The sequence below is a fragment of the Sphaerisporangium sp. NPDC004334 genome, assembly GCF_053602655.1.
On sequence record NZ_JBSGDZ010000018.1, the window covers coordinates 1 to 56225 of the forward strand.

Sequence of the window (56225 nt, forward strand, 5' to 3'; positions counted from 1 at the left end):
TTCTTTCCTCGCCCCGGGGTGGTGTTAACGGTCCCTGTGCGGCTGGGTGGGGGGCCGCCGTACGGCGGCCCGCCTCCCGCGACGGCTCGTGCGGCCTTACTTGGGCTTCTTCTCCCCGGTGAGCACGGGGATGGGGAGAGGCTCGGCCTCTTCCAGGCGCTTCTCGGTCCAGTACTCGGCGACCTTCTTGGGATCGCGGTTCATCTGGTCGTCGACGAAGACCGACGGCGCGCTCGTGGGTTCCGCGTTGGCCGGGACGCCGGGCCCGGGGATCTGGCCGGGTGCCTCGCCCGGAGCGTAGGTCGTCGAGCTCTCGCTCGTCCGGCCGGCCTTCTCGGACTCGACCCGTCCCGTGGCGGCGGCGGCCGCGACGGATATCCCCCCGACGAGGACCGCTCCCACCACTCCGGCGGAGATCCACATCTTGCGGGTTGGGTTCATCAAGGCGTCCTTCCTAGATCCACTGCTGTCGGTATGACGCGCTGGATGCGGCGTACGGTTCCCCTTCGACGCGACATTGTGGTCAACGAACCTCTCTTGCGCCACCAAACCCGGAAATATCACGTCGTATGGCGACAAGATCGTGTTTGCCGTTCGGCAGCAGCGGCAGCCGGTCGCGCACCGCCAGCGCCCGCGGCGCCGCGTACCCCGGCAGGCGCTCCTTCACCAGGGCGCGCAGCTCACCCAGCGCCGGGGGAGCGGCCGGGTCGGCGGCCACCACCACCGCGACGACCTCCTCGCCCCACTCGTGGTGCGGCCGCCCGACGACGACGGCGTCGCGGACCCCCGGATGGCCGGACAGGACGCCCGCCACCGTCCCGGCGACCACCTTGCGCCCCCCGGTGTTGATCACGTCGTCGGCGCGGCCCACCACGCGCAGCCGGCCCTCCTCCAGCGTGCCGAGGTCGGAGGTGAGGTACCAGCCGTCCCGCAGCGACGCGGCGGTCAGGTCGGGGCGCAGCCGGTAGCCGGAGAACAGCACGGGCCCGGAGAGGCGCACCCGCCCGTCCGGCCCGACCGCGGCGCCCACCCCGTCCAGCGGGACGCCGTCGTAGACGCACCCGCCGCACGTCTCGCTCATGCCGTAGGTGGTCACCACGCGCGCTCCGGCGGCGCGCGCCTCCGCAAGCAGGCCGGGCGGCGGGGCGGCGCCGCCGAGGAGGATCGTGCGGAAGGCCGACAGGTCGGCGCCGATGTCGATCAAGCGTCTGAGCTGCGTCGGGACCAGCGACACGTGGTCGGCGCCGCTGGCGGCCACCGCCTCGGGCGAGAACCGCTCGTGGATCAGGGGCGCCGCGCCGCCCAGCAGCGAGCGCACCAGCACCGCCAGCCCCGACACGTGCGAGACGGGCAGGCAGCACAGCCACCGCTCGCCCGGCCGGGCGCCGAGGCGGGCCAGCGAGGCCGCGGCCGAGGCGGTCAGGGCGCCGGCGGTCAGCTCGGCCCCCTTGGGGACGCCCGTCGAGCCGCTCGTCGCGATGATCACCGCGGTGTCCCCGGACGCGGGGACCCCGCCCTCCCGGGGCCGCACCCCGCCGGCGGTCACCACATGGGTCGGGCGCAGCGCCTCCAGTGCCTCCCGCAGCGCCGGGGCCGGCAGCTCCGGAGCCAGGGGCAGCACGGCGGGGCCGCCGTCGAGCAACGCCCGGCGAACCATGCCGAACAGGTCGGGACCGGGAGGGAGGACCACCGCGTGCACAGGACGCTCACTCACGGTCGTAAGGTTAGTCCCGATGAGAGGGGTCCCGGCCGTGCCCTGCCGGGCGACGCGCAGGTGAGTGGAGGAGCGAGCGTGACCGTGAGCACTGTCGACTGGAAGCGGTCCGGTGACTACGAGGACATCATCTACGAGACGGCCGACGGCATCGCGAAGATCACGATCAACCGCCCCGAGCGGCGCAACGCCTTCCGCCCGACCACCCTCTTCGAACTCCAGCACGCGTTCAACGCCGCCCGCGACGACGGCGAGGTCGGCGTGGTCGTCCTCACCGGCGCCGGCACCGAGGCGTTCTGCTCCGGCGGCGACCAGAAGATCCGCGGCGACGACGGCTACGTCGGCCCCGACGGCATCGGCCGGCTCAACGTGCTGGACCTGCAGATCCAGATCCGCCGCCTGCCCAAGCCGGTCGTCGCCATGGTCGCCGGGTACGCCGTGGGCGGCGGCCACGTGCTGCACGTCTGCTGCGACCTCACCATCGCCGCCGACAACGCCGTGTTCGGCCAGACCGGCCCCAAGGTCGGCTCCTTCGACGGCGGATACGGCGCGTGGCTGCTCGCCGAGACCGTGGGGCTGAAGAAGGCCCGCGAGATCTGGTACCTGTGCCGCTTCTACAACGCGCAGGAGGCCCTGGACATGGGCCTGGTCAACACGGTCGTCCCGCTGGAGCGGCTGGAGGAGGAGACCGTCCAGTGGTGCCGCGAGATGCTGGACAAGTCGCCGCTGGCCCTGCGCATGCTCAAGGGCGCCATCAACGCCGTCAGCGACGGCGCGGCCGGCATGCAGCAGTTCGCCGGTGACGCCACCCTGCTGTACTACATGAGCGAAGAGGCCCAGGAGGGCCGCGACGCCTTCAAGGAGAAGCGCCGCCCCGACTTCTCCCGCTTCCCGCGCCGCCCCTAGATGAGGGCCTTCCCCCTTCCCCCGCGCGCCCGTCCCGCCGGGCGGGCCGCCCGGCAGGTCCCGTTCGAGGAGGGCAGGTGAACCCCGCCACCGCGCTGTCCGGCGTCCTGGTCGACGAGCTGGTGCGCTGCGGGCTGACCGAGGTGGTGCTGGCTCCCGGCTCCCGCTCGGCGCCGCTGGCCATCGCGGCGCACGGCGACCCGCGCGTGCGCCTGCACGTGCGCATCGACGAGCGGTCGGCGTCGTTCCTGGCCCTGGGCCTGGCCCGCAGGTCCGAGCGGCCGGTCGCGCTGGTGTGCACCTCCGGCACCGCCGCCGCCAACTTCCACCCCGCGGTGATCGAGGCCCACGAGTCGGGCGTCCCGCTGCTGGTGCTGACCGCCGACCGCCCGCCCGAGCTGCGCGCCACCGGGGCCAGCCAGACCATCGACCAGATCAAGCTGTACGGGTCGTCGGTCCGCTGGTTCAGCGAGATCGGCGTGCCCGAGGAGCGGCCGGGCCAGGTCGCGTACTGGCGGTCGCTGGCCGGCCGCGCCTACCAGCGCGCCCTCGGGCCCGGCGACCCCGGCCCGGTCCACCTGAACGTGGCCTTCCGCGAGCCGCTGGTCCCCGACGGCGACACCTCCTGGTGCGAGCCGCTGGAGGGCGGCGCGGCCGGGCCCTGGGTGCGCGCCCGGGTGGCCCCGCCCTCGGCGGGCCTGCACGTCTCGCCCACCCGCCGCGGCGTCCTGGTGGTCGGCGACGGCGCCTCCAACGTGCGCCGCTACGTCGCCGCCGCCGGAATGGCCGGTTGGCCGGTGCTGTCGGAACCCACCGGCGGGGCCAGGTACGGTGACCACGCCATCTCGGCCTACCACTTCCTGCTCGGCGCCCCCGAGTTCGCCGACGCCCACCGCCCCGACGTGGTCGTCACGCTCGGCCGGCCCAGCCTGTCGCGCCCCCTGCTGTCGTGGCTCACGCAGGCGCGCGAGCACATCGTCGTCGCCTCCGACCTGTCCCACTGGCCCGACCCCACCCGCTCGGCCACCCAGGTCGCCCAGGCCGTGGAGATCCCCGTCGCGGCCGGCGACGACGGCTGGCTGTGGTCCTGGCGCAACGCCGAGGCCGCCGCGCGCGCCGCCGTCGACGCCGTGCTGGACGAGGCCGAGCTGAGCGAGCCGCGCCTGGCCAGAGACCTGGCCGAGGCGCTGCCCAACAACGCCCTGCTGTTCTGCGGGTCCTCCATGCCCATCAGGAACCTCGACCAGGCCATGCGCCCCCGGCGCGGTGTGCGGCTGCTGGCCAACCGCGGCGCCTCGGGCATCGACGGGCTGGTGTCCACCGCGATGGGCGCCGCGCTCGCCCACAACGGGCCCTCCTACGCCCTCATCGGCGACCTCACCCTGCTGCACGACCAGAACGGCCTGGTGCTCGGCCCCCGCGAGCCCCGGCCCGACCTGTGCCTGGTCGTCGTCAACAACGACGGCGGCGGCATCTTCTCGCTGCTGCCGCAGGCGGCGCTGCCCGACTCCTTCGAGCGGGTCTTCGGCACTCCGCACGGGGTGAACCTGTCCTACCTCGCCGCCGCCACGGGCACCCCGCACACCCTGCTGTCCTCCATCGGCGACCTGCCCAAGGCCATCCGGGGAGAGGGCCCCCGCATCGTGGAGGTGCGCACCGACCGGGCGGAGAACGCCCGCGTCCACGCGGCCATGCGCGAGGCCGCCCACGCGGCCCTCAGGGATCTCCCTTAGAAGTCCCCGATGTTTCCCGCGCACGCCAAGAGAGGGCATCCCACCGCATAAAGTGTGAGCCATGCATGTCGAGGAATGGCTCCAGGCGATCCCCCCGCTGTGGATCTGCGTGATCGTCGGCGTGGTGATCGGTGTCGAGAGCCTCGGCATCCCGCTGCCCGGCGAGATCGTCCTGGTCAGCGCCGCGCTGCTGTCGGCGCAGCACGTCGTCAGCCCGGTGTGGGTCGGGGTGTGCGCGAGCGCCGGGGCCATCATCGGCGACTCGATCGGGTACGTCATCGGCCGCAAGGGCGGGCAGCCGCTGTTCGACCGGCTGGCCAGACGCTTTCCCAAGCATTTCGGCCCCGGGCACATCGCCAAGGCCGAGAAGGCCTTCGACCGGTGGGGCATGTGGGCGGTGTTCTTCGGCCGCTTCATCGCGCTGCTGCGCATCCTGGCCGGGCCGCTGGCCGGGGCGTTGCGCATGCCCTACTGGCGGTTCCTGATCGCCAACGTCCTGGGCGGCATCACCTGGGCGGGCGGCACCACCGCCGTCATCTACTACCTGGGCATCGTCGCCGACCGCTGGCTCAAGGGCTTCTCGTGGGTCGGCCTGGTCGTCGCCGTGCTGTTCGGCTGCGCCACCACGCTGTACATCAAGCGCCGAGCCGGGCGGGCGTCCGAGCCCGATGAGCCGGACCAGGCGGCCGAGACCGCCGGGACCGCCGAGACGACCGGGACCGCCCCTCAGCGTTCGATCAGCGTGACCTCCAGCGAGTAGTGCGAGGCCCGGTAGACGTGCGAGCCGTGCTCGACGGCCCTGCCCTGGTCGTCGTAGGTCGTGCGCACCATCGTCAGCAGCGGCGCCCCCCGGCGCTCGTCCAGCAGACGCGCCTCCGCGGGGGTGGCCGCGCGGGCGCCGATGCGCTGGTTGGCCACCCGCATGCGCACCCCGGCCGAACGCAGCAGCTCGTACAGGCCGCGTTCCTCGAGGGACCTCGCGCTCAGCGGCCCGAGACCCGCCGGCAGCCAGTTGTGCAGCAAGGCCAGCGGCTCGCCCGCGGCGTAGCGCACCCGCTCCAGGCGCAGCACCTCGGTGCCGGGCGGCACGCCGAGGACCGCGGCGATCTCGTCGGAGGCGCCGATGGGCTCCAGGGAGAGCACCTTGGTGCCCGGCTCCTGACCGGCCCGGCGCAGGTCGTCGTACAGGCTGGTCAGCTCGACCGTGCGCTTCACCTGGCCGTGCACCACCTGGGTGCCGACGCCGCGTTTGCGCACGAGCAGGCCCTTGTCCACGAGATACTGGATGGCCTGGCGGATGGTCGGGCGCGACAGCCCGAGCCGGTCGGCGAGCAGGATCTCGTTGTCGAGCCGGGACCCGGGCACCAGGTCGCCCCGGCGGATCGCCTCGGCGATCTGCTCGGCCACCTGGAAGTAGAGCGGCACCGGGCTGGAGCGATCGAGGTCGATGTCGAGTCGAGTGCCCATGCCTTCTCCCGGCTCGGTGACTGATCGCTGTGGAACGAGGCTAGCGGACATCAGAATGTCCTGACAAATATTGACGCCGGGGAAGTGCCCATGTCAGACGGGTACCTCCGGGTGGCCGGCGGTGCCAGACGGGCGCCCGGCGCCGCCGACGGCCGTGTCAGGTCACCGCGGGACGCCGTCGTGCGCGCCTGCTCGCCGGTGTGGACGGCCCCAGCCCCGGCGCGGCCCCCTGACCTGGCGTACTGGCGAGGACTGCCGATGGGTCATACATCCGAATGTCACGACAAATTATTGACAGGCAGGTTACCTGAGGTTACAAACTCTGGCATGCGGCCGATCCCGACCCCCGGGACGGTGCGGGAGGTGACCATGAGGTTGACCACACGCCTGGTTGCGGCGACGGCTCTGGCGACACTGGCGCTCGGCGGGTGCTCCGGCGGCGACCCGACCACCCCGGCGGCCGGTGGCGCCCCGGCGTCGGCGGCGGCGGGCGCACAGGACGGCGGCGGGACCTTCGCCGTGATCACTCACGGCGCTCCCGGCGACGCGTTCTGGGACGTCGTCAAGAACGGCGCCGAGGCCGCCGGCAAGCGGTACGGCGCCACGGTGACCTACCAGGGCGACGGCGACCCGGCCAAGCAGGCGCAGCTCATCGACCAGGCCGTCAGCCAGAAGGTCGACGGCGTGGTGGTCTCCATGGCCAACCCCGACGCGCTGAAGGAGGCCATCGGCAAGGCGGTCGCCGCCAAGATCCCGGTCGTCACCATCAACTCCGGCGCCGACAGCTCCAAGGAGTTCGGCGCCATCACCCACGTCGGGCAGTCGGAGGAGGTCGCCGGGCGCGGCGCGGGGGAGAAGCTCAAGGCCGCGGGCGTCACCAAGCTCCTGTGCGTCATCCACGAGGCGGGCAACGTCGGCCTGGACCAGCGGTGCAACGGCGCCACCGCGACCCTCGGCGGCACCGTCGAACGGCTCCAGGTGGACGTGAGCAACCTCGCCGACGCCACCTCCAAGATCAAGGCCAAGCTCCAGAGCGACGCCTCGGTCAACGGCGTGCTGGCCCTCAACCCGGCGGTCGCCATCGCCGCCCGCGACGCGATCCAGGACGGCGGCTCCAAGGCCGAGCTGGCCACCTTCGACCTGTCGGCCGACGTCGTCGACGCCATCGAGGCCGGAGAGATCCTGTTCGCCGTCGACCAGCAGCAGTACCTGCAGGGCTGGCTGCCGATCACCTTCCTGTACCTGTACAAGAACAACCTCAACACCGTCGGCGGCGGCCTGCCCGTCAACACCGGCCCTGGGTTCGTGACCAAGGAGAACGCGGCCCAGGTCGCCAAGCTCGCCCAGGGCGGCACCCGGTGACCAGTCTCACCGCCGACGAGCGCGTCGCGGGCTCCGGGCGGGCCCGGCGCCTGCTGATCCGCCCGGAACTCGGCTCGGTGGTCGGCGCGGTCGCGGTCTTCGCCTTCTTCTCCGCCCAGTCGGCCGTCTTCCGGTCGGCCGACGGGGTGGCCAACTGGCTCGACCCGGCCTCCACGCTGGGCATCATGGCCGTCGCCATCGCCCTGCTCATGATCGGCGGCGAGTTCGACCTGTCGGCCGGCGTGCTCACCGGCACGACGGGGCTGGTGATGGTGACCCTGGCCACCAGGTTCGGCTGGAACGTGTGGGCCGCCATGCTCGCCGGCCTGGCGCTGGCGCTGGCGATCGGTTTCGCCAACGGCCTGCTGGTGGTGCGCACCCGGCTGCCGAGCTTCATCGTCACCCTCGGCACCTTCCTGATGCTGCAAGGGCTCAACCTCGGGGTCACCAAGGCCATCACCGGCACCGTGCAGGTGAGCGGGCTGCGCAGGGCCGAGGGCTACCAGGGCGCGCGCGCCCTGCTGGCCGGCTCGGTCAGCGCCGGCGGGGTGGACTTCCGGGTGGCCATCTTCTGGTGGATCGGCGTCACCGTCCTGGCGACGTGGGTCCTCATGCGCACCAGGGCGGGCAACTGGATCTTCGCGGTGGGCGGCGACGAGCAGGCGGCGCGGGCCGTCGGCGTGCCCGCCGCGCGCACCAAGATCGCGCTGTTCATGACCACGGCCACCGCCGCCTGGCTGGTCGGCTCGATCATGGCGCTGCGCTTCACCTCGGTCCAGGCCAACGCCGGCATCGGCCAGGAGTTCATCTACATCATCGCCGCGGTGATCGGCGGATGCCTGCTGACCGGCGGATACGGCTCGGCGGTCGGCGCCTCCATCGGTGCGGTGATCTTCGGGATGGCCGACAAGGGCATCGTGTTCGCCGGGTGGGACGCCGACTGGTTCAAGTTCTTCCTGGGCGCGATGCTGCTGCTGGCCACCTTGGCCAACCGCCTGGTGCGCCGCTACGCCGAGGAGGTCAGGCGATGACGCCGGACACCGTGCCCGCGAGCCGGCCGGGCGCCGCGGCCGCGCCGCTGCTGGAGGTCCGCGACATCGGCAAGACCTTCGGCGGCGTCATCGCCCTGCGGGGCGTGTCGATGCTCGTGCGCGCGGGCGAGGTCACCTGCGTGCTGGGCGATAACGGCGCCGGCAAGTCGACGCTCATCAAGATCCTCGCCGGGGTCCACCAGCAGGACCAGGGCGAGTACCTGCTGGACGGCGTGCCGGTGCGGCTCGGCGGGCCCCGCGAGGCGCTGGACCGCGGCATCGCCACGGTCTACCAGGACCTGGCGATGATCCCGCTGATGTCGGTCTGGCGGAACTTCTTCCTCGGCTCCGAGCCGGTCACCGGACCGCTGCGCCGCTTCGACGTGGCGCGCGCCAGAAAGGTGGCGCGCGAGGAACTGCGCGCCATGGGCATCGACGTCCGCGACGTAGACCAGCCGGTCGGCACGCTGTCGGGCGGCGAGCGCCAGTCGGTCGCCATCGCCCGCGCGGTGTACTTCGGGGCGCGGGTGCTCATCCTGGACGAGCCGACCTCCGCCCTCGGCGTCAGACAGGCCGGGGTGGTGCTCCGCTACATCGCCAGGGCGCGCGACCGGGGCCTCGGCGTGGTGTTCATCACCCACAACCCCCACCACGCCTTCCCGGTGGGCGACCGCTTCCTGCTCCTCAACCGGGGCGCGAGCCTCGGGCGGTTCGACAGGGACGCCATCACCCGCGAAGAGCTGACCTCCCTGATGGCCGGCGGCGCCGAACTGGACGACCTCACCCACGAACTCGACCGCCACGCGGCCTCCCCGGCGGGCGGCCAGGACGACACCACGGGAGGCTGAGCGGGGGCGCGGAGGGCCGGCCGCGCGCCTCAGCTTTCCAGGGCGTGGCGCATGACGCGGAACTTGGCCTGGGCCTCGGCCAGCTCGGCCGCCGGGTCGGAGTCGCCCATGATGCCGCAGCCGGCGAACAGCCGCGCCCGGCGTCCCTGGATCTGGGCGCAGCGCAGCGCGATGCCCCACTCGCCGTCACCGCGCCCGTCGATCCACCCGACCGGGCCGGCGTACCCGCCGCGGTCCATGCCCTCCAGTTCGCGGATCACCTCCAGCGCGACGGGGGTCGGCGTGCCGCCGACCGCCGCCGTCGGGTGCATGGCGGCCACCACGTCGAGCACCGAGGCGCCGTCCGCCAGCCGGCCGCGCACCCGGCTGGCCAGGTGCTGCACGTTGGGCAGCACCAGCAGTTCGGGCTCGTCGGGCACGGTGAGCGAGGCGCACAGCGGCGTAAGAGTCTCGCGGACCGAGGCGACCGCGCAGGCGTGCTCGTAGCGGTCCTTGCGGGAGGCGAACAGGGCCGCCGCCTGGGCGCGGTCCTCCTCAGGGCCGGACCCGCGGTAGGTCGTGCCGGCCAGCACCAGCGACTCGACGGCCTTGCCGGTGTGCCGCACCAGCAACTCGGGGGTGGCCCCCACCAGGCCCGCGCAGGAGAAGGTGTAGCAGTCGGGGTAGGCCGAGGCCAGCCGCTCCAGCAGCAGGCGCACGTCGATGTCGCGCTCGGCGGTGGCGACCAGGTCGCGGGCGAGCACGACCTTCTCCAGCCGCCCCGACCTGATCTCGCCGACCGCGCGGCCCACGGCGTGCTGCCATCCGGGCGCGGTGAGCGAGCCGTCGCCGTAGACGACGCGGCCAGGGGAGGAGGGGGGCGCCATCAGCTCCATCGGCGGCTCGCCGATCGTGGTCAGCCACGCGCGGCCGTTCCTGCGGCCCAGCACGACGCGGGGGATCACCAGCACCGAGCCGGGGGCGTCGGGGTCGAAGGTGAACGAGCCGAACGCCACCGGGCCGGACCCGGGCACGCTCACGTCGTCGTCCACGCGGGCCTCGCCGAACGCCGTCGCCAGCCACGCCCTGGCCCAGTCGAAGCGGCCGGGACCGGGCGGCACCGTCACCCTGGCCGCCTCACCCCAGGCGACCAGGCCCTCGCCCCGGTGGACCCAGGCGTAAGGGGGAGCCTGTGGCAGTCGCGCGACCAGATCGCCGGTGTGATCGATGGGGATGGTGCGTACCAGCGGGGGGCGGGTTATCCCGAGCGCGACACTCACTCTGCCCACCTTATGCGGAATCTGAACACGTTCGACATCGGGTCCCCGTCTCACCGCCCCCGCCGGTCACGGGTGAGCGGGCGTCATCGGCGTCTACATACGCCTGCTTCGCTGTCAAGCCGCGATAGGAACTTGGTCAACGGTAGCAACGCCTTCCCCGGAGGTAATAGAGCGCACCCTTGCCGATCTCTACCTTGGGTTCTCGATCTCCCGCCCGGGATGGATCGTTCCAGGTGGAGGTGACCATGGTCCGCAAGATCGCGCTCGTTCTCGCCGCCGCGGTGGTGTGCGCGCCCGGCACGGCCGCCGCCGCCGCGGCCGCCGCCGAGCCGGTGCCGCCGGTGATGGCGGCGCTGGGCGACTCGATCAGCGCGGGCTTCAACGCGTGCGGCTGGTACGTCTCGTGCACCTCCCGGTCGTGGTCGGCCGGCGACCACCCCTCGGTGAACAGCCACTACCTGCGCCTGCTCGGCTACGGCCAGGCCGTCAAGGGCCACAACCTCAACTTCGCCGTCCCCGGCTCGACCAGCGCCGACCTGGCGGGGCAGGCGCAGAAGGCCGTGGCCGCCAAGGCCGCCTACGTCACCATCCTGATCGGCGCGCAGGATGCCTGCACGGCCACCGAGTCGCGCATGACGCCGGTGTCCACCTACCGCGCCCGGGTCGAGCGGGCGCTCGACGTGCTGGCCGCCGCCGGCGTCAAGGTGTTCGTGGCCAGCATCCCCGACCTCAAGAGGCTGTGGCGCATCGGCAAGGACAACGTCGTGGCCCGCGCCTTCTGGGCGCTCGGCCACATCTGCCCGGCGATGCTGACCGACGCCGACTCCATGGCGAAGAAGGACCAGGCCCGCCGCGACCGCGTCAGAGAACGCGTCGAGGACTACAACGAGGCGATGCGGCAGGCGTGCGCGGCCTACGGTCCGGGGTGCCGCTCCGACGAGGGCGCGGTGTTCGGCTACCCGTTCACCCTCGACCACATCAGCAAGTGGGACTACTTCCACCCCAACGCCGACGGCCAGCGCGCCCTCGCCCGGACCACCTTCCCGCACGGGTTCACCTGGCAGAAGTCCCCGCTCGGCCGCACCTCCGAGCCCGGCCCCGTGCCGCCCGTCCCCGACCCCCGCGCCCTCGCCACCTCCGGCACGCCCGCGTTCCCGGCCCGCGGGTGACCTTCCCTGTGCACCCGCGGGCATCGGGACGGGCCGGGGCCGCGGGTACCGAGGGCGACGACGGGCAGGCAGGCCCAGGGCGGGTCAGGGGGCGCCGGGGCGTGGCTGTGCCAGCACGGCGGCCAGGGCCCGTAGGGTGATGTTGCGGCCTGAGACCACGGCCACCATGCGTCCGTGCGGTGTCACCTTCCCGGCGAGCAGCGCGGCGACGGCCGCCGCGCTGGCGCCCTCGGCGGGCTGGAGACTCTCCAGCTTCAGCGCGGTGCCCGCCCCCGGGTCGACCGGGGTGGGAGCCAGGTGAGCGGCGACCAGGCGCCACGCGGTCCGCGTCTCTTCGGCCGTGGGAACGGCGACGGAGCGCGCCGGCGAAGGTGAGGTCATGCTTCGACCATGCGCCGGCGCCCGGAAGGCGTCCAGGGGCGCGCGCTCACGCCGAGCCCGAGCGTCTTGTCGTGCTCGACCCCGAGAAGCTTCCGCGTCGAAGGACGGCCGGTTCGCCGGGGCGTTCGAGCCGGTCGGCGCCTCGACGGTGCGAAGAGCGGCGCCGGACGGCGTCACAGCCAGCCGTTGTGGCGGGCGGCGGTGGCGGCCTCGATGCGGTTGCGGGTGCCGGTCTTGCCGATGGCGGCCGACAGGTAGTTGCGCACGGTGCTCTCCGACAGGTGCAGCCGCCGGGAGATGTCGGCGATGGTCGAGCCGTCGGCCGCGGCCGCCAGGACGTCGCGCTCGCGGTCGGTCAGCGGGCTCGGCCCCGCGCTCAGCGCGGCCGCCGCGAGCGCCGGGTCGATCACGCGCTCGCCTGCCAGGACGCGGCGCACGGCCGCCGCGAGCTCCTCTACCGGGCCGTCCTTGACCATGAACCCGTACGCGCCGGCCTCCATGGCCCTGCGCAGGTACCCGGGCCGCCCGAACGTCGTCAGAATCAGCACCCGGCACGACGGCAGGCGCTCGCGCAGGTCGGCGGCGGCGTCCAGCCCGCTGCGGCCGGGCATCTCGATGTCCAGCAGCGCCACGTCGGGCCGCTGCTCCAGCGCCGCGGCGACGACCTCCTCCCCGGAGGACACCTGGGCCACCACCTCGATGTCGTCCTCCAGACCGAGCAGCAGGGCGAGCGCTCCGCGCATCATGCCCTGGTCCTCGGCCAGCAGCACCCGGATCACCGGGCCTCCCGCGGCAGCGTGACCCGCAGGCGGAAGCCGCCGGAGGGCGGGTCGTCCACCTCGAGCAGCCCCCCGGCCGCCCTCACCCGCTCGCGCAGCCCGCGCAGCCCATGGCCGGTGTCCGCGCGGCGGGCGCCGCCCCGGCCGTCGTCGACGATCTCCAGCACCATGCCATTGTCGCCGGAGCCGAGGGTGATCTCGCACGCGTGCGCCCCGCTGTGGCGGATCAGGTTGGTCACCCCCTCGCGCACCGCCCAGCCGAGGAGCGCGTCGGTCTCGGGCGGCAGGTCGTCCACCGGCATGCGCGTGGTCAGGCGCACTCCGGCGCCGGACAGGACGGCGTGCGCCGACGCCAGTTCGGCGGCCAGGCCCCGACCCCGGTAGCCGGTGACGGCGGCGCGCACCTCCGCCAGGGCCTCGCGCCCGATGCGCTCGATGTCGCGGGCCTGCTCGGCGGCGGCCTCGACGTCGGCCGGCAGGACGCGGCGCACGGCCTCGGCCTTGACGACGACCACCGAGAGGGTGTGGCCGAGCAGGTCGTGCAGGTCGCGGGAGAAGCGCAGGCGCTCCTCGGCGACGGCCGTCCTGGCCAGCTCCTCACGGGTCTCGCGGAGCTGCGCGATCACCTCGAACAGTCTCAGTATGATCGCCGGGACGAGCCCGGCGGTGAAGGTGCCCCAGCCCAGTGCGAGCAGGGAGCCCCAGTCGAGGTCACCGCCGGAGAGCAGGCCGTCGTGGAAGGCCGTGACGCCGGTGGCCGCGACGATGGCCGCGCCCAGCACCGCGGCGACGCGTCCCATGCCCTTGACCGCGACCCCGCAGGCGATGGCGAACAAGGGGAACAGCAGGATGAAGGAGTCGTTCAGCAGGGAGAGCCACACGGTGAGCGCGCCCAGGGCCGGCAGCGGCAGGCGCTCGGCCCGGCGGGCGTCGGTGAACGCCAGCCTGACCGTCACCACGTACAGCACGGCCACGGCCGAGAGGCCCGGCGCGGTGACCCACACCGGCCGGGCCTCGCCCTGGACGACCTCCACCAGCGGGACGATCAGCAGCACCAGCCAGATCATGAAACCGTTGGCGTCGGGACCCTGCGCCGCGAACTCGGGGTCGGGACGGTCGTCGGGGCCCTCGCAGGTCCGCTCGTTCACCGGGACAACCTAGCCGCCGCGCGGGCGCGCCCGGCGCGAAGGGGCGCGCTCACGCCGCCCGGCCGGCGCGCCGGTAGCCGTACAGCGCGTAGGCGCCGAAGACGGCCAGCCAGCCGAGCAGGACGAGCACCGAGCGCGGGGACGGGGCTTGGCCGAAGGCGACGCGCCAGGACATGTCGGCGTATCCGTGGGTCGGCGTCCACTCCGAGATCGCCTTCAGCCAGCGGGGGAACCGGTCGGCCGGGATCCACAGCCCGCCGACCACGGCGAGCCCCATGCTGGCCGCGAAGTTGGCGATGCCCGCCGACTGCGAGGTGAGGCGGTAGCCGTTGCCGAGGCCGAACAGCGTGAACGGGATCGTGCCCGCCCACAGCAGGGCGATGATCGACGCCCACTGGCCCGGGCTGAGGGCCACGTGGTTGACCAGCGTGCCGGCCACGAGCACCGCGGCGATGGCCGGCACGACGACGACCATGCCGGTGATCGTCTTGCCCGCGACGACCGTGGCGGGGGCGAGGGGGGTGAGCCGCAGCTGGCGCACCCAGCCCAGCGCCTTGTCCTCGCCGAGGCCGGTGCCGTTGTTGAAGGCCGCGCCGATGCCACCGTAGGCGGCCATGCTGACCATGACGAACAACGCGACCTGCCTCTCGTCGCCCGGGGCCAGGCCGAGCGTGGTGAAGATCAGGTACATCACCACGGGCATCGCGACGCCGAAGATGAGGAAGGTGACGTCCCGCAGGACGCGCACCAGTTCGAGGCGGACGTAGCCGAGCATCAGGCGGCGCTCTCTTCCTCGGCCCCGCGGGCCGCGGTGGTGGGGGAGGGGGAGGCGGCGCCCCGGCCGGTCAGGGCGACGAAGGCGTCCTCCAGGTCGGCGGGGGAGACCTCCAGGTCGCGCACGGCCCGCGCCTCGGCGAGCGCCATGACGGTGGCGTCGGAGTCGGTGGTGCGCAGGTGGGCGCGCCGCCCGCGGATCTCGACCATGCTCACGCCGGGCAGGCGGCCCAGCCAGGAGGTCTCGCCGTCGACCGAGAGGCTGACGGTGGTGAGCGCGGCGACGCGCTTGATCTCCCTGCTGGTGCCGTCGGCGACCACCCGGCCCCGGTCGATCACCACGATGCGGTCGGCGTGCTCGTCGGCCTCCTCCAGGTAGTGGGTGGAGAACAGGATCGTCTTGCCCCGGGCGGCGTAGCGGCGCATGCCGTCCCAGAACTCGCGCCTGGCCTCCACGTCCAGCGCGGCGGTGGGCTCGTCCAGCACGATCAGGTCGGGGTCCCCGGCCAGGGCCAGGGCGAAGCGCACGCGTTGGGCCTGCCCGCCGGACAGCTTGTCCACCCGGCGTCCGGCCAGGTCGGTGAGCCGGGCGGTGGCCAGGACGTCGGCCACCGGAAGCGGGGCGGCGTAGGCGCCGGCGACGAAGGCGACCAGTTCGCGCACCGTCACCCTGGAGATCAGTCCGCCTTCCTGCGGCATGGCGCCCATGCGTCCCGCGCGCACGGCGGCGCTCGGGGCGCCGCCGAAGACCCGCACCCGCCCGGCGTCCGGGACGGTCAGGCCGAGCAGCATGCCGATCGTGGTCGACTTGCCGGCGCCGTTAGGGCCGAGAAGGGCCAGCGTCTGGCCCTGGGGGATGTCGAGGCTCAGTCCGTCGACGGCACGGACGGCCCCGAAGCTCTTGGTCACCTCTTCGAGTGACACGGCGTTCACGCTCATGTCCACGACGGTAGGGATCACGGCCCACCGGCCGGTAGGCACGCCGATCCGCCGTCCGCCAGGACAAAAGTACCGGTCGACTTCCTGTGATCTACATTGTAAAGGGGGTGGCCTGGGTACGCGCGTGAACACCGTGGACACCGCACGAACCCGGCGGGCATCATCGAGGGGAACACCGGCGGCCGGCCTGCGCAGGCCGACGGTGCGCGCCCGCGGAAGGACGAGCCCGGTGAGCAACCCCGACCAGACCTTGGCGGCCATCGACGACGTGCTCGCCGGCTGGGAGTCCGGCCCCGACGCCATGGTCTGGACCGCCGCGCCTCCCGAGGCCGCCGCCCCGGCCGGCCCCGCCCCTCGCGCCGGCCGGGAACCCGAGCCCGCGTACGGGGCGGCCGGCGGCGGCGTCGGATCCGCGTCGGGAAGGTCCGATGGGGGGTCTTCACCCGCGTCCGACACGTTCGGTGGCCGATCCGGGGCCTACGGTGGCGGGTCTGAGACGTTCGGTGGCGGGTCCAGGACGTCCGCCGGGGCGGTTTCGGGTGGACGCGCGGCCCGTCCGGTCGCGGTGATGCTCACCCAGGGGTTCGCCGTCTGGGCGCGGTCCCCGGCGGTGCGGCGCATGATCGCCTTCGCCCAGAGCCTGGAGGGCCAGGCCGTGGCCGAGGTCTGCGGGCGCCGCGGCGACGAGCGCGGCCTTCGCCCCTGCCTTTGCCTGTGCGCCACCCGGCACCGCGGGCGGGCGGGCATCTGCGACGGCGAGGCCGTCGGCACCCATCCCCACGAGTCGCTGACCACCGGCCTGGTCGAGGTGCCGATGTGCCGCCCCTGCCTGTCGGCGGACAGGCCCGCGACGCCATAGGGCTCTGCCTGCCCGAACGTTCACCGGGCCGGGCGCCGTAGGCGACGCCGGCACCGCCGACCCGGCGCAGACCACCTCCAGCGCGCGCCGGGAGAAGGCGGGTCGTCGGCCAGGACGCATGCGAACGGCGTCCGGTGGCCTTCATCCGCCCAAGCGGAGAACGAGGGGCGGGGACCTCCGTGCCCGTCCGCCGCCGTCGCCCTCCCTGGGCCGTGCCTGGGGAAGGCGGGCGAGCCGCCGCCTTCGCCGCACCGGCCGGGCGCCACGGGACGGCGTCCGGCCGGGGTTCCTTCCGAGGGCGGCTCTCACCGCTGAGGCGTCAGCTGCGCAGGCTCCACTGCTGGTTGGATCCGCCGTTGCAGGCCCAGAGGATGAGCTTGGTGCCGTTGGCCGTGGCCGCCGCGTTGGCGTCCAGGCACAGGCCGGACTGCACGCCGGTGATGGTGCCGTTGGAGTTGACGTTCCACTGCTGGTTGGTCTGGTTGTTGCAGTCCCAGATGATCACCTGGGTGCCGTTGGCGGTGCCCTGCCCGTTGGCGTCCAGGCACTTGTTGCCGTACACCTGCAGCTGCTTGCCCGAGGTGGAGGTGAACCGCTGGTTGGTGCCGCTCCCGCAGTCCCAGATCTGCACCTGGGTGCCGTTGGTGGTGCTGGAGTTCGGCACGTCGACGCACCGGCCCGACTGGCCGCCCACGATCTGGACGCCCTGCTGCGGGTTGCCGCCGCCCGACACCGCGTACCCGGCGGCGGTGATGTTGGCCTGGACGGCGTTCTCGGTGGCGTCGGAGGGATAGCCGGAGGTCATCACGCCCTCGTAGAAGGTGCCGGCGGCGCCGATGCTGTTGTCGCCGCCGATGCCCAGGATGATGGCCCCTTCCTTCTTCATCGGGTTGTAGCCCGACACGTTGGGCCGCACCCCGTTGTAGAAGGTGCCAAGGCTTCCCGACTGGGCGTTGCCGCCGCGGATGGCCCAGTGGTTGGGCTCGCCTTTGACGATCGCGGTCAGGAACCGGTGGCTGATGCTGGGGTCATTGGCGTTGTAGTGCTGGTTCACCCCGGAGAACAGGCCGTTCTCCAGGTCGGCCATGATCCACGGCCCGTTGCCCGCGCCGTAGCCCCACACCTTGATGTTGCCGAAGTAGATGGCCTCCATCGTGCCGTTGCCGTTGTCGCGGCTGTTGGTCTCGGCGTTGCCGTAGTCGAAACAGCAACCACCGTTGTAGTGCGTCCCGTCGAAGATGGCGTACATCCCCTCCGGCTGGTCGCCGGTCGCGATGCCCGAGGTCCGGTTGTTGCGGTAGCCGGTACCCGGGTTGACGTAGACGCCGTACGCCTTCTGCCCGCCCACCGTGACCGGCGCGGCGGTGGCGTTGGCCAGGTTGTCGTACCCGCCGGCGGCCGGGCCGGAGAACCCGCCGGGAGGCGCCTGGGTGAGGTGGTTACCGCGCCCTGACTGGTCGTAGATGATGGTGATCAGGCAGGTCGTGCCGGAGCAGAACGCGTCCTGCGTGGCGGCGTTGGCCACACCCCCCGCGCTGAGCGGGGCGACGTCCCGCGTGGTGTTGTCGGAGGATCGGCGCACCTGGTACAGCGGGCCGCTGTAGGCGCCGTACAGGGCTCGGGTCGTGCTGTGCGCCGCCACGCACGGCGTGCCGCCCGAGGCGTAGATGTCACACGGCTGCGACGTCGCGGCCTGGGCGGTGCCGGAGCCCACCAGGCCGGCGACGGCGAGCAGTACGCCGGCGCCCGTCACGGCGGCCTTTCTCAGGTTTCGCAGGAGCATGAGGACCTCTCTCGCTTGCGTGTTAGCGCTAACACCAGGTGGAAGGCTGATCCGTCCACTTTCACCGCGAATGAGAGGTGTCCGGTGCGCATCATCGCCAGGTCATTGTTAGCGTTAACAACGATCGGCGAGTCGGGGTGCCTCTTATTCAGGTGACCCGAGGGGGTGTGGCCCGCATCACACAGCACCTCAGGGGCCCCGTCAAGGGCGCGAGCCCGCGCACCCCCGCCGCTTCCTCCAGCCGCAGCGACCTCACCGGCCCTGACCATGCCGGGCCGCACCGTCCGCGATCCGGCCGGTGATGAAACTTTCGCAGGAACGGGCGGGCGGTGCGGACGCCGGGCCGCGCCCCGCCGGTCACGATGGGGCGCGGCCCGGCCTCGGCCGGGTCCATGCGTGCGGGGGGAGGCCGGGGTCTACGCGCGCGGGGGGAGCAGGGGGGCGCCCAGGCGGGGGCGGTCGGCGGGGTTGGGGGTGTGCGGCGGGTACTGGGCCAGGCGCTCCAGCGCGACGTCGATCGCCCGTTCGAGCTGGGTGTCGAGGCCCCGCGCGTAGTCCTGCGGGGTGATGTCCACCTCGATGTCGGGATCGGTGCCGTAGTTCTCCACCCGCCAGCCGACGTCGTCGAAGGCGAAGGAGAACTCCGGCTGGGTGGTCACCGTGCCGTCGGCCAGCCGGTGGCGCGGCCAGATGCCGATCACCCCGCCCCAGGTGCGCTTGCCGATCAGCGGGCCGAGCCCGAGCAGCTTGAAGGTGTGACTGAAGATGTCGCCGTCCGACCCGGCCCACTCGTTGGTGACCGCGACCAGCGGGCCGCGCGGCGACTCGGCCGGATAGGGTTCCGGCACGCCCCAGCGCGGGAAGTCGTACCCCAGACGGCGCCGGGCGAGCTTCTGCAGCAGCAGCCCCGAGACGTGGCCGCCGCCGTTGAACCGGACGTCCACCACCAGCCCCTCGCGGTCGTACTCGGCCAGGAACCCGCGGTGGAACTCGGCGTAGCCGTCGGGGCCCATGTCGGGGATGTGCAGGTAGCCGACGCGGCCGCCGGTGCGCTCGTGGGTGCGGGCGCGGTTGGCCTCCACCCAGTCGCGGTAGCGGGCCGGCTGCTCGTCGGAGATCGCCTTGACGGTCACCGTCCTCGGCGGCCCGTCGCCGCGCCTGACCGTCAGCTCGACCTCCTGGTCGGCCTGGTTGACCAGCAGCCGGGCCGGGCCCGCCGCCGCCCCCACCGGCTGGCCGTTGATCGCCAGCACCGCGTCGCCGGGGCGCACGTCCAGGCCGGGACGGTTGAGCGGCGAGGTGGCCTCGGGGTCCCACGGGTCGCCGGCGACGATGCGCGCGATCGTGTGCACCCCGTCGGCGTAGGACCAGTCGACGCCGAGCTTGCCCTGCCAGTAGTGCGGGCGGGGCCGGTACTCCCCGCCGCTCTCGTAGGCGTGGGAGGTGCCGAGCTCGCCGAGCAGCTCCCACAGCAGGTCGGAGAACTCCCCGCGGGTGCCGACCCGGTCGACCAGCGGCAGGTAGCGCTCGTAGACGCCGTCCCAGTCGATGCCGGCCATGTCCTGCACCCAGAAGTTCTCCCGCTGCAGCCGCCACGCCTCGCGGAACATCTGCCGCCACTCGGCCTCCGGGCAGACCGACACCTTGACCCGGTCCAGGTCGATCCATCCCGACGCCCGGCCCGGAGCGTCGTCGTCCGGCGGCGCCTCGCCGGCCTTGACCACCCGCAGTCGTCCCCGCGAGCGGTAGAGCAGCGTCGTGCCGTCCTGGCCCAGGCGGAAGTCGCCGACGCCGGAGACCAGGGTGTCGCACTTGTGTTTGATGAGGTCGTAGGCCTGCAGCGTGCCGGAGGCCGGCTCGGGGGCGAACTCGTCGCCGCGGCTGCCCTCCACGGGGAAGCAGGTGAACAGCACCTTGTCCTTGGTGCCGGCCACACGGTCGTAGCGGCCCTCAGGCACAGGGAAGGCCATGACCCGCCGCTCGATGCCCTCCAGCTCGATCTCCAGCGGCTCCTCCTCGTCGTCGTCCTGGTCCTCTCGGTCGTCTCGGTCGTCGTCTTTCCCGTCGGGCGTGGAGGCGGCACGGTCGCCGGTGGCCGGGCCGCCCGCTTCGCCGGAGCCCGGGTGCGCGGCCGGCTCGTCCTTGCGGGTGGCGGCGTCCTTGGCCGTGTCCTTGGCCGTGTCCTTGGCGGCGGAGGCGTCGCCCGACAGCGGACGGGGTTCGGGCACGAACGGGGAGCCGACGTCGGAGCGCAGCGTGACCGCGTACGGGCGGGTGCCCTGCGGGAACCCCAGGTCGAACTGCAGGGAGTCGTAGACGGGGTTGAAGACGCGCTGGCCGATGAAGTACAGGTAGCGGCCCTCGGGGTCGAAGGCGGGCCTGCTGTCGCGCAGCACCGGCCGGGTGGCGCGGTAGGTCTCGCCGGTGTCCACCCGGCACAGCTTGATGGCCGTGGTCTGCGCGGTGTCGGGGAAGGTGTAGGCGAGCCAGTGGCCGTCGGAGGACCAGACGGCGTCCTCGATGCGCCCGAACCGGCTGCTGTCGACGACGGTCATCCTCGCCCCGCCGGGCTCGGCCGGTGCGGGCGCGCCGGATCCGGCGGAGGCGGGCGGCGCCTGACCCTGCCGCGCCGGTTGCGGGGACGTCGGGGCCGGGTGCCCGGGGGCCTGCGCGGCCTGCCCCGGCGTAGGCGCCTCCCCGCCCGCCTCCCCGCCGGCCGCCGCACCGGGAGCGGCGTCCTGGCCGGGCGCCGCCGGGACGCCGGGCCCGGCCGCGGCGCCGGCCGCGTCCTCGGCCACCGCGCCCAGGCCGACGGTCAGGGCCTCCCCGGACACCGCGGCGCCGGACACCGCAGCGCCTGACGCGGACGCGGGGGCGCCGGGCGCTGGAGTGCCGGGTGCGGGCGTGCCGCCCTGAGCACCGGGCGCGTCGGAGGCGTCCGCCGTGGCGGGCGCGGGCGGCGCGGGCTCCTCCGCCGCCGGGCGGGGGACGTCCGCGCCGTTCCCGGCGGAGGGCAGCTCGACGATCAGCAGCTCGTTGCGGTGGTTGGTCACCGCGATCTTGTCGGCGGCCGGTGACACCTCAAGGCCGATGGCTCGGCCGGTGTCCAGCTCCGTCAGCCGCACCGGGGCGGCGCTGCCGTCGGCGGTCAGCACGACCAGCACCTCGCGGTCGCCGTCGTCGCTGGCCGCCGCCACCAGGCGCCTGCCGTCCTCAAGCCAGGTCAGCAGGCGGTAGCGCACGCCGTCCGGCTCGCCGTGCTGGCGCACCGGCCCCTCCCAGCCGCCGAAGGAGTACGCCTTGCCGCGCGTGGTGACCGCCAGCCCGCCGCCGTCGGGGGACAGGCGGGCGCTGTCGAGGTAGGAGGCGGCCGAGACGAACCGGCGGTTGCGCTGGGTGCGCGAGCTGCCCAGCCGGACCTCCACGCGGCGCGACTCGCCCTCGCCCGGGTCCAGCAGATAGAGCTCGGCCCCCGCGTGGTAGACCAGCCGGTCGCCGTCGCCGGACAGGTTGCGGGCGTAGTAGTCGCCGTGGTCGGTGTGCCGCCGCAGGTCCTGCCCGGCGGGCGTGCAGGAGTAGACGTTGCCGATGCCCTCGTGGTCGGACAGGAAGTACACCCGCTCGCCCGCCCAGCACGGCGAGGCCAGGTTGCCCGCCAGGGAGATCAGGCGGGTGAACACGCCCTCGCCCTCGCGGTCGATCCACAGGTCGCCGACCGTGCCGCCGCGGTAGCGCTTCCATCGCGCCGGGTCGGCGGTGTTGCGGCCGAGCACGATGGCGCCGCCGGGGCCGTAGGAGATGGAGTTGGCCGGCCCGTAGGGCAGGCGCTGGGAGACCCCGTCGGCGTCGACCCGGTGCAGCCACTTGCGACGGTCGAAGGGCTGGCCGTCGTCGCTGGCGTAGATGATCGCGCCGGAGGGGTCCCACCCGGTGACCGTGCACAGCGCCCCGTCGTAGGTCATCCGCCGGGCGGTCCCGCCGTCGGCCGGCATGACGTACACCTCTTCGGGGCCCTCCTCCCGGCCCACGAAGGCGAGCCGGGAGCCGTCGGGGGAGAAGCGGGGATAGCCGGCCTCGGCGACGCCCGCGGTCAGGCGGAAGGCCCTGCCTCCGCCGGCGGACACCATCCACAGGTCGTCTTCGGCGGCGAAGACGACCACCTCGCCGAAGAGGGTGGGGAAGCGCACGTACACGGACATGGATCCTCGCGTTCGGGTGGGCCTCCCATGATCAGGCACCCGGGGCCGCCGCGTCGAGACCGCCGGCGATGCTGTCCGATGCCGGTCCCCGGCGCCGGGCCGGGCCGCGCACCGCCCGCCGGGCGTGACGGGCGGGCGCCCCCACCGGCGCGGCGACGCGCAACGGGTGCCTGACCACGCCGCTCACCTGGGCGCCCGGAATGCCCCGAGCGTGAGCTTCATCCTGGCGGGAGGCGCCGCGCGGGTCACCGGGTCTCGTCGGGACCGGTCTCGCGTCGGTCCTCTTCCTCGCGTTTGTTCTGTTTCATCTCGCGCGTGGCCTTGATGGCCGCCTTCTTGGCCTTCCCGGTAACCTTGTTGGACTTCTTCCGCGCCGCTCCTGCCATGGTTCCCCCTGTGTCTCACGGCTTTTATGTTGAATGCGTCATATTCGACGCATCCCGCGCGTTAAATACCCAACAGCGGAGACAATCACCCATATAGGTCGCCAGAGGGACGGATCGCCCCGTGCCTCAGAGCAGGGAGAGCTGTTCGGGGCCGGCCGCCGCCGGGGTCGCCGGGACCGGGAGCCGGACGCCGCCGTTGCCGGCCCGTGGGGAGCGGCCCACCCCGGCGCGCTCGGCCAGCTCGCGCACCTGCTGGACGACCCGCGACCGGTAGGCCTGCGGCGCGTAGGCGCCGCGGCCGTACAGCTCGAGGTAGCGGGGGACCAGGCGGGGATGCTCGCGGCCGAGCCAGCCGAGGAACCACTCGCGCGCGCCCGGCCGCAGGTGCAGCACGATCGGCACGATGTCGGTGGCGCCTGCCTGCGCGATCAGCTCGACAGTGCGGGCGAGCCGCCGCGGCGAGTCGCTCAGGTAGGGCAGGATCGGCGCCATCAGCACACCGCAGGACAGACCGCGGGAGGTGAGGGCGGCGCAGACCTCCAGCCGGGCGGCCGGGCGGGGCGTCCCCGGCTCGACCGAGCGCCACAGCTCGTCGTCCACCGAGCCGATGGACAGGGCGGTGGACACCTCGGTGACCTGCGCGGCCTCGGCCAGCAGGTCGAGGTCGCGCAGGATCAGCGAGCCCTTGGTCAGGACGGAGAAGGGGTTGCGGGCGTCGCGCAGCGCGGCCAGGATGCCTGGCATCAGGCGATAGCGGCCCTCGGCCCGCTGGTAGCAGTCGACGTTGGTGCCCATGGCGATGGGCTGCCCGCCCCAGCGCGGCGCCGCGAGCTCTTTGCGCAGCAACTCGGCGGCGTTGACCTTCACCACGATCTTGGAGTCGAAGTCGCGGCCGGAATCGAGGTCGAGGTAGGTGTGGGTCTTGCGCGCGAAGCAGTAGACGCAGGCGTGCGAGCAGCCGCGGTAGGGATTGACCGTCCACTGGAAGGGAACCTGGGACGCCGCGGGCACCCGGTTGACGATCGAGCGGGCATGGATCTCATAGAAGGTCATGCCACGGAACTCGGGGGTGTCGAAGGTTCTGGCGACGGCGCCGCGGGCGAACAGCGGCGCCTCGGAGGCGCCCTGGCCGGCGTCGGTCAGGCGCAGGTTGTCCCAGCGCATGACCCTGATTAGAACAGGATTTCGAAGGTGATCGCAACCGCGCCAAACTGACGGCAAAAAGGAGGCCTCGAAACGGCTAAAGATCTTCGTCGTTGGGCAGAACGTCGGCACACCGCTTGCGTCGCCGGGAGGTGCGGCATGGCCTGGTCGCAGGACGAGGAGCGAATGCTTGCCCAGATCGAGAGTTACCTCACCGACGAGGACCCGCGACTCGCCGCCCGGCTCGAGTCGTTCAACGAGCGTGTCGAGCGCCGGGAGAGCCAGCGGACCAAGCGCGCCGCCCGCGCCCACCGCGGCCGGCGCCGTCCCAGCCGCTCGACCATCATCATCCTCGTGAGCTGGCTGCTGATCGCCACGTTGATCGCGACTCTGCTGATCATGGTGTTCCGCCACGACGCGGCGGCCCTGCCGATGTGACCCCCGCCATCCCCGCGGCCGCGGGGATGGCTTTTCGCGGTCCCGGTGACCCTCAGCCCCGCAGGCCGCGCAGGAAGCGGGCGGCCACCGGGGCGGCCACCTCGCCGCCCATGCCGCCGGCCTCCACCACCACGGCGAACGCCACCTCGCCGCGGAAGCCGATGAACCACGCGTGGGAGTCCAGCTTCGGCCCGGTGCCGAACTCGGCGGTGCCGGTCTTGCCCGCCGTGCCCTTCGGCAGCCCGGCCCTCTTGGCGGTGCCCTTGCCGACCACGGCCGCCATCATGGTGCGCAGCGGCCCGGTCACCGTCTCGGGCAGCGGACGGGGCTGCAACTTCTGCTTGATCGAGGGGACCAGGGTCGGCGGGCGCCAGGTGCCGTCGGCCACCGCGGCGGCGACCGTCGCCATCACCAGCGGGCTGGCGGTGATGCGGCCCTGCCCGAAGGACTCGGCGGCCAGGTCGGCGTCGCTGGTCGGCGCCGGCATGCTGCCCTTGGCCGCCGGGACGCCGATGGACAGCGGCTGGTTGAAGCCCATCTCGGAGGCCACCTGGTACAGCTTGCCGCCGCCCAGGTGCCGGGCGGCGAGCGGGGCGAAGGTGGTGTTGCAGGAGTGGGCGTAGGAGTCGAGGAAGGTGAGCGAGCCGAACGCCTCGTGGTCGGAGTTGCGGATCGCCAGCCCGCCGACGGTGGCCTTCTCGGGGCAGGTGACCTTCTGGCCGGGGGTGAGGCCCTCGGCCAGCAGCCCCGCGGCGGTGACGGTCTTGAAGGTGGACCCGGGCGGGTAGCGCCCGTCCAGGGCGCGGTTGAACCCGCCGCGGTTGTTGACCACGGCGAGGATCTCACCGGTCGCGGGCCTGATCGCGACCAGCGAGGCGGGCTTGTCCAGGTCGCGCACGGCCGCGACGGCGGCCTTCTGCGCGGCCGGGTCGAGGCTGGTGCGCACGGGCGAACCCGGCGAGCCGTCGATGGTCTTCAGCGTCTGGACGGTCTTCTTGGACCCGTCGACCGTGGTGATGATCGTGGTCGGCACCCCGGCGAGCCGCTGCTGGAAGGTCTCCTGCAGGCCGCCGCGGCCGATCGCGTCGCCCGGCTTGTAGGAGGAGCCGAGCTTGGCGACGTCCTTGGCGGTGGCCTTGTCCAGGTAGCCGACCAGCTGCTGCACCGACCCGCCGGCGTCGCCGTTGTCGATGCGGCCGCCCGAGGCGTCCTCGACGGCGGCGCGCCCGGGCCAGGTGGTCTTCAGCGCCAGGTGGGTGGAGCCGGTCAGCGCCGGGTGGACGGCCGCCGGGGTCCAGGCGACCTTCCAGTGGTGGTCCTTCACCATCAGGTCCAGTGAGCCGGTGTAGGTCCAGTCGCCGATGTTCTTCAGCGTCATGGTGGCGGTGTAGGCGGCCTTGGCACGGCCGTCGCCCGCCGGGGTGACCGTGCCGAGACGCACCGCGACCTTCTCGGCCCCGAGCCGGTCGGCGGGTTCGGCGTAGGCCGCCTCGAAGCCGGGCGCCGGGGAGGCGAGGTCGGCCTTCATGGCCGCCAGGTCGCCCCGTGACCAGGCCGCGGCGAAGTGGCCCGCGGTCTGCTCGGCGCTGCCCCTGGTGTGCAGCACGTAGTAGGCGCCGCCGGCGGCGGCTCCGACCGCCAGCACGGTGACGGCGGAGGTGATCGCGATGGTACGGCCGCGCGGCACGCCTTACCCCCCGGTGTCTGGACGTCGCCACGAGCCTAGCGCGACCGGTCGGCGGCGCCCGCCGCTTCGCCGGGAAGCGGCCGGAAAGCGGTGCCCTCAGGCGGCCTCCTCAAGCCCCCTCAGGTGGTCCCTCAGGCGGCCCGCCTGGCCTGCTCCTTGAGGCTCGCGGCGTAGGCGGGCACGTACTCCTGGCCCGACAGGCGCTGGATCGCCGCCATCACCTCGTCGGTGACCGCCCGGCGGTCCCTGGCGCGGGCGGGGTCGCCGGTGAAGCTCATCGGCTCGCCCATGCGCACGCCGATCTTGGCCAGGCGCGGCACCGAGGCCCCCGGAGGCAGCACGCGCTCGGTGTTGACCATGGCGACCGGGATGACCGGGGCGCCCGTGGTCAGCGCGAGCCATGCGACGCCGATCTTGCCCCGGTAGAGCCTGCCGTCGGGGGAGCGGGTGCCCTCGGGGTAGATGCCGAACAGCTCGCCGGCCTTCAGCACCTGCACGGCCGCGTCCAGCATGGTCTGCGCCGCGGCGGCGCTCTCTCTGTCGATGGCGACCTGCCCGGTGGCCCGCATGTAGGTGGCCATCAGGCGGTTGCCGGTGAAGTACTCGTTCTTGGCGACGAAGGTCACCTTCCGGGGCAGCATGAGCGGCAGGAACACCGAGTCCAGGATGGACAGGTGGTTGGAGGCCAGGATGGCGGCCCCCGCCGAGGGGACGTGCTCGGCCCCGATCACCTTGGGGCGCCACAGCAGGCGCAGGACGGGACTGCTGATGATCTTCGTGAGGCGATAGAGCACGGACTCTCCCGGTGTGCGGACGACCAAGGCCCACCATACGACTCAGACGGGCAACTTTGTGTTACGCCCGCCCACAAACTGTTACATCGCGGTACAACGAAGCGCCCCGCAAGGCGTGCCTGCGGGGCGCTTCGTTGTTAGGCCGATGTGGCGGTCGCCTCCTCGGCGAGATGCACAACACGGCTCCAGCCGAACGGTATTCCGTGAAGGCGGTAATTGCGGCCCGGGGGACACAAACCACATCGGCTGCTTACAGTTAAGCACACTCGTGACACCCGTGAGGTCAGCGTGGCCGAACCCCGCCCCCTCACAGGGCGCCCCCAGGGGGACCCCTTAACCCCCGCTCGCGGCGGGCCGCCCGCCGCGGGCGGCCGGTGGGCGACCGGGTCCCGCGGGGCGCGGGAGTCCCCGAGCGCGTGCGCCACAATGGAGATCATGCTGACGACCGGACGGCTCATCCTGCGGCGCTGGCGCGAGGACGATCTGCGGCCTTTCGCCGAACTCAACGCCGATCCCGAGGTGATGGAGCACTTCCCCGCCCCGCTGACCCGGCAGGAGAGCGACGCGCTGGCCGGGCGCATCATGTCCCTCATGGAGGAGCACGGCTTCGGGCTCTGGGCGGTGGAGGTCGCCCGCAGCGGGAAGTTCATCGGGTTCACCGGCCTGGCGCCGCAGACCTTCCAGGCGCACTTCACCCCGGCGGTCGAGGTCGGCTGGCGGCTGCGCCGCTCGGCCTGGGGGCACGGCTACGCCACCGAGGCGGCGACGGCGAGCCTCGGGCACGCCTTCGGCCAGGCCGGGCTGGACCAGGTGGTCTCCATGACGGCGACCACCAACCTCCGCTCCCAGGCCGTCATGCGGCGCCTGGGCATGACGTGCGATCCGGCCGACGACTTCGACCACCCGCGCATCGATGAGGGCAGCCCGCTGCGCCGCCATGTGCTCTACCGCCTGGACGCCGCCACCTGGCGTGCCCGCCACGCCTGAGCACGCCGATCGCCCACCGGCGCCCCTGGGGCCGGATCCAAGGGCGCCGGCCCCAGAGGCGCCGATAGACGCCCGCGCGGAGACCGGGTGCAGGGCCGATGAGGCGCGGACGGGGCGCCCGGCCGGGACGGGCGGTGTCAGGGCGCGCCGGGGCGCAGGGGGCGGGCGTCGGGCATGCGCAGCCGGTCGACGGCCTCGCGGCGGCGGCTCTCGGGCCGGCGGTCGTAGCGCGCCGTGGTGACCGGCGAGGCGTGCCCGACCAGCGCCTGGGTGGTGGCCAGGTCCACCCCCGCGTCCAGCAGTTCGCCGATGAACGTGCGCCGGAAGTCGTGGGGGGTGCGCTTGGCGGCGCCCGCGGCGGCCAGGCGGCGGGCGACGATGTCGGCGACGGCCTGCCCGGTCATCGGCGCCGGACGCCCGGCGGGCGCGCGCAGCCGCCCGGCCTTGTTGACCGGGCAGAACAGCGCGCCGGGTTCGCGTCCCCGCACGGCCAGCCACGCCTCGGTGCGGGCCACCGCCTCGGCGGTCAGGTAGACCAGGCGCTCCTTGTCGCCCTTGCCGCGCACGCGAAGGGAGCGGGCCGCGGGGTCGTAGTCGCCGAAGGCGAGCCCGGCGACCTCGGCGCGGCGGCAGCCGGTGGAGTACAGCACGGCCAGCAGCGCGCCGTCGCGGGCCCCGGCGGGGGAGGCGTCCTGGTCGCAGGCGGCGAGCGCCGCCCCGGCGACCTCCGGCGGGACGTGCTGCCCGGCGGGAAGCCGGGCGTGCGCCAGGGTGGGCAGGTCGGCGGCGCGGTGGTAGTCCTCGGCGGTCATCAGGCCGAGGCGCCAGGCCTCGCGCATGACCCGGCGCAGCGCCACCAGGTGCTTGTTGACGTAGGCCGGCGACCATCCGCGCTCGGCGAGGATCGCGCGGATGCGCACCGTGTGCTCGTAGCGCAGCAGGTGCCAGGGCTGGCCGGCGCCGGTGGCGGCGGGGTCGCCGGTGATGACGCGGGCGAGCCGGTCGAGGCAGCCGCGCATCGTGCGGCGGGACTCGGCGCCGGTGAGGGCGCCGAGGTAGACCACGTAGGGATCGCCCGCGGGCGTGACGGCGCCGGGGCCGTCGTCGGGTACGGCGGGGACGTCCACGCGCCGATCTTAACCGGCCGCCGTTAATCTACAATGTAAAGGGGTCCGGTGGGTGCCGCAGCATGGTCACCAGGTCGGTCAGCCTGCGGCTGCGCGCCATCAACCCGGCGACCAGCGCCAGATCGTCACACCTGCCCCGGGTCAGCGGGAACCAGGCCTCGCGCAGCTCGCGCAGCGCCGGCTCCAGCCAGGCGCGGTCGGCGGCCGGGTGCAGCTCCACGATCACTCCCGCGGCCGGGCCGTCCTGTCCGGGGCCCTCCGGCGTGCCCCGCAGGATGGCCTGGCCGTCGCGTTCCATGCCGGCGACGGCCTCGCCGGCCTCCCGCTCGGTGAGCCCGGCCAGCGTGGCCAGCCGCCGCAGGGGCAGCGCCCCCTGGCGGCGCAGCGCGGCCAGGCAGCGGAAGCGGGCCGCGTCCAGGCCCGCCCGCGCGGCCAGGGCCTCCACCAGCCGGTCGGCCTGGGCGAACAGGCCGGCGGTCTCGCGTTCCACGGCCGCGATGACGTCGATGCCGTCGTCGTTGGACATGCTCGTGCTCCGTTCGCGGCGGCGGTCGCTTCCAGGCGGCCCCGGGCGGGGTGCGTGCCGCCCGGGACCGCGGGCCGGGCGGGCGCGGGGCCCGCCCGGCGGGCTCACAGCGGGCTGGTCTGCGCCCGGCTCTCGGACTGGGTGACGCAGCGCATCATCGCGTCGCGGAAGAACGCCGCGAACCCGTCGGGGGTGCCGGTGTCGCGGGCGTCGGCCAGGAACGGCACGATGTCCTTCTCGATGGTGTGCACGTGCCGCTGCGAGGCCAGATGCCGGGCGATGCCCGCGAAGTCGCCCTGGTAGTGGATGAGGCGCACCAGCACGTCGTCCTTGACGAAGACCCCCGTGCCGAGCAGCCGGGCGGTCTCCTCGCCGTGCTCGTCGGTGACGACGGGCGTCTCGAGGGGCGGGGAGTTGCCGAAGAGCTCGGTGAGCTCTTCCTCGTGCCCGGGCCTCACCCGGAAGGTGATCATCGCGTACGGCATCGGATACCTCCATGTTGGTCGTCGTGCGCCGGCGTCGCGTCCGCGGGCGCCGGCCCCGGGCGGCGCGCGTCCGGGGCCGGCCGGGCCGGTCAGTAGGCGGCCACGACCTCGTAGGAGCCGAAGATCCCGAGGTTCTTGTCGTGGTAGCGCGCGAGCGGCGAGGTGGTGGGCAGGTGTTCGGGGCTGCGCTCCCACTCGCGGTAGGCGGGCAGGTCGTCCCACTCGCTGAGCACCGCGTAGCGGCGCGGGTCGCGCAGGGAGCGCAGCAACTCGTTGCCGCGCAGCCCGGCCCGGCCGGCCAGGGTGGTGCTGATCTGGTGGTAGGCGCTCTCGATCGAGCCCTTGTCGGACTCGGGCTCGTTGAGGTACAGCGCGACGCGCACGCGGCCCGGCTGGGGAGCGGGCCGCTCGCCCAGGCGGGAGGAGACGAGCATGGGGGTCATCGAGGTGCCGGCGGCGTCGCGGTAGGGGTCGAGGCGCATACGGTTGGCGGCGTGCTCGGCGCTGTGCTCGAACTGGTGGAACCTCTCCTCGTTCTCCCAGTCGCTGACGATGTAGTAGACGCCGTCCTCGTCGGGGCTCTTGGCGAGCGACTGGCCGACGTTCGCGGGCTGGCGGGCGATGGTGGAGGCGACCTCCCGCCAGGTCTTCTCGAAGTCCCGCTCCATGCCGGGGTGGATCCGCATCTTGACCATGACGCGGTAGACGGTGCCGTCGTGGTCCTTCTGGTCGTGGTGGTTCATGCCCACTGTTCTCTTCCTGTCTGTTCTGTCTGGCGTGCGTTCTGGCGGGAGCGGGGAGGCGTGCGGGGACCGGCGCGGGGGCGCGGGCGCTTCAGGAGGTGGTCAGGCGCGTGGCGGGGGACTGCTCGGCGGCCTCCTCGACGAGCTGCCGGATGCGGTTCATCTGGATCACGGTGCTGTCGTTGAGGCGCTTGGTCATCTGCTTGTCGCTGAGCGGGGCGTCGGGCCGCATCTCGAAGTCCTGCACCCAGCGCATGCGCACCGCCTCGGGGACCTGGGTGTACTCCCAGAACAGGTTCATGTACTTGAACCAGCCGGGCTCGACCCGGTGGGCGCGCACGGTGCGGGTGGCCGGGTCGGGGGTGCGCTCGGACACCCAGCTCCACTCGTTGCCGTCGGCGTCGGGGTGCATGGTGAGCCGGAAGCGGATGGTGGGGCCGCGCCGCTCGAGGATCTGGGCCGAGGAGTACTCGCTGAACAGGGTGGGCCACGACTCGACGTCGTTGGTCATGTTCCACACCAGGTCCATGGGGCCGGCGATGATGATCTCGTTGTCGGTGTGTCCTGCCATGGCGTTCCTCCGGGTTCAGGCCGCGAGCCGGCGGTTGACGTAGTCGACGGCCGCCTGCGGGGTCTTCATCTCGTCGACGGCGTCGTCGGGGATGCGCACGCCGTACTCCTGCTGGATGCGCGCGGCCATCTCCAGCACGGCCAGCGAGTCGTAGCCGAGGTCGGCGAAGGTCATCTCGCCGATGTCGTCGGCGAGGTCGACGGTCTCGGGCACTCCCGCGCAGCCGCCCATGATGCGTCTCATGTCGTCGAGGGTGAATGTCGTCATGTCGTTCTCCGTTGTCGCGAGGTGGGTTGTCAGGGGGCCGTGACGAGCACGGCGGCGTTGAAGCCGCCGTGGCCGCGGGCCAGCACCAGGGCGTTGCGCACGGGCCCGTCTCTGGCCGCGCTGCGCACCAGGTCCAGCTCGCAGGCGGGCGCGGCGGCGCGCACGCCGACGGTGGGCGGGATGACGCCGTCGCGCACCGACAGCAGCGCGGTGGCCAGGTCCAGTGACGCCCCGCCGGCGTACAGGCGGCCGGTCATGGTCTTGGGCGCGGTGACCGGCACGCCGTGCGGCCCGAAGACCGCCGCGATGGCGCGGGCCTCGGCCAGGTCGTGGCCGGGCACGCCGAGGGCGTCGGCGAAGACGACGTCCACCTGCTCGGGGGTGACGCGGGCCTCGCGCAGGGCCAGGTCGATGGCGCGGCCGAGGTTGGAGCGGGGCTCGCGCCCGGGTTCGGGGCGCGGGTCGAACGTCGCGCCGTACCCGGTGATCACTCCGTAGGGGCGGGCGCCGCGGGAGCGGGCGGTGGCCTCGTCCTCGACGACGAGCATGGCGCCGCCCTCGCCGGGGACGTAGCCGCAGGCGTCGGCGTCGAAGGGCAGGTAGGCCCGTTCGGGGTCGTCGCGCGGGCTGAGCATCCCGGTGGAGATCTGGGCGACCAGCCCGTAGGGGCACAGCGAGGCGTCGGTGCCGCCGGTGACGACGACGGCGGCGCTCTGGCGCAGCAGCCGCCGCGCCTGGGCCATGACCTCCAGGCCGCCCGCCTGTTCGGCGCAGATGACCCCGCACGGGCCGCGCATGCCGTAGCGGATGGAGATCTGGCCGGTGGTGGCGGCGTAGAACCAGGCGATCGACTGGTAGACCCCGACGTACGAAGGCCCCTGGCTCCACAGCTTCTCGATCTCGCGCTGGCCGAACTCGGTGCCGCCCGAGGAGCTGGCGGTGACGACCGCCATCTCGTATTCGGGCAGGTCACCGGGTTTGACGCCCGCGTCGTGCAGGGCCATGTCGGCGGCCGCGAGGCCCAGGTGGCTCCAGTGGTCGGTCTGCACGGCCAGGCGGCTCGGCACGTGCTCGGTGTCGTCGAACTCCGACACCTCGCCCGCGACGCGCACCGGGTAGCGCTCGGCGTCGAAGCGGGTGATCCGCCCGAGCCCGCTCTTGCCGTCCAGCGTCGCGGCCCAGTAGGCCTGGGTGCCCAGGCCGTTGGGCGCGGCGACGCCGAGCCCGGTGACGACCGGCCGGGCGCCGGGTCGTCGGTTCGGTTCAGTCATGGCCGCCTCCGGGGCCGGCGTCGTCGCGGGCCAGCAGCATGGCCGTCTGGAACCCGCCGAAGCCGCTGCCGACGCTCAGGACCACGTCCACGGGCTGCTCGCGCGCGGTGAGCGGCACGTAGTCCAGGTCGCATTCGGGATCGGCGGTGTGCAGGTTGGCGGTGGGCGGGACGACGTTGTGCTTGATGGCCAGGGCGCAGGCGGCCAGCTCGATGGAGCCGATCGCGCCGAGCGAGTGGCCGATCATGGACTTGATGGAGCTGACCGGCGCCTGGTAGGCCCGCTCGCCGAGGGCGGCCTTGAACGCGGCCGTCTCGTGCCGGTCGTTCTGCCGGGTGCCCGAGCCGTGGGCGTTGATGTAGTCCACCTCGGCGGGGTCCAGCCGCGCCTGTGCCATGGCGGCCCTGATGGCCTCGGCCATCTCGCGGCCGTCGGGCTTGAGGCCGGTCATGTGGAAGGCGTTGCTGCGGCTGGCGAACCCGACGATCTCGGCGTACACCTGGGCGCCGCGCCGCAGCGCGGCCTCACGCTCCTCAAGGATCATGATGGCGCTGCCCTCGCCGAGGACGAAGCCGTTGCGCTCCATGTCGAAGGGGCGCGAGGCGTGCTCGGGGTCGTCGTTGCTGGGCGAGGTGGCCTTGATGGCGTCGAAGCAGGCGACGGTGATCGGCGAGATCGGCGCGTCGGTGGCGCCGGCCACGACGGCGTCCGCGCTGCCCTCCTTGACCAGCTGGTAGCCGTGCCCGACCGAGTCCAGGCCGGCGGTGCAGCCGGTGGAGATGAGCGCGACCGGGCCCTCGGCGCCGCCGGCCCAGGCGACCTCGGCGGCGATGGTGCTGGGCACCATGTACCCGTACAACTGGGGCACGCCGTAGGCCGGGTCGACCAGCCACCGCTTGCCGCCGTCGCTGAGGACGACGTACTCCTCCTCCAGCCCCATGGTGCAGCCGACGGCGCTGCCGACGGCGACGCCGAGCCGCTCGGGCGGCACGCCGGTCAGGCCGCTGTCGGCCAGCGCCTCGCGGGCGCTGACCACGCCGAGCTGGGCGGCGCGGTCCATGCGGCGCGCCTCCTGCGGCGACAGCCCCTGGGCGGCCGGGTCGAAGTCGCACTCGGCGGCGATCCGGGAGCGGAAGCCGGAGGCGTCGAACAGGCTGATGGCCCGCGTGGCGGTGCGCCCGGCGGCGACCAGCTCCCAGAAGGCCTTGACGCCGATGCCGCCCGGCGCGGTGACGCCGATGCCGGTGATGACCACCCGGCGGTCGCCGCTGCGGGCGCGCCGCGCCGCGCCCCTGCCGGAACGCGTCCGGGTACGGCGCCGGGCCGCAGGGCGGGCGCCGGTGAGGTTCACCGCGGGCTCCCTGCCGGGGCCTGGCCGGCGGCGTTCTCGGTGTCGACGTGCCCGAGGTCGGGACGCGGGGCCAGGGGGCTGGCGTGGAAGACCATGCACGCCTCCTCCTGGCCGGTGTTGTCGACGCGGTGCCGCACGGTCTTGGGCACCATGAGCGCGTCGCCGGGGTTCAGGACGATCTCCTGGCCGCCGTCGATGCGGGCGGTGACGCTGCCCCGCACGAGGTACATGAACTCCTCGGAGTAGGGGTGGTAGTGCTCGACGAAGTGCTCGCCGGGCTTGAGGAAGGCGACGCCCATGAAGCCGGAGGTCGCGCCGGCCGTCTTCGGGCCGAGCAGGACGCGGATGTCGCCGCCGCGCCGGTGGTTGGGCTCCACCTGGTCGGCGCTGAACTTGGACAGGCGGATGTCACTCATGGCCGTCGGCCTCCCAGGTGTAGAAGGGCTCGGCCATGGCGTCCTTGGGCTCGCGCCAGCCGGGGTCGTAAGGGCGGATGTGCTCGCTGAGCCGCTGGTTGATCTCGCCGTACAGCGGGTGGCTGCGTGCCTTGTACAGGTTCGGCGTGATGTCGTGGTCCGCCTCGACCAGGTGGAAGTACAGGTCGTGGAAGCGGAACAGCGTGCGGCGTGACACTCCGATCAGATGTGGCAGGTCGCTCGCGTCCGAGTCGGCGAAGATCTTCGCCACGGCCTCGGTCTCGGAGGGCTCCATCCGCGCCACGATTAGCGTCCGGTGCACCAGGCGTCTCCTTTCGTTCCGTACGCAGCAATGCTGCGGGGAGCGCCTGGTTTGATGCTGATGCGAGGCTAGTGCCGGAATTTCCGGGTCAGGGGCCGAGGATGTGGGACGCCGTTCCGTTGACGCAGTCGGCCGGCGCCGTCAGCGAGAACGGCCGCGCGCCGGCCTCCTCGACCGGCACGGCGCGGTGCTCGTCCTGCGCGGCGGGCACCGCCCGCTCCCGGGGGACGGCGGCCTCGACGGGCTGGGCGGGTCCGGCCGGTCCGGCCGGTGCGGCGGGTTCGGCGGCCTGGGGGGCGGGCACGGCGACGGCGCAGCCGTCCAGCTCCCGTTCCAGGCACTCGCGCGCGTACAACCGGACCAGCTCGTGGACGGCGTAGTGCACCTCGCCCAGGGCGGTGGGCCGCGCCGACAGCAGCGAGCAGTCGGCCAGGCGGGCGAGCAGCCGCTCGGCGTGGCCGGGCTCGCAGCCCAGCAGCGCGCCGGCCTGCCGCATGGTGATGTGCGGGGTCTGCAGCAGCCCGAGCAGCCGGAACAGGCTGCGCTCGGGCTCGCCGAGCCGCTCGTAGGTGGCGCGGAACGTCGTGCGCACGTCCAGGTCGGCGACCCGCAGGTCCGACAGGCGCGAGCGGGGGTCCTCCAGGCGTTCGGCGAACTTGGCCAGCGTCAGGCCCTGCCCGGCGGCCAGGCGCGACCCGGCGCACCGCAGTGCCAGCGGCAGCCGCCCGCACAGGCGCACGATGTGCTCGGCCGCCGCGCGCTCGGCCGAGAGCCGGGCCGGGCCGATGATCCGGGACAGCAGCTCCAGCCCCTCCTCCCCGGTGAGCGGGTCCAGCTCCACCATGTGGGCGCCGGCGAACCCGTGCAGCGCGAACCGGCTGGTCACGATGACGGCGCAGCCGGCCGAGCCGGGCAGCAGCGGCTGGATCTGGGCGTACCCGGCGGCGTCGTCGAGCACGATGAGCACCTGTCGTTCGCTGCACCAGGTGCGGAACAGCTTGCTGCGCTCGTCGCGGTCGCCGGGGACCTCGCCCGGCGGGACGCCCGTGGCCCGCAGGAACCCGGCCAGCACCTCGCCGGGGTCGGCCGGCACGCCGGAGCCGCCGAGCTCGGTGAACAGCTGCCCGGAGGGGAAGGCGGAGCGGGCCCGGTGGGCGGCGTGCACGGCCAGGGCCGTCTCGCCGACACCGGGCATCCCGCTGATGCAGATCACCCGGACGGCGGTGCCGGACTCGGCCGGGCGCGACAGCAGGGCGGCGATCCGGTCGACGACCTCGGCCCGGCCGACGAAGTCGGCGATGTCGGGCGGGAGCTGCGCCGGCCTGACGGCGGCCACCGGGGCCGCGGGCGGAGCGGGCGGCGGCGCGGGGTCCAGGTCGGGCTGCTCCAGGCCGGGGTTGGCCGACAGCAGGCGCTGCTGCAGGCGGCTCAGGGCGGGGGAGGGCTCCAGGCCGAGCTGCCCGACCAGCACCTGGCGCAGGTTCTGGTACACCTCCAGCGCCTCGCCGCGCCGCCCCGCCTGGTACAGGGCGGTCATCAGCTTGGCGTAGAAGTCCTCGTTGAGCGGGTGGATGGCGATGAGCTCCTTGAGCTCGCTGATCAGCTCGCGGTGCCGGCCCAGGCGCAGATCGGCGTCCAGGCGAAGCTGCAGGGCCCGTAGCCTGCTCTCCTCCAGGCGGGTGATCTGCGCCGACAGCAGCTCTCCCGCCGCCAGGTTCGCCAGGGCCGGCCCCCGCCACAACGCCAGTGCCTGCGACAGCGCCTCGGTGGCGTACGCGGCGTCCTCGCGCTCCAGCGCGTTCCACCCGTCGGCGACCAGTCGCTCGAAGCGGTACACGTCGATGGTCTCCGGGGCGGTGGCCAGCAGGTAGCCATAGGTCTGGGTGACCACCGTGGCCGGTCCTCCGGTGCCGAGCATCTTGCGCAGTTTGTAGACGTAGGTGTGCAAGGTGGGCAGGGCGGTCGCCGGGGGACGCTCGCCCCACAGTTCATCGATCAGCTCGCGTGTGGACACGATCTGGTTGTGCCGCAGGACCAGCATCGCCAGCACCGCGCGGACCTTGGCCGCGCTCGGCGTCAGATCGGCGTCGCCGTCGACCACTTGCAGCGAACCCAGAACCCGGAACTCCATGTGATCTCCGCAGTTGATCGCGACGCCGTCCGAGCCGGCCGGCGCGCGGCGTCGGCGCGTGCTCGGGCGCCTGGTGGACCTCTCGAATTTAGATGAACTCGCTTATCGGAACTGCCGGAAAGATGGCTCATGAGGACAAAATCTCCGAAAAAGTCCTGGTCTAGTCCTATATTCTTTACCTTAGGCAGTATTTCCGAATAATGTCCGTCTGGCGCGCCCGCGAAAAGGTCCGACACTCGGTCCGCCTTTAATATGACAAAGCCGCTTATGTCCCTATAGCGGCCCTCCTGGTCCGCGCCTCCAGGACGCACCGCGCGAAGGTGTCGGGCGGAAGTATCGGGCGCGGGCTCCGGCGCGCGGATGAGAGTGATCGCCGGACGCCGCGCAGGCCCTCGGTCCGGGGTCGCTCGAGCCGTCGCCCGGCCCCTTGCGCGGCGGGAGTCTCGCCCGCGGACCAGAGCGCCTCCAGCGCCTTCCCAGCGGCCGACCAGCGGCCGGGCGCATCGTTGCCGTCAGAGAGGTCCGCCGCGCACCGCGTCCGGCCCACCCCCCGAAGGTCAGGGGAGGAATGCACATGCGACCACACGCCCACTCGGCCGCCGCCCCGGCGACGCCCGCGCCCCGCGCCACCGGCCCGGCGTCCGGCGCGGCTGACGCGGCCCGCCCGGCCGGCACGGCGGCCCCCGCCACTCCGTCGCCGCGCGCCATCGTCCCGTCCTGTCCGCCCGTGGCCGGTGGCGGCAGCGCAGGGGGAGACGGAGGGCTCAGGCGGGTGGCGATCACGATGGTGGGCGGCGAGCGCGGGACGGGAGCCGGGGGCGCCGGGAGCTTCGGGAGCGCCGCGTGACCGCCGTCGAGCCGGACGCCCCGTCCTCGCCGTCCTCACAGTCTTCGCCGTCCTCGCCGTGGATCCGCTGCGCCGGCTGCCACGACCCGGTCTACGGGGTGCACCACCGCAGGAACCTGCGGGTGTGCGCCGGCTGCGGCCACCACGACCGGCTGGGCGCGCCCGAACGGCTGGACCAGCTGTTCGACCCCGGCTCCACGAGCGCGCCGGCCGCCGCGGCCACCCTGTCCGACCCGCTGGAGTTCACCGACACCCGCCCCTATGCGGCCCGCCTCGCGCAGGCGCGCAGAGACACCGGCCTGCCGGAGGCGGTGGTGTGCGTCTCGGCGTCCCTGCACGGCCACCCCGTCGTCGCCGCCGTCATGGACTTCGCCTTCATGGGCGGCAGCCTCGGATGCGCCGTCGGTGAGCGCATCACCGCCGCCGCCGAGCACGCCCTGTCCACGCGCAGGCCCCTGGTGGTGGTGACCGCCTCGGGAGGCGCGCGGATGCAGGAGGGCGCGCTGGCCCTGATGCAGATGGCCAAGACCGCTCAGGCGCTGGCCGACCTGGACCAGGCCGGCCTGCTCACCGTCACGGTCGTGACCGATCCCACCTACGGCGGCGTCGCTGCCTCCTACGCCACGCTGGCCGACGTCATCCTCGCCGAGGCGGGAGCGCACATGGGCTTCGCCGGGCCGCGCGTCATCGCCGGCACCATGGGACAGCGCCTGCCCGACGGCTTCCAGACCGCCGAGACGCTCCTGGCCGGCGGCCTGGTCGACGGCGTGCGCCCGCGCGCCGGACTGCGTCCGGCGCTGACCCACCTGCTGTCGGCCGCCGCCTGGGCCGAGGACGGCCGTCCCATTCCGGGGGCGTGGCGCGACAGCGCCCCCCACCTGGTGCGTGACGCGGCCGACCTGCCCGTGCGGGACGGCTGGCAGAGCGTCGCCCTGGCCCGCGACCCCGGCCGCCCCACCACTCTGGACTACGCCTGCCATCTGCTGGAGGACTTCCAGCAGCTGCATGGCGACCGGATGTCGGGCGACTGCCCGGCCATCGTGGGCGGCGTCGGACGGCTGGAGGGCGTGCCGGTCATGCTGATCGGCCACCAGAAGGGCCACGACACCCGCGAGCTGGTCGCCCGCAGGTTCGGCATGGGCTCCCCGGCGGGGTTCCGCAAGGCCGCCCGGCTGATGCGGCTGGCCGGCAAGCTCGGCCTGCCGGTGGTCACGCTGGTCGACACCCCGGGCGCGCACGCCGGGGTCGAGGCCGAGCAGGGCGGGCAGGCGCACGCCATCGCCGAGAACCTGCGCCTGATGTCCGCCCTGCCGGTCCCCGTGGTCGCCGTGGTCACCGGGGAGGGTGGCAGCGGCGGCGCGCTCGCCCTGGCCGTGGCCGACCGGGTGCTGGCGCTGGGCAACGCCGTCTACTCGGTGATCAGCCCAGAAGGCTGTGCGGCGATCTTGTGGCGCGACCCGGCCGCCGCGCCGCACGCCGCGGGCGCGCTGCGCCTGACCGCCCGTGACCTGCTCGGACAGGGCGTCGTCGACGCCGTGATCCCCGAGCCCGACGGAGGCGCCCACCGCGACCCCGCGCTCACCGCCCGGCTGCTCGGCGGCGCCGTCACCGCGACGCTGCACGAGCTGGCGCGCGTTGATCCCGCCGGCCTGGTGGCCGCGCGAAGGCGCCGCTTCCGCCGTTTCGGACTCGCCTAGCGCCAGGCCCCGGCCGGCGGCACCGGGCCACACCCGGCCACGCCGGTCCGGGCGCCACGCGGCGGCGGTCCCGCCGGCAGCGCGCCGGCAGGGCGCCGGCACGTCCGCGCCGCACCGCGACGCGGTGCCCGTCGAAGGAGGACACGCATGACAGCCGAACCCACACCGCAGGACGAGGGGGAACGCGTGCTGGACTGGGTGGTCCGCCACGCCGCCCGGCTGGCCGGCGCGGGCTCCGCGCCGCTGCGCAGCATCACCGTCTCCACCGCCACGCTGGCCGTCGCCGTGGAGTGGGCGGCGGCGCGCGGGGCGGGGGAGCACGTCCCCGTCCCGGGCGCGCCGGACGCGCGTCAGAACGGCACCGGCGGGCACGCCCGGCACGGCGGCGGGTCCCCGGACGGGGCGGAGCGGGGGGAGAGGCCCGGTGAGGGCCTTGGCGACCCGGCCGCCGTGGACGGCGCGGTCGTGGTCACCTCGCCGATGGTCGGCACGTTCTACCGGGCCCACGAGCCCGGGGGGCCGCCGTTCGTCGAGGTCGGCGACATCGTGGAACCCGGCCAGCAGGTCGGGATCGTCGAGGCCATGAAGCTCATGAACGCCGTCCAGGCCGAGCGCGGCGGCCGCGTCCGCGCGATCGTCGCCGCCGACGGCGCCCCGGTGCAATACGAGGAGCCCTTGCTGTCCCTGGTCCCGCACGAGGGCCCCTGACCTCCCCTGACGGCCGGTCCCCACACCTCCGAGCACGCTGGAGCGCCATGTTCACCACAGTTCTGATCGCCAACCGGGGCGAGATCGCCCTGCGCGTGCTCCGGACGTGCCGCGAGATGGGGATCCGCACGGTGGTCGCCCATTCCACGGCGGACCGCGACTCCGCGGCGGTGCGCCTGGCCGACGAGGCCGTCCAGATCGGGCCGGCCGCGCCGCGGCGCAGCTACCTCAACTCGGCCGCGATCGTCGCCGCCGCGCTCCAGACCGGCGCGGACGCCGTCCACCCCGGGTACGGGTTCCTGTCGGAGAGCGCCGAGTTCGCCGAGATCTGCCAGGCGCACGGCCTGACCCTGATCGGCCCCACGCCGCAGGTCATCGCCCGCCTGGGCGACAAGGTGTCGGCCAGGCGCTTCGCCGTGGAGGCCCGGCTGCCCGTGCTGCCCGGCGGCGCGGACCCGGCCGGGGGCGCCACCGAGGCCGCCCGTGTCGCCGGTTCCGTCGGCTACCCCGTCGTGATCAAGGCCTCGGCGGGCGGCGGCGGCCGGGCGATGACCGTGGTGCACGAACGCGGCGACTTCGCCCGGGCGTACGCGGCGACCCGCCGCGACGCCCAGACGCTGTTCGGCGACCCGCGGGTGTACGTGGAGAAGTACCTGGACGCGGCGCGGCACGTGGAGGTGCAGATCCTCGCCGACGGCCACGGCAACGTCGTGCACCTGGGCGCGCGTGACTGCTCGGTGCAGCGGCGCCGCCAGAAGCTGATCGAGGAGACCCCGCCGCCGAACCTCCCCGCGGCGACCGTCGAGCACCTGGGGGAGCTGACCGTGCGCGCGGCCCGCGCCGCTGGGTACGTGGGCGCCGGCACCTTCGAGTACGTGCTGGACGAGCACGGGACCTGCTACTTCATCGAGGTCAACTGCCGCCTGCAGGTCGAGCATCCCATCACCGAGATGGTGACCGGCGTGGACCTGGTGCGCGAGCAGATCCTCGTCGCGGCCGGGCGCCGGCTGACGCTGCGGCAGCAGGACATCGCGCCCTCGGGGGTGGCCATCGAGTGCCGGGTCAACGCCGAGGACCCGGCCCGGGGGTTCCTGCCCACGCCGGGGCTGATCGAGCGGTTCGTGCCGCCGGGCGGGCCGTTCACCCGGGTGGACACCCACGCCTCGGCCGGGACGCGGATCACCGCCGACTACGACCCGCTGATCGCCAAGGTGGCGGTGTGGGCGCCCACGCGCGCCCAGGCGCTGGCCCGCGCCGACCGGGCGCTGGAGGAGACCCTCCTGGAGGGGCCCGGCCTGCGCACCGGCCTGCCGTTCCTGCGGGAGGTGCTGGCCCACCCGCTGTTCCGCTACGCCAAGCACACCACCTGCCTGGTCGAGCAGATGATGTCCACGCCGCAGCCCGGCGGGCCGTGGTCCTGACGCCCGTCGGAGAAGGCCCGCGGGACGCCGAAGGGGAGCCGGTTTGCGGGGGTGGCGGGGAAGATGCTGTGATTGGTCGCCATGGCGGTTTCGCAGGCTCATCGGGCGATCGACCAGGTGTGGAGGGCCGAGTCGGCTCGGGTGACGGCCGGCCTGGCCCGCGTCGTGCGCGACATCGGCGTGGCCGAGGAGCTCGCCCAGGACGCCCTGGTGGCCGCGCTGGAGCAGTGGCCGCGCGAGGGCGTGCCGGACAACCCCGGCGCCTGGCTGATGGCCGTCGGCAGGCGGCGGGCGATCGACCTGATCCGCCGGCGCGAGCGCCTCGCGCGCAAGGTGGAGGAGCTCGGCCACGAGCTGCTCACCGAGGGGCGGGACGACGACGCGGCCCTGGCCGCGCTGGAGGACTCCCTCGACGGCGGCATCGAGGACGACATGCTGCGCCTTGTGTTCACCGCCTGCCATCCGGTGCTGTCCACCGAGGCGCGCGTGGCGCTCACCCTGCGCCTTCTGGGCGGGTTGAGGACCGAGGAGATCGCGCGCGCGTTCCTGACCGGCGAGGCGACCGTGGCACAGCGCATCGTGCGGGCCAAGCGCGCCCTGTCCGACGCCCGCGTCCCCTTCGAGGTGCCCGCCGGCGCCGAGCTGGCCGGCCGGCTGTCGTCGGTGCTGGAGGTCATCTACCTGATCTTCAACGAGGGGTACACCGCGACCGCCGGGGACGACTGGATGCGGCCGGCGCTGTGCGATGAGGCGTTGCGGCTGGGCCGCGTCCTGGCCGGGCTGATGCCCCGCGAGCCGGAGGTCCACGGTCTGGTCGCGCTCATGGAGATCCAGGCGTCCCGCTCGGCGGCGCGGGTCGGCCCGTCGGGGGAGCCGGTGCTGCTGCTGGAGCAGGACCGCGGCCGGTGGGACCGCGCCGCCATCGGACGCGGGCTGGCGGCGCTGGAGCGCGCCGAGGCGACCGGCGGGGGGACCGGCGGGGCGCCGGGCCCCTACACGCTGCAGGCGGCGATCGCCGCCTGCCACGCCCGCGCCGGCCGGGCCGGTGACACCGACTGGGGGCGCATCGCCGCGCTGTACGAGACGCTGGTGCGGCAGGTGCCCTCCCCGGTGGTGGAGCTGAACCGCGCGGTCGCCCTGGCCATGGCCTTCGGACCCGAGGCGGGGCTCGCGCTGGTGGAGGAGCTGGCCGCCGATCCGGCGTTGAAGGGCTACCACCTGCTGCCCAGCGTGCGCGGCGACCTGCTGTTCCGGCTGGGCAGGACCGCCGAGGCGCGCGAGGAGTTCCAGCGCGCCGCCGCGCTCACCCGCAACGACCGCGAGCGCACCCTGCTGCTGTCCCGCGCCGCCGCCTGCGCCCCGGCGGACGCCGGGTGACGGTGGGTGACGCCGTATGGTCGGCCGCCGGCCGGCCGCACGGCCCTGGTCACCGGCGGCTGGGAGTCATGGCCGAGGCGATCGGCCGCGCCAGGCGGCGTGCCGTCCGCCGCGAAGGTGATCCGGTTGCCGGGGCCGCCGGCGATGTGCGAGCCTCGGCGGGACGCATCGGCGCGGGGGCGGTGGCGCGGGCCGCGCACCATCCCTGGTGAGGTACGGGGGCAGGGCATGGGCGAGGACGTGGAGCTTTCCGATCCGCCGAGCGGGGCGCCGGCCGATCCGCCGGCCGGGGCGCTGGTCGGGGCGCTGGCGCGTTACCGGCCCTCGACCGCGCTGGAGGCCGCCGACCTGGAGCGGACGCGCGCGCTGGCCGCGACCGGTGATCCGTGGGGCCGTTCGACCGCCCTGCACGTGACGGTGTCGGCGCTGATCCTGCACCCGCCCACCGGCAGGGTGCTGCTGCGATGGCACGCGCGCCAGGGGGCGTGGCTGCAGGTCGGCGGGCACGCCGATCCCGGCGAGAGCGACCCGCTCGCCGTGGCGCTGCGCGAGGGCGCGGAGGAGACCGGCCTGGCCGACCTGCGGCCCTGGCCGCCCGGCTCCGCCGCCGAGATCGCCCACCTGGTGATCGTGCCGGTGACGCCGAGCCCCCGCGAACCGGCCCACGAGCACGCCGACCTGCGGTTCCTGCTGGCGACCGGCACCCCTGACGCCGCCCGGCCGGAGAACCCCGAGGCGCCGCTGCGCTGGCTGCGCGTCCAGGAGGCGATGGAGCTGACCGGCGAGCCCAACGTCCGCGAGACCCTGGCCCGCGCCGCCCGCCTTCTCGGCGGCCACCGGCCCTGAACGGCGCCCCGCTTCGGCACCGCGGTTCGGCGCCGCGGTTCGGCGCCGCGGCCACTAGTCGCCGGCCGTGGCCCCGGCCAGGCGAGTGCGGCCTGGTGCGGTGACCGCGTACGTTCACCGGGCGCGGCTCTCCGCCCCCGGTCACGGGCTGTAGTGATCGGCGCCGGGTCGGCGGGTCGTGGTACGGCGATGCCCGCGCCTGCTACGGCGCCCAAGCCGGTGAACGTTCGTGGACGGCGCACTAGCTAGGCGGGAGGGACGTTTGGCGCCGATGCCCGAGGCCGTCGCGGGTCACGGCTCGATGAGGGTGCCTGTCCGGCGGTCGTGGTGGTCCGACAGTCTGGACAGCAGCTCGACCAGCCGCTGTCGCTCCTCGGGTGACAGCGGCGCCAGCAGTTGGTCCTGGCATTCGGCCAGCCGCTTCTCCAGCCGCCGCAGTTGCCGCCTGCCCGAGGCGGTCAGCGAGATGATGTTGCGCCGCCGATCGGAGGGGTCCGGGGCGCGCTCGACCAGTTCCCGCTCGGTGAGTTCGTTGATCGCCGCGACCATGTCGCTGAGGTGGATGCCGCTACGGCGGCCCAGAGCGGCCTGGCTGGCCGGGCCGAACTCCTCCAGTGTGGCCAGCAGGCGGTAGTGGTAGCCGCGGGCGCCGACGGAGGAGAACGCCTCGCCGACCAGACGGCGCGCGTGGTCGGCGGTCCGGCCGAGCAGCCGGCTGGGCAGGCCCTCCCAGCGGGGGGGCGTCTCCTCGGAGGGGTTCTCCATGGGGCTGAGTCTAACGAATCGTTCGGCGCACTAATGACCGTGCTATCGTTCGACAGGCAAACGTTAGTGCCTCAAACATTCGGTTGCCGAATGAACGCCTCCAGAGGAGAGACCATGATCAAGCCGTTCAGCATCGCCATCCCCCAGGCCGATCTCGACGATCTGGCCGACCGGCTCTCCCGCACCCGCTGGCCCAACGAGGTCGCCGGCGCCGGGTGGGACTACGGCTTCCCCCTGGCGCGGCTCAAGGAACTGGCCGAATACTGGCGCACCGGCTACGACTGGCGCCGGCACGAGGCCGAGCTCAACGAGCTTCCGCACTTCACCACCGAGATCGAAGGGCAGAACATCCACTTCGTCCACGTCCGGTGCTCCAAGCCCGACGCGCTGGCGCTGGTCCTCACCCACGGCTGGCCCGGGTCGTTCCTGGAGTTCCTCGACGTGATCGAGCCGCTGTCGCGCGACTTCCACCTGGTGATCCCGTCGATCCCGGGGTACGGCTTCTCCGGGCCGACCCGCGAGCGCGGCTGGGACATCGTCCGGGTCGCGCGGGCCTGGGCCGAGCTGATGCGCCGGCTCGGGTACGAACGCTATGGCGCGCAGGGCGGCGACTTCGGCTCGGGCATCTCCATGGCGCTCGGTGCGGTGGCACCCGAGCGGGTCGTCGGGGTGCACGTCAACTTCCTGCCGACCCGGCCGGTGCCGGACGCCGACATCGAGCTGTCGCAGACCGACGAAGCCCGGTTGGACAAGGTCCGGCGGATGATGGCGAACCGTCCGCCGTACCAGGCCCTGCAGGCCCTCACTCCGCAGACCATCGGCTACGCGCTGACCGACTCGCCGGTCGGCCAGCTGGTCTGGATCGCCGAGCGCTTCGCCCAGTGGACCGGCCCCGACTCTCCCGTCAGCGACGAGCGGATGCTCACCGGCATCTCGCTGTACTGGCTGACCGCCACCGCGGCCTCCTCGGCGCGGCTGCACCACGACACTCCGCGGGGAACGCCGCCGTGCCCGGTGCCGGTCGGCGTGGCGGTGTTCGCGCACGACATCACCCAGCCCGTCCGGCCGCTGGCCGAGCGGCTGTACGACATCAGGCACTGGTCGGAGTTCCGGCGTGGCGGTCACTTCGCCGCGATGGAGGTGCCGGAACTGCTCGCCGAGGACGTCCGGCACTTCTTTCTCACCCGCGTCGAGTACGACCCTCCGGCCACCACCCGCTAGAAGACCCCGCCTGCCCCGCTCCGCGGGCCGGGAGGGTGAGCGGGGTTGGCGGGGTTGGCGGAGTTGGCGGGGGCCGCGGCCGCGGCGGGTTCAGGAGGTGATGCGGGGGAGGGTGGCCGCGGGGTAGCGGGCTCCGGCGGCGGCGCCCTTGGGGGCGGCCTTCTCCAGCAACGCCAGCTCTTCGCGCGTCAGCGCGATGTCGAGCGCGGCGACGTTCTGCTCCAGGTAGGCGCGCCGCTTGGTGCCGGGGATGGGCACGACGTCCTCGCCCTGCACCAGCACCCAGGCCAGGGCCAGCTGGGCCGGGGTGACGCCCTTGTCGCGGGCGATCTGCTCCACTCCCGCGGCCAGCGCGCGGTTGGCGGTGAAGTTCTCGCCCTGGAAGCGCGGGTTGGAGGCGCGGAAGTCCTGCGGGCCCAGCTGGTCGGTGCTGGTGATCGCGCCGGTGAGGAAGCCTCGGCCGAGCGGGCTGTAGGCGACCAGGCCGATGCCGAGCTCGCGGAACAGCGGGAGCAGTTCGTCCTCGATGTCCCGGGTGAACAGGGAGTACTCGTACTGTCCGGCCGTGATCGGGTGGACGGCGTGGGCGCGGCGCACCACGTCGGGGGCGGCCTCTGAGATGCCGAGGTGGCCCACCTTGCCGGCGGCGACCAGTTCGGCCATGGCGCCCCAGGTGTCCTCGATCGGCACCGAGGGGTCGACGCGGTGCTGGTAGTACAGGTCGATGTGGTCGACGCCGAGCCGCTGGAGCGAGGCGTCGCAGGCCTTGCGCAGGTAGTCGGGGTGGCCGTTGACGCCGACGCGCGTGCCGTCGGGCCGGCGCTCGATTCCGAACTTGGTGGCGAGGACGACCTGGTCCCTGCGCCCGGCGATCGCGGCGCCGACCAGGCGCTCGTTGGTGAACGGGCCGTAGATGTCGGCGGTGTCAAGGAAGGTGACGCCGAGGTCCAGCGCCCGGTGGAGGGTCGCGGTGGACTCGCCGTCGTCGCCCTGCCCGTAGAACTCGCTCATTCCCATGCAGCCGAGTCCGAGAGCGGAGACGGTCAGGCTCCGGCCGAGGGTGCGCTGTTTCATGGCTGGTCCTCCTCGATGCTCTGGCGGTGGCGCCGGCGTCGGGGGTTTCCGGCGCCTCCCATAGTCGTTCCTGGACCACGCTCCAGGTCAAATCCCGTCCCTGTGACTTACTTTGTAAAGCCGGATGGTCGGGTCAATGAACCGAGAAGCCGCCATCGACGCAGATCGTCTGACCGGTGATGTACTCGGCGGCGTCGCTCGCCAGCAGCACCGCGATGCCGGCGAAGTCGGACGGCTCGCCGTTGCGGCCCACCATGGAACGCGCGGCCAGGGCCTCCACCCGGCCGGGGATCGCCTGGGCGGGCTCGGTGAGAGGGGTGAGCACGAACCCGGGCACGACGGTGTTGCTGCGCACCCCGTGGGGTGACCACGCCTCGGCCTGCGAGCGGGTGAGCCCGGTGACGGCGGCCTTGCTGACCCCGTAGGCGCCGCTGTCGCCGAAGGCGCTGATCGACTGCTGGGAGCCGACGTTGATGATGCGCCCCCAGCCGCGCGCGGCCATGCGGGGGCCGAAGTGCTGGCCCAGGGTGTAGGGGGCGGTGATGTTGAGGCGCATCGTCGCCTCGTAGTCCTCGGGGGTGAGCTCGTGCATGGGCCGGCGGATGTTGTTGGCGGCGACGTTGACCAGAATGTCGATCTCGCCGAAGAAGCCGGCGGCCTGGTCGCACACCCGGCGCACCTGGCCCGGGTCGCCGAGGTCGGCGGAAAGGACGGCGACCGGGACGCCGTGGCCGCGCAGGCGTTCGGCGGCGGCCTCCAGCTCGGGCCTGCGGCGGGCGACGATGACGACGGCGGCGCCCGCGCGGCCGATCGCCTCGGCCATGGCCAGCCCGATGCCGGAGCTGCCGCCGGTGACCAGGGCCGTGCGGCCGGCCAGGGAGAACAGGGCTTGGAGGTGCCCGCCGGGCGCCGGGCGGGTGGTGTCGTCCCCAGTGTGCATGGGGCCCGAAGCTACCAGCGGCGGGCGGGCCGGCTCAGCAGGGGCCGTACAACTCGGCGGCGGCCGCCCGGAGCTTGGTCATCACCTCGTCCAGGCTGCGCAGGGTGGCGGTGTCCAGCCGGTCGAGCAGGCGCCGGTAGCCGGCCAGTCCGGCGTCGACGAGCTCCTCGGTCATGCGCCGTCCGGCGTCGGTGAGCTCAACGCGGCGGATGCGGCGGTCGGCGGGGTCCTCGCGGCGGGTGACCAGGCCCTGGGCGACGAGCCGGTCGACGATGCCGGTGACGGTGCCAAGACCGGTGCCGAGGGCGGCGGCGAGTTCCTGCCCGGAGGCCGAGCCGCTGCCGGACAGGATCAGGGCGACCTTGAGCTGCTGCATGGTGAGGTTGAGGGCCAGCAGCGGCAGCGAGCGGTCGTGGGAGAAGGCGCGTCCCAGGGCGTGCTGCGCCTCGCCGATCCGAGCGATCAGCTCTTCTCTGTCGTCCACTTTCACCTTCCGCGCGGGCCCGGTCAGGTTACCAGGAGTTCATGGCAGCGCTAAATATTCGTTCTACGCGAAGTGTTAGCATTGCCGGAAACTTTTGGCTTCTTCTCCCGCAACCGGAAGGTCCACGCCCATGACCGCTCTGGCCAGGCTCAGCCTCGCCAACCGCAGCCTCGTCATCCTGGTGGCGGTCGTGATCAGCGCGTTCGGTGCCTTCGCGATCCCCTCGCTGAAGCAACAGCTGCTGCCCTCGCTGTCGTTCCCCGGGGCGTTCGTGGTGGCGCCGTACGCCGGCGCGGCTCCCGACATCGTCGAGGAGCAGGTCACCAAGCCGATCGAGAGCGGTTTCCAGGGCATCGCCGGCGTCACCGAGGTGATCTCCACCTCCCGTGAGGGGATGGCGCAGATCCAGGTGTCGTTCGAGTACGGCACCGACATCGAGGCGGCGGTGGCCAAGCTGCAGCAGGCGGTCGGCCGGCTGAGCGGGCGCCTGCCGGCCGGGGTGGAGCCGACGGTCGTGGCGGGCAACACCGACGACATCCCGGTGATGGTGCTCGCGGTGGGCGACGGCGGCGACCAGCGCGCCATGGCCGACAAGCTGGACCGCATCGCGGTGCCCGAGCTGCGGGGCCTCACCGGCGTGCGGGAGGTGTCGGTGACGGGGGCGCGCGAGCGGACGGTCGTCATCACTCCCAACCTGCTCAGCATGGCGTTGCACGGGGTGTCTCCGCTGTCGATCCCCGAGGTGCTGCGGGCCAACGGCACGCCCATCCCGGCCGGCAGCCTCACCGAGGACGGCAAGACGCTCACCGTGCAGATCGGGCGGCGCATCTCCTCGGTGGAGGATCTGCGCGAGCTGTACCTGACCCCGCAGGCGCCGGCGGCGCAGGCCCAGACCCCGGCCGCCGGACAGGGCGGGCCCGGCGGCGCCGATGCCGCGGGCGGCGCCGGGGGACAGGCGGGCCCCGCCGGAGGACAGCGCGCCGGGGCGAGCGGACCGGCGGGCGCCGCGGCGGCGCCCAAGCCCAAGCCGGTCAAGCTCGGCGAGGTGGCCACCGTCGAGGAGAAGCCGGCCGACGCCACCACCATCACCCGCACCAACGGCACGCCGAGCCTCGGCATGTCGCTGACCATGACCCCCGACGGCAACGCCGTGCGCATCTCCCACGACGTGCGCGCCAAGCTCCCCGGGCTCACCCGGGCGCTGGGCGACGCCGCCGCGATCACCGTGGTGTTCGACCAGGCCCCCTACGTGGAGCGCTCGATCGAGGACCTGTCCACCGAGGGGCTGCTCGGCCTGGTCTTCGCGGTGCTGGTCATCCTGCTGTTCCTGCTGTCGCTGCGCTCGACGCTGGTCACCGCGGTGTCCATCCCGATGTCGGTGGTCATCGCGCTGATCGCGCTGTGGGCGGGGGACTACTCGCTGAACCTGCTCACCCTCGGCGCGCTGACCATCGCGATCGGCCGGGTGGTGGACGACTCGATCGTGGTGCTGGAGAACATCAAGCGGCACCTGGGCTACGGCGAGCCCAAACGCGAGGCGGTGCTGGCCGCGGTGCGCGAGGTGAGCGGCGCGGTGACGGCCTCCACCCTGACCACGGTGGCGGTGTTCCTGCCGATCGCCTTCGTCGGCGGCATGATCGGCCAGCTTTTCGCCCCGTTCGCGATCACGGTGACGGTGGCGCTGCTGGCCTCGCTGCTGGTGTCGCTGACCGTCATCCCCGTCCTGGCGTACTGGTTCCTCAAGACGCCGCGCCTGTCGCCGCAGGAGGCGCTGCGGGTGCGGGCGGAGGCCGAGGCCAAGGAGCTGCGCAGCCCGCTGCAGCGCATGTACCTGCCGGTGCTGCGCTTCGCCACCCGCCACCGCCTGGTCACGCTCGTCGCCGGCCTGCTGGTGTTCGCCGGGACGCTGGGGCTGGCGCCGGGGCTGAAGACCAACTTCATCGACTCCTCGGGCAACGACACCGTCAACCTGACCCAGAAGATGCCGGCCGGCACCGACCTGGCCACCACCGACGCGGCGGCCAAGAAGGTCGAACGGGTGCTGTCCTCCATCGGCGAGGTCGCCTCCTACCAGGTCAACGTGGGGTCGGGCGGCACCTTCGCCGGCGGGGTGGGCGGCTCGGCCGACCGGGCGTCCTACTCGGTGACCGTCGCCGAGGGCGGCGACGCCGCCGCGCTGGAGAAGACGCTGCGCGACCGGCTGGCGGGGCTGAGCGGCGTGGGGGAGGTGACCGTCGGCGGGCAGGGCGGCGGGTTCGCCTCCGACCGCGCCGAGGTGACCCTGCAGGGCCCCGACCTGGCGGCGCTGCGGTCGGGCGCCGACGCGGTGGCCTCGGCGATGCGCGGCATCGACGGGCTGCGCGATGTGTCCTCCAACCTGGAGGACAGCGCGCCTCGGGTGGAGGTCAAGGTCGACCGGCGCAAGGCGGCGGCCGCGGGCCTCACCGAGGCGGGCATCGGGCAGAGCGTCGCGCAGGCGTTCCGCGGCGCCACCATCGGCCGGCTCACCTTGGACGGCCGCACCAGCGACGTCATCCTGCGCGCCGGCGCCGGGGCGCCCGACGATCTGGCCGCGGTGCGGGGGCTCCGCCTGCCCACGGCCGCGGGGATGGTGAAGCTGTCCAGCGTGGCGCAGGTGCGCCAGGTCGCCGGGCCGACGCAGATCACGCGCAAGGACGGCGACCGCACCGCTTCGGTGTCGGCCGCGGCCGAGGCCAGCGACCTGGGCGCCGTCACCGCCAAGATCACCGAGCGGATGCGGTCGCTGACCCTGCCCGCCGGGGTCGCCTACAGCATCGGCGGGGTGAGCGCGGACCAGAACGAGGCGTTCTCCCAGCTCGGCCTGGCGATGCTGGCCGCCATCGCCATCGTCTTCATGATCATGGTTGCGACCTTCCGCAGCTTCGCCCAGCCGCTGATCCTGCTGGTGTCCATCCCGTTCGCGGCGACCGGCGCCATCGGCCTGCTGCGCCTCACCGGCACCCCGCTCGGCGTGCCGGCGCTGATCGGCATGCTCATGCTGATCGGCATCGTGGTGACCAACGCGATCGTGCTGATCGACCTGATCAACCAGTACCGCGAGCAGGGGCTGGGCGTGGTGGAGGCGGTCGTGGAGGGCGGCCGGCGGCGACTGCGGCCGATCCTGATGACCGCGATCGCCACGATCTGCGCGCTGACCCCGATGGCGGTGGGCCTGACCGGGTCGGGAGGGTTCATCTCCCAGCCCCTGGCCATCGTCGTGATCGGCGGCCTGGTGTCCTCCACCCTGCTCACCCTGGTCCTGGTGCCGACGCTGTACACGATCGTCGAGCGCACCAAGGAGCGGTTCGGGCGCCGCGGCGGCCGAGCGGCACATCGCGAGATAACGGTCTACGACGAGCAGGCTCTCGCCGCCCGGCGGTAGCCCCCGGCGGCGCGGTCACCAGCGGTGCGCGGCCGGCGGGGAGGGGCATCCGTCCTTGGACGGGGCGGCACCGCGGTGTGCCGGGCCGCCGCCGTCGCCGTGGCGGTCGCGGGAGGGGGTTCGCCGCGGCGGATCCACAGGAGGGCTGCTGTGAGCAGTACGGTGCCGGCCGGCAGCCAGGGGGCCGGGCCGGGCGGCAGGACACCGATGAGCAGCGCCGGCCAGTTGCAGGGCGAGAGACTGGACGGACAAGGCGGTGGCGCGGCCCGCACGGGTGACACGGCGGTGCAGGAGGTCGTTCTCGCTCGGGCCGGCGAGGCCGCGGCCGAGGTACACCACGCCGTAGCCGGTGGCCGCCAGGGCCGTCGCGGGTGCGCCGGTGGATGTGGCGGTGGCGGCGAGGAGCAGCAGGCCGCCGGTGCCGGTCCCAAGGCTTGCCAGCACCGCGCGCTCGCTGCGGCCCGCCAGGCGTGCGATGAGCGGTGCCAGCTGGCTGCCGAGGCCCGAGCACAGGAAACCGGCGCAGGCCAGCGAGGCGAAGACCACCGCGCCGGACTTCGATGCGCCGGTCAGGGGGGCGGCGCGGCCCGGTGTGAGCTGTTCGACTGTCGATCAGGTAGCGCGCTTCGCGACCGCGTCCGTGACCTGCGATTTCAGGTTGAACAAGGCTACGTGCAGGAAACGGCAACAAGTGTGCGCAAAAAGACAAGACACTCACGCCCGCTCGCTTGCATGCTGGTGTCAGCGGATCAATGGAAGGGGTTCGCGCACCGTGACAACGTTGAATTGAGTACTCGCCTGCCTGTCTGTCTGTATAGATCGCGGCGTGGCCACCCAGGCCAGCGGCACCCAAGCCTCCGATAACCCTCGACCAGCTGGTAGAGGAGCAGCTCAGGCTTCATTTCGGAGGTACGCGCATCAGTTCCGACACCGTCTCCCACGAGAACGGCAATGTGCTGGATACCCTGCGCCCCGAAGGCCTCGAAACGCTCCAGGCGAGTACCGACCGCGACAGCGAATCTCGGGCATCACACTGCCTCTGACCTGGGAAGCTCCTCCTGAAGGCCGCGGCTTCCCTAAGGGTCACGTTTCTGTTGCAGGTCGGCCCTCTCTCTCGTGTCGCGGAACGCGTCGAGCGGTATCCGTGGCCCGCCGCAGCGATTGGAGAGGAGAGCAACGCAATGGCTGGTAGCGAGCCTGAGGATTCGGTTCAGTACGAAGTCGTGGTGAACGACGAGGGTCAGTACTCGATCTGGTGGATTGGTCGTGAGCGTCCGGCCGGGTGGCATGCCGAGGGGAAGCAGGGTACGCGGGCCGAGTGCCTGGACCATGTCGACACGGTCTGGACCGACATGCGGCCGGCGTCGGTGCGGGCCGCGCTCGGTGGGGGGCCTCGGCGTTGAGCGCGGCTCTCGAGACGATCCACGATGTTGCGTCGGCGTCTCCGGACGCGGTCGCGGTCAGCAGCCCGGAAGGGGCGATGACCTACGCAGAGCTCATCTCGGCGGCGGAAACGGTCGCCACCGCGCTTCAGCGAGTGGGAGTTCGTGAGGGCGATGTGGTGGCGATGGCGCTGAGCCGTCCTCATCTGCCCGCGGGGGTGCTGGCGATCATGGCGGCAGGCGCCGCGTACCTGCCCATCGACACCGCAGTGTCCGCCGACATGGTGGGGACGTGGCTGGCCGAGTGCTCCGTTCGAACGATTTTCACAGACCGTGAGCCAGGCGATATCCCCAGGGGCGGGCGGGCTCTCGTCCGGTACGACGAAGCCCTGCGCGGCGGAGACGGCGCTGACGCTGAGCGTCACCGATCTGCCGGCGGAGAGGACGCGCTGGCGTACGTCATCCCGACCTCCGGAACCACGCGCCGGCCCAAGCTGGTCGCGGTCGGTCATCGCGGACTCGCGGCACACACGCGCGCGCTGCGCGATGCGTGCGAGCTGACGTCACAGGACCGCGTGCTGCAGTTCCACGCCATCGATTTCGACGCCGCGGCCGAGGAGATCTACCCCACCCTTGCGGCCGGAGCCACGCTGGTCACACTCGATGCGGTCCCCGCGCCCCATGAGTTGATCGCGTTCTCCCAGGAGCACCGGATCACCGTGCTCAACCTGCCGACCAGTTACTGGCACCAGCTGGCCGCCGAAGGCACCGAGTCGCTCACCACGGGCCTGGCGGACGTACGGCTCGTCGTGATCGGTGGCGAAGTGGCGGTCGCCGAGCTGGCCTCCAAGTGGGTCAGGGACGTCCGGATTCCGCTCATCAACAGCTACGGCGTGACCGAGTCCACCATCACGAGCACCTGGTGTCTGGTGAAGGAAGAGGACGCCCGGTCCGACGTCCCGATCGGCAGCCCGATCGACGGCACGACGACGCGCATCCTGGACGACGAACTGAACCCGAAGGATTCTGGCAGCACCGGTGAGCTGTGCATCGGTGGCGTCGGCGTCGCGTGGGGCTATCTCGGTGAGGCTGGGCTCACGGCAGACAAGTTCAGGCCGGACCCCTACGCGTCCACACCGGGCGGCCGCCTCTACCGCACCGGTGACCTGTGCACCGAGGAGCGCGATGGCCGCATCGTCTTCGGAGGTCGACGAGACCTCGAGGTGAAGGTACGCGGGTATCGCGTGGACCTCGGTCTCATCGAGGCGGAGCTGACCTCGCTCCCAGGTGTGGTGGGGGCGGCGGTCGTCCCGTCGACGACGACCGAGGGCCAGCTGCTCGCCTACCTGGTGACCGATCCGACATCGGGCAGCCAGGTGGACGCCGGCGGCGTCCGGACGCACCTGGAGGGCCAGCTGCCATCCTGGTCGCTTCCGCACGTCTTCCGGTTCCTGACCTCCTTGCCCCTGACGTCGCGCGGCAAGGTCGACCGCGCCGCGCTGGCCGCTCGCCACGCGGAAAGCGCGCCGGCGGCGCCGCAGCCGGACGCGCCGACCGGCGTCCCGGAGTCCACAGCGGTCACCGTGAGCGGGATCTGGTCCGATGTGCTCGGGGTACCCCACGTCACAGCGGAGACGAACTTCTTCGAGGTTGGCGGACATTCGCTGTTGGCCTTCCGGATCCTGAGCGGCATCCGTCGGCGGCTTGCCGTCGACGTCCCGGCGAAGGCGCTGTTCGACACGCCGCAGCTGGGCGAGTTCACCGCACAGGTGGAAGTCCTCCTCGCCGAGACGGAGCGGACGTGATGGCGCCGACGGGTCGGGCCGGACTCTCATTCTGTCGATGTGGTGCTTCCGACACCGCGACTTCGAGCTGAGGAGGTACTGACGGATGCGTTCAGATCTGGCTCACGGGGTTGCTCTAAGCGACGCGCAGACGCGGATGTGGATCAGCCAGCTGTTCGAGCCCGACAAGCCGGGCTGGAACATAGCCTTCGGGTGGCGCCTGCAGGGTGAGCTCGACACGGTCGCACTCCGCGAGGCGGCCGAGCGGTTGGTCGAGCGGCACGAGGTGCTGGGACAGCGGTTCGCCGAGGTGGACGGCGTGCCAGCGGCGCTGCCCGGCGGCGGAACGCTGCTGGACTGGAGCGAGCATGACCTCGCGAGCGTGCAGGACGACGAGGTCCACGACCGCACCCGTGCACTGCTGGATGAGGTGACGAACCGAGTGTTCGACCTCAGCGTGGGTCCGCCCATGCGCCTGCTGCTCGTCCGTGAGCGGCCGTCGACGCATGTGCTCTACGTGGTCGTGCACCACATCGTCTTCGACGGACAGTCGCAGGCGATCTTCACCCGCGACCTGTCGCACTTGTACGTGGCGGCACGGTCCGGTGCTGCGGGGCTCGTACCGCTCGAGTCCTCCTACGCCGAGTACGCTGCGGCGGAGCGCTGCGACTCCACTCGGGCCCAGGCCGTGGAGTACTGGACGGACATGTTGAGTACGGTCAGGCCGGCGGAGCTATCGGTGGACTATCCGCCCTCGGTGGGCGGCGCGAGGATGGGTACCCACTCGATCTCCATCCCCCCGCAGACCTTCGACGCATTGCGGTCGATGGCCAGTGAGCAGCGCAGCACGCTGTTCATGGTTGCCCTGGCGGGGCTGGAGGTGACGCTCTCCCGCTTCACGGGAGCGGCCGACGTCATCGTCGGCACGCCCGTCGGGACGCGGGACCGGGCGGATCTGAATGAAGTCATCGGGCTCTTCTTCAACCCGGTGCTCATTCCGGGGCGGGTCGACGCGCAGCTGAAGGTCGAGGCGTTCCTGGAGCGTGTGCGTGACGCTACGCTGAACGCCTTCCAGTACGCCAACGCCCCCTTCAACGACGTGGTCGCCGCGCTGAATCCCTCGCGCAGCAATGACGGCTCGGCGTCGCTGTTCCAAACCTGGTTCGAGATCGAGCGGGACGAGGCCGACCTGCTTGCGCTGCCCGGCATCGAGGCGACGCCCATTGCCGGTGGTCAGCCGGCGCTGCGGTTCGACCTGGACGTCACGGTCCAGGTGCGCA

At 73.1% G+C, this 56225-nt stretch carries 52 protein-coding genes (1 of these 52 running past the window's edge); 21 read left to right on the plus strand and 31 right to left on the minus strand.

Annotated features, from left to right (window positions below):
* Nucleotides 1–96: 96 nt before the first annotated feature.
* Together ACWEN6_RS23625 and ACWEN6_RS23630 are read right to left on the minus strand one after the other, a co-directional pair.
* Nucleotides 97–441, minus strand: coding sequence for a hypothetical protein (locus ACWEN6_RS23625; RefSeq protein ID WP_354920656.1), 345 nt, complete (start codon nt 439–441; stop codon nt 97–99).
* Nucleotides 442–523: 82 nt separating this feature from the next.
* A complete protein-coding gene (locus ACWEN6_RS23630; RefSeq protein ID WP_354921003.1) occupies nt 524–1657 on the minus strand; it encodes an AMP-binding protein in 1134 nt (377 codons plus the stop codon).
* 141 nt (nt 1658–1798) lie between these two features.
* On the opposite strand from ACWEN6_RS23630, the gene menB reads away from it, so the two are divergent.
* The 3 genes from menB to ACWEN6_RS23645 all read left to right on the plus strand — a co-directional run bounded on the left by menB (nt 1799) and on the right by ACWEN6_RS23645 (nt 5113).
* Entirely contained in the window at nt 1799–2620 is an 822-nt protein-coding gene (menB, locus tag ACWEN6_RS23635; protein WP_354921000.1) for a 1,4-dihydroxy-2-naphthoyl-CoA synthase, read from the plus strand.
* Between the two features lie 77 nt (nt 2621–2697).
* Nucleotides 2698–4353: a 2-succinyl-5-enolpyruvyl-6-hydroxy-3-cyclohexene-1-carboxylic-acid synthase gene (menD, locus tag ACWEN6_RS23640; protein WP_354920653.1), complete on the plus strand. Its 1656-nt coding sequence runs from the start codon at nt 2698–2700 to the stop codon at nt 4351–4353.
* Between the two features lie 61 nt (nt 4354–4414).
* Entirely contained in the window at nt 4415–5113 is a 699-nt protein-coding gene (locus tag ACWEN6_RS23645; protein ID WP_354920650.1) for a DedA family protein, read from the plus strand.
* On the opposite strand, the gene ACWEN6_RS23650 is transcribed toward ACWEN6_RS23645, so the two are convergent.
* Nucleotides 5080–5820, minus strand: coding sequence for a GntR family transcriptional regulator (locus tag ACWEN6_RS23650; RefSeq protein ID WP_452572832.1), 741 nt, complete (start codon nt 5818–5820; stop codon nt 5080–5082). The two genes, ACWEN6_RS23645 and ACWEN6_RS23650, sit on opposite strands and share 34 nt — an antisense overlap.
* 369 nt (nt 5821–6189) lie before the next feature.
* On the opposite strand from ACWEN6_RS23650, the gene ACWEN6_RS23655 reads away from it, so the two are divergent.
* Genes ACWEN6_RS23655 through ACWEN6_RS23665 form a run of 3 tightly spaced genes read left to right on the plus strand, consistent with a single transcriptional unit; the run spans nt 6190 to nt 9061 of the window.
* Nucleotides 6190–7182, plus strand: coding sequence for a sugar ABC transporter substrate-binding protein (locus ACWEN6_RS23655; RefSeq protein WP_354853880.1), 993 nt, complete (start codon nt 6190–6192; stop codon nt 7180–7182).
* On the plus strand, nt 7179–8213 hold the full coding sequence (locus ACWEN6_RS23660; protein WP_354920644.1) for an ABC transporter permease: 1035 nt from the start codon (nt 7179–7181) through the stop codon (nt 8211–8213). Before ACWEN6_RS23655 ends, ACWEN6_RS23660 begins: the two co-directional genes overlap by 4 nt.
* The gene (locus tag ACWEN6_RS23665) at nt 8210–9061 is read left to right on the plus strand and encodes an ATP-binding cassette domain-containing protein (protein WP_452572834.1); all 852 of its coding nucleotides are present in this window, start codon (nt 8210–8212) and stop codon (nt 9059–9061) included. The genes ACWEN6_RS23660 and ACWEN6_RS23665 overlap by 4 nt, the downstream gene beginning before the upstream one ends.
* Before the next feature lie 29 nt (nt 9062–9090).
* Here ACWEN6_RS23665 and ACWEN6_RS23670 read toward each other — a convergent pair whose 3' ends face one another.
* On the minus strand, nt 9091–10320 hold the full coding sequence (locus tag ACWEN6_RS23670) for an isochorismate synthase (RefSeq protein WP_354920638.1): 1230 nt from the start codon (nt 10318–10320) through the stop codon (nt 9091–9093).
* A 233-nt stretch (nt 10321–10553) separates the two neighbouring features.
* Between ACWEN6_RS23670 and ACWEN6_RS23675 the strand changes: the two genes are divergently transcribed.
* On the plus strand, nt 10554–11489 hold the full coding sequence (locus tag ACWEN6_RS23675) for a GDSL-type esterase/lipase family protein (protein ID WP_452572836.1): 936 nt from the start codon (nt 10554–10556) through the stop codon (nt 11487–11489).
* 84 nt (nt 11490–11573) lie between these two features.
* Here the strand turns inward: ACWEN6_RS23675 and ACWEN6_RS23680 are convergent, their stop codons facing one another.
* The 5 genes from ACWEN6_RS23680 to ACWEN6_RS23700 form a co-directional block, all read right to left on the minus strand.
* Nucleotides 11574–11870 carry a hypothetical protein gene (locus ACWEN6_RS23680; RefSeq protein WP_452572838.1) on the minus strand — a complete coding sequence of 99 codons (297 nt, stop codon included), beginning with the start codon at nt 11868–11870 and terminating at the stop codon, nt 11574–11576.
* A gap of 173 nt (nt 11871–12043) precedes the next feature.
* A complete protein-coding gene (locus ACWEN6_RS23685) occupies nt 12044–12649 on the minus strand; it encodes a response regulator transcription factor (RefSeq protein WP_354853891.1) in 606 nt (201 codons plus the stop codon).
* Nucleotides 12646–13797: a sensor histidine kinase gene (locus ACWEN6_RS23690; RefSeq protein ID WP_452572840.1), complete on the minus strand. Its 1152-nt coding sequence runs from the start codon at nt 13795–13797 to the stop codon at nt 12646–12648. The genes ACWEN6_RS23685 and ACWEN6_RS23690 overlap by 4 nt, the downstream gene beginning before the upstream one ends.
* 49 nt (nt 13798–13846) lie before the next feature.
* Nucleotides 13847–14572, minus strand: coding sequence for an ABC transporter permease (locus ACWEN6_RS23695; protein WP_354920626.1), 726 nt, complete (start codon nt 14570–14572; stop codon nt 13847–13849).
* A complete protein-coding gene (locus tag ACWEN6_RS23700) occupies nt 14572–15510 on the minus strand; it encodes an ABC transporter ATP-binding protein (RefSeq protein WP_354920623.1) in 939 nt (312 codons plus the stop codon). Before ACWEN6_RS23700 ends, ACWEN6_RS23695 begins: the two co-directional genes overlap by 1 nt.
* A 229-nt stretch (nt 15511–15739) precedes the next feature.
* Between ACWEN6_RS23700 and ACWEN6_RS23705 the strand changes: the two genes are divergently transcribed.
* Complete coding sequence (locus ACWEN6_RS23705) at nt 15740–16369, plus strand: hypothetical protein (protein ID WP_452572842.1); 630 nt, start codon at nt 15740–15742, stop codon at nt 16367–16369.
* Nucleotides 16370–16688: 319 nt separating this feature from the next.
* Here the strand turns inward: ACWEN6_RS23705 and ACWEN6_RS23710 are convergent, their stop codons facing one another.
* The 4 genes from ACWEN6_RS23710 to ACWEN6_RS23725 form a co-directional block, all read right to left on the minus strand.
* Nucleotides 16689–18152, minus strand: a complete 1464-nt coding sequence (locus tag ACWEN6_RS23710; protein WP_452572844.1) for an arabinofuranosidase catalytic domain-containing protein — start codon at nt 18150–18152, stop codon at nt 16689–16691.
* Between the two features lie 416 nt (nt 18153–18568).
* A complete protein-coding gene (locus ACWEN6_RS23715) occupies nt 18569–22351 on the minus strand; it encodes a S41 family peptidase (RefSeq protein WP_452572846.1) in 3783 nt (1260 codons plus the stop codon).
* A gap of 245 nt (nt 22352–22596) precedes the next feature.
* Nucleotides 22597–22737: a hypothetical protein gene (locus ACWEN6_RS23720; protein WP_452572848.1), complete on the minus strand. Its 141-nt coding sequence runs from the start codon at nt 22735–22737 to the stop codon at nt 22597–22599.
* A gap of 126 nt (nt 22738–22863) precedes the next feature.
* Nucleotides 22864–23901, minus strand: coding sequence for an Rv2578c family radical SAM protein (locus ACWEN6_RS23725; RefSeq protein ID WP_354849221.1), 1038 nt, complete (start codon nt 23899–23901; stop codon nt 22864–22866).
* Nucleotides 23902–24039: 138 nt separating this feature from the next.
* Here ACWEN6_RS23725 and ACWEN6_RS23730 point away from each other — a divergent pair, with 138 nt between their 5' ends.
* On the plus strand, nt 24040–24318 hold the full coding sequence (locus ACWEN6_RS23730) for a DUF3040 domain-containing protein (RefSeq protein ID WP_354849224.1): 279 nt from the start codon (nt 24040–24042) through the stop codon (nt 24316–24318).
* 52 nt (nt 24319–24370) lie between these two features.
* On the opposite strand, the gene ACWEN6_RS23735 is transcribed toward ACWEN6_RS23730, so the two are convergent.
* Together ACWEN6_RS23735 and ACWEN6_RS23740 are read right to left on the minus strand one after the other, a co-directional pair.
* Nucleotides 24371–26005 carry a penicillin-binding transpeptidase domain-containing protein gene (locus tag ACWEN6_RS23735; RefSeq protein ID WP_452572850.1) on the minus strand — a complete coding sequence of 545 codons (1635 nt, stop codon included), beginning with the start codon at nt 26003–26005 and terminating at the stop codon, nt 24371–24373.
* A 131-nt stretch (nt 26006–26136) separates the two neighbouring features.
* Nucleotides 26137–26799 (minus strand): lysophospholipid acyltransferase family protein, encoded by a 663-nt coding sequence (locus ACWEN6_RS23740; protein ID WP_354931320.1) that lies wholly within the window; start codon nt 26797–26799, stop codon nt 26137–26139.
* 435 nt (nt 26800–27234) lie between these two features.
* On the opposite strand from ACWEN6_RS23740, the gene ACWEN6_RS23745 reads away from it, so the two are divergent.
* Nucleotides 27235–27786: a GNAT family N-acetyltransferase gene (locus ACWEN6_RS23745; RefSeq protein ID WP_452572852.1), complete on the plus strand. Its 552-nt coding sequence runs from the start codon at nt 27235–27237 to the stop codon at nt 27784–27786.
* A gap of 137 nt (nt 27787–27923) precedes the next feature.
* Here ACWEN6_RS23745 and ACWEN6_RS23750 read toward each other — a convergent pair whose 3' ends face one another.
* From ACWEN6_RS23750 to ACWEN6_RS23800, 11 genes are all read right to left on the minus strand, one after another.
* A complete protein-coding gene (locus tag ACWEN6_RS23750; RefSeq protein ID WP_354849235.1) occupies nt 27924–28913 on the minus strand; it encodes a tyrosine-type recombinase/integrase in 990 nt (329 codons plus the stop codon).
* 28 nt (nt 28914–28941) lie between these two features.
* Nucleotides 28942–29439 carry a hypothetical protein gene (locus ACWEN6_RS23755; protein WP_354931314.1) on the minus strand — a complete coding sequence of 166 codons (498 nt, stop codon included), beginning with the start codon at nt 29437–29439 and terminating at the stop codon, nt 28942–28944.
* 104 nt (nt 29440–29543) lie between these two features.
* On the minus strand, nt 29544–29924 hold the full coding sequence (locus ACWEN6_RS23760) for a SchA/CurD-like domain-containing protein (RefSeq protein WP_354849241.1): 381 nt from the start codon (nt 29922–29924) through the stop codon (nt 29544–29546).
* An 89-nt stretch (nt 29925–30013) separates the two neighbouring features.
* Entirely contained in the window at nt 30014–30667 is a 654-nt protein-coding gene (locus ACWEN6_RS23765; RefSeq protein WP_354849244.1) for an antibiotic biosynthesis monooxygenase family protein, read from the minus strand.
* Nucleotides 30668–30758: 91 nt separating this feature from the next.
* Nucleotides 30759–31238, minus strand: coding sequence for an SRPBCC family protein (locus tag ACWEN6_RS23770; protein ID WP_354931305.1), 480 nt, complete (start codon nt 31236–31238; stop codon nt 30759–30761).
* A 15-nt stretch (nt 31239–31253) separates the two neighbouring features.
* Nucleotides 31254–31505 carry an acyl carrier protein gene (locus tag ACWEN6_RS23775; RefSeq protein ID WP_354849248.1) on the minus strand — a complete coding sequence of 84 codons (252 nt, stop codon included), beginning with the start codon at nt 31503–31505 and terminating at the stop codon, nt 31254–31256.
* A 29-nt stretch (nt 31506–31534) separates the two neighbouring features.
* On the minus strand, nt 31535–32776 hold the full coding sequence (locus ACWEN6_RS23780) for a ketosynthase chain-length factor (RefSeq protein WP_354931302.1): 1242 nt from the start codon (nt 32774–32776) through the stop codon (nt 31535–31537).
* On the minus strand, nt 32769–34031 hold the full coding sequence (locus tag ACWEN6_RS23785; protein WP_354849622.1) for a beta-ketoacyl-[acyl-carrier-protein] synthase family protein: 1263 nt from the start codon (nt 34029–34031) through the stop codon (nt 32769–32771). Before ACWEN6_RS23785 ends, ACWEN6_RS23780 begins: the two co-directional genes overlap by 8 nt.
* A 92-nt stretch (nt 34032–34123) precedes the next feature.
* A complete protein-coding gene (locus ACWEN6_RS23790) occupies nt 34124–34543 on the minus strand; it encodes a cupin domain-containing protein (protein ID WP_354849253.1) in 420 nt (139 codons plus the stop codon).
* Entirely contained in the window at nt 34536–34865 is a 330-nt protein-coding gene (locus ACWEN6_RS23795) for a TcmI family type II polyketide cyclase (protein ID WP_248958504.1), read from the minus strand. Before ACWEN6_RS23795 ends, ACWEN6_RS23790 begins: the two co-directional genes overlap by 8 nt.
* Nucleotides 34866–34953: 88 nt before the next feature.
* Nucleotides 34954–36996: a BTAD domain-containing putative transcriptional regulator gene (locus ACWEN6_RS23800; RefSeq protein ID WP_452572854.1), complete on the minus strand. Its 2043-nt coding sequence runs from the start codon at nt 36994–36996 to the stop codon at nt 34954–34956.
* A gap of 574 nt (nt 36997–37570) precedes the next feature.
* On the opposite strand from ACWEN6_RS23800, the gene ACWEN6_RS23805 reads away from it, so the two are divergent.
* The 6 genes from ACWEN6_RS23805 to ACWEN6_RS23830 all read left to right on the plus strand — a co-directional run bounded on the left by ACWEN6_RS23805 (nt 37571) and on the right by ACWEN6_RS23830 (nt 43892).
* Nucleotides 37571–37843, plus strand: coding sequence for a hypothetical protein (locus tag ACWEN6_RS23805; RefSeq protein WP_452572856.1), 273 nt, complete (start codon nt 37571–37573; stop codon nt 37841–37843).
* A complete protein-coding gene (locus tag ACWEN6_RS23810; RefSeq protein ID WP_452572858.1) occupies nt 37840–39540 on the plus strand; it encodes an acetyl-CoA carboxylase carboxyltransferase subunit alpha in 1701 nt (566 codons plus the stop codon). Before ACWEN6_RS23805 ends, ACWEN6_RS23810 begins: the two co-directional genes overlap by 4 nt.
* A 147-nt stretch (nt 39541–39687) precedes the next feature.
* A complete protein-coding gene (locus tag ACWEN6_RS23815) occupies nt 39688–40248 on the plus strand; it encodes an acetyl-CoA carboxylase biotin carboxyl carrier protein (RefSeq protein WP_452572860.1) in 561 nt (186 codons plus the stop codon).
* Between the two features lie 47 nt (nt 40249–40295).
* Entirely contained in the window at nt 40296–41669 is a 1374-nt protein-coding gene (locus tag ACWEN6_RS23820) for an acetyl-CoA carboxylase biotin carboxylase subunit (protein WP_452572862.1), read from the plus strand.
* Between the two features lie 81 nt (nt 41670–41750).
* Entirely contained in the window at nt 41751–43046 is a 1296-nt protein-coding gene (locus tag ACWEN6_RS23825) for an RNA polymerase sigma factor (protein WP_452572864.1), read from the plus strand.
* Between the two features lie 228 nt (nt 43047–43274).
* Nucleotides 43275–43892 carry an NUDIX hydrolase gene (locus tag ACWEN6_RS23830; protein WP_452572866.1) on the plus strand — a complete coding sequence of 206 codons (618 nt, stop codon included), beginning with the start codon at nt 43275–43277 and terminating at the stop codon, nt 43890–43892.
* A gap of 291 nt (nt 43893–44183) precedes the next feature.
* Here the strand turns inward: ACWEN6_RS23830 and ACWEN6_RS23835 are convergent, their stop codons facing one another.
* Nucleotides 44184–44657 (minus strand): MarR family winged helix-turn-helix transcriptional regulator, encoded by a 474-nt coding sequence (locus ACWEN6_RS23835; RefSeq protein WP_354926272.1) that lies wholly within the window; start codon nt 44655–44657, stop codon nt 44184–44186.
* A gap of 114 nt (nt 44658–44771) precedes the next feature.
* Between ACWEN6_RS23835 and ACWEN6_RS23840 the strand changes: the two genes are divergently transcribed.
* Nucleotides 44772–45878 (plus strand): epoxide hydrolase family protein, encoded by a 1107-nt coding sequence (locus ACWEN6_RS23840; RefSeq protein WP_354926274.1) that lies wholly within the window; start codon nt 44772–44774, stop codon nt 45876–45878.
* A gap of 90 nt (nt 45879–45968) precedes the next feature.
* Here ACWEN6_RS23840 and ACWEN6_RS23845 read toward each other — a convergent pair whose 3' ends face one another.
* The 3 genes from ACWEN6_RS23845 to ACWEN6_RS23855 form a co-directional block, all read right to left on the minus strand.
* Nucleotides 45969–46952 (minus strand): aldo/keto reductase, encoded by a 984-nt coding sequence (locus tag ACWEN6_RS23845; protein ID WP_452572868.1) that lies wholly within the window; start codon nt 46950–46952, stop codon nt 45969–45971.
* A gap of 133 nt (nt 46953–47085) precedes the next feature.
* Nucleotides 47086–47892: an SDR family NAD(P)-dependent oxidoreductase gene (locus ACWEN6_RS23850; RefSeq protein WP_354926278.1), complete on the minus strand. Its 807-nt coding sequence runs from the start codon at nt 47890–47892 to the stop codon at nt 47086–47088.
* A gap of 34 nt (nt 47893–47926) precedes the next feature.
* Nucleotides 47927–48376, minus strand: coding sequence for a MarR family winged helix-turn-helix transcriptional regulator (locus ACWEN6_RS23855; protein WP_354849317.1), 450 nt, complete (start codon nt 48374–48376; stop codon nt 47927–47929).
* Nucleotides 48377–48506: 130 nt separating this feature from the next.
* On the opposite strand from ACWEN6_RS23855, the gene ACWEN6_RS23860 reads away from it, so the two are divergent.
* Nucleotides 48507–51779 carry an efflux RND transporter permease subunit gene (locus ACWEN6_RS23860; protein ID WP_452572870.1) on the plus strand — a complete coding sequence of 1091 codons (3273 nt, stop codon included), beginning with the start codon at nt 48507–48509 and terminating at the stop codon, nt 51777–51779.
* 15 nt (nt 51780–51794) lie between these two features.
* On the opposite strand, the gene ACWEN6_RS23865 is transcribed toward ACWEN6_RS23860, so the two are convergent.
* The gene (locus ACWEN6_RS23865) at nt 51795–52325 is read right to left on the minus strand and encodes a hypothetical protein (protein WP_452572872.1); all 531 of its coding nucleotides are present in this window, start codon (nt 52323–52325) and stop codon (nt 51795–51797) included.
* Between the two features lie 635 nt (nt 52326–52960).
* Here ACWEN6_RS23865 and ACWEN6_RS23870 point away from each other — a divergent pair.
* From ACWEN6_RS23870 to ACWEN6_RS23880, 3 genes are all read left to right on the plus strand, one after another.
* Nucleotides 52961–53182: an MbtH family protein gene (locus ACWEN6_RS23870; protein WP_452572874.1), complete on the plus strand. Its 222-nt coding sequence runs from the start codon at nt 52961–52963 to the stop codon at nt 53180–53182.
* Nucleotides 53098–54966: a non-ribosomal peptide synthetase gene (locus ACWEN6_RS23875; protein ID WP_452572876.1), complete on the plus strand. Its 1869-nt coding sequence runs from the start codon at nt 53098–53100 to the stop codon at nt 54964–54966. Before ACWEN6_RS23870 ends, ACWEN6_RS23875 begins: the two co-directional genes overlap by 85 nt.
* Before the next feature lie 85 nt (nt 54967–55051).
* Nucleotides 55052–56225: the start of an amino acid adenylation domain-containing protein gene (locus ACWEN6_RS23880; RefSeq protein WP_452572878.1), read on the plus strand. Its footprint extends 4400 nt past the window's final position; 1174 of the gene's 5574 nt are visible here — the first part of the coding sequence; its start codon is at nt 55052–55054; its stop codon lies off the right edge, out of view.

What these genes read in the sequence shown, in the direction of transcription:
- ACWEN6_RS23625 (WP_354920656.1), bottom strand. Translation starts at nt 441, where the DNA reads ATGAACCCAACCCGCAAGATGTGGATCTCCGCCGGAGTGGTGGGAGCG.
- ACWEN6_RS23630 (WP_354921003.1), bottom strand. Translation starts at nt 1,657, where the DNA reads ATGGTTCGCCGGGCGTTGCTCGACGGCGGCCCCGCCGTGCTGCCCCTG.
- ACWEN6_RS23645 (WP_354920650.1), top strand. Translation starts at nt 4,415, where the DNA reads ATGCATGTCGAGGAATGGCTCCAGGCGATCCCCCCGCTGTGGATCTGC.
- ACWEN6_RS23650 (WP_452572832.1), bottom strand. Translation starts at nt 5,820, where the DNA reads ATGGGCACTCGACTCGACATCGACCTCGATCGCTCCAGCCCGGTGCCG.
- ACWEN6_RS23655 (WP_354853880.1), top strand. Translation starts at nt 6,190, where the DNA reads ATGAGGTTGACCACACGCCTGGTTGCGGCGACGGCTCTGGCGACACTG.
- ACWEN6_RS23665 (WP_452572834.1), top strand. Translation starts at nt 8,210, where the DNA reads ATGACGCCGGACACCGTGCCCGCGAGCCGGCCGGGCGCCGCGGCCGCG.
- ACWEN6_RS23680 (WP_452572838.1), bottom strand. Translation starts at nt 11,870, where the DNA reads ATGACCTCACCTTCGCCGGCGCGCTCCGTCGCCGTTCCCACGGCCGAA.
- ACWEN6_RS23695 (WP_354920626.1), bottom strand. Translation starts at nt 14,572, where the DNA reads ATGCTCGGCTACGTCCGCCTCGAACTGGTGCGCGTCCTGCGGGACGTC.
- ACWEN6_RS23700 (WP_354920623.1), bottom strand. Translation starts at nt 15,510, where the DNA reads ATGAGCGTGAACGCCGTGTCACTCGAAGAGGTGACCAAGAGCTTCGGG.
- ACWEN6_RS23710 (WP_452572844.1), bottom strand. Translation starts at nt 18,152, where the DNA reads ATGCTCCTGCGAAACCTGAGAAAGGCCGCCGTGACGGGCGCCGGCGTA.
- ACWEN6_RS23715 (WP_452572846.1), bottom strand. Translation starts at nt 22,351, where the DNA reads ATGTCCGTGTACGTGCGCTTCCCCACCCTCTTCGGCGAGGTGGTCGTC.
- ACWEN6_RS23720 (WP_452572848.1), bottom strand. Translation starts at nt 22,737, where the DNA reads ATGGCAGGAGCGGCGCGGAAGAAGTCCAACAAGGTTACCGGGAAGGCC.
- ACWEN6_RS23725 (WP_354849221.1), bottom strand. Translation starts at nt 23,901, where the DNA reads ATGCGCTGGGACAACCTGCGCCTGACCGACGCCGGCCAGGGCGCCTCC.
- ACWEN6_RS23730 (WP_354849224.1), top strand. Translation starts at nt 24,040, where the DNA reads ATGGCCTGGTCGCAGGACGAGGAGCGAATGCTTGCCCAGATCGAGAGT.
- ACWEN6_RS23745 (WP_452572852.1), top strand. Translation starts at nt 27,235, where the DNA reads ATGCTGACGACCGGACGGCTCATCCTGCGGCGCTGGCGCGAGGACGAT.
- ACWEN6_RS23755 (WP_354931314.1), bottom strand. Translation starts at nt 29,439, where the DNA reads ATGTCCAACGACGACGGCATCGACGTCATCGCGGCCGTGGAACGCGAG.
- ACWEN6_RS23760 (WP_354849241.1), bottom strand. Translation starts at nt 29,924, where the DNA reads ATGCCGTACGCGATGATCACCTTCCGGGTGAGGCCCGGGCACGAGGAA.
- ACWEN6_RS23765 (WP_354849244.1), bottom strand. Translation starts at nt 30,667, where the DNA reads ATGAACCACCACGACCAGAAGGACCACGACGGCACCGTCTACCGCGTC.
- ACWEN6_RS23770 (WP_354931305.1), bottom strand. Translation starts at nt 31,238, where the DNA reads ATGGCAGGACACACCGACAACGAGATCATCATCGCCGGCCCCATGGAC.
- ACWEN6_RS23775 (WP_354849248.1), bottom strand. Translation starts at nt 31,505, where the DNA reads ATGACGACATTCACCCTCGACGACATGAGACGCATCATGGGCGGCTGC.
- ACWEN6_RS23780 (WP_354931302.1), bottom strand. Translation starts at nt 32,776, where the DNA reads ATGACTGAACCGAACCGACGACCCGGCGCCCGGCCGGTCGTCACCGGG.
- ACWEN6_RS23790 (WP_354849253.1), bottom strand. Translation starts at nt 34,543, where the DNA reads ATGAGTGACATCCGCCTGTCCAAGTTCAGCGCCGACCAGGTGGAGCCC.
- ACWEN6_RS23800 (WP_452572854.1), bottom strand. Translation starts at nt 36,996, where the DNA reads ATGGAGTTCCGGGTTCTGGGTTCGCTGCAAGTGGTCGACGGCGACGCC.
- ACWEN6_RS23805 (WP_452572856.1), top strand. Translation starts at nt 37,571, where the DNA reads ATGCGACCACACGCCCACTCGGCCGCCGCCCCGGCGACGCCCGCGCCC.
- ACWEN6_RS23815 (WP_452572860.1), top strand. Translation starts at nt 39,688, where the DNA reads ATGACAGCCGAACCCACACCGCAGGACGAGGGGGAACGCGTGCTGGAC.
- ACWEN6_RS23820 (WP_452572862.1), top strand. Translation starts at nt 40,296, where the DNA reads ATGTTCACCACAGTTCTGATCGCCAACCGGGGCGAGATCGCCCTGCGC.
- ACWEN6_RS23825 (WP_452572864.1), top strand. Translation starts at nt 41,751, where the DNA reads ATGGCGGTTTCGCAGGCTCATCGGGCGATCGACCAGGTGTGGAGGGCC.
- ACWEN6_RS23830 (WP_452572866.1), top strand. Translation starts at nt 43,275, where the DNA reads ATGGGCGAGGACGTGGAGCTTTCCGATCCGCCGAGCGGGGCGCCGGCC.
- ACWEN6_RS23835 (WP_354926272.1), bottom strand. Translation starts at nt 44,657, where the DNA reads ATGGAGAACCCCTCCGAGGAGACGCCCCCCCGCTGGGAGGGCCTGCCC.
- ACWEN6_RS23840 (WP_354926274.1), top strand. Translation starts at nt 44,772, where the DNA reads ATGATCAAGCCGTTCAGCATCGCCATCCCCCAGGCCGATCTCGACGAT.
- ACWEN6_RS23845 (WP_452572868.1), bottom strand. Translation starts at nt 46,952, where the DNA reads ATGAAACAGCGCACCCTCGGCCGGAGCCTGACCGTCTCCGCTCTCGGA.
- ACWEN6_RS23850 (WP_354926278.1), bottom strand. Translation starts at nt 47,892, where the DNA reads ATGCACACTGGGGACGACACCACCCGCCCGGCGCCCGGCGGGCACCTC.
- ACWEN6_RS23860 (WP_452572870.1), top strand. Translation starts at nt 48,507, where the DNA reads ATGACCGCTCTGGCCAGGCTCAGCCTCGCCAACCGCAGCCTCGTCATC.
- ACWEN6_RS23870 (WP_452572874.1), top strand. Translation starts at nt 52,961, where the DNA reads ATGGCTGGTAGCGAGCCTGAGGATTCGGTTCAGTACGAAGTCGTGGTG.